Raw genomic sequence first — 55,278 nt, forward strand, 5'->3', positions numbered from 1 at the left:
GTTACATTCCGAACCCGGAAGCTAAGCCTTACAGCGCCGATGGTACTGCAGGGGGGACCCTGTGGGAGAGTAGGACGCCGCCGAACAATTATTGAAAAAGGCCCACACCTTACGGTGTGGGCCTTTTTGCGTTTCACGGGCGTCTTTCATGACGGCTGGACGAGCTTTGTGTCGTACGCCAGGATCACCGCCTGAATGCGGTCGCGGGAGCCCGTCTTCGCGAGGATGCGGCCCACGTGCGTTTTCACCGTCGACTCGGCCAGGTGGAAGCGCGTGGCTATCTCCGTGTTCGTCCAGCCCTGGCCGATGACCGTGAGGATTTCGCGTTCCCGGTCGGTGAGGGAAGCGAGACGGGGGTCCTCCTGGGGCGGAGCTTCGGCTCGCGACGGGTCCGTCGGCAGGTGGTGGACGTAGGCGTCGAGGAGGCGGCGGGTCAGGCTGGGGGCGACGACCGCGTCTCCCGTGGCGACCGCGCGGATGCCGGCCAGGAGCTCCTCGGGCTGGGCGTCCTTGACGAGGAAGCCGGAGGCTCCTGCGCGGAGGCCGGCGTAGGCGTACTCGTCGAGGTCGAACGTGGTGACGATCAGGATGCGGGTGCGGTCGCCGGCGGCGGTGATGCGGCGGGTCGCCTCGATGCCGTCCAGGCCGGGCATGCGGATGTCCATGAGGACGACGTCGGGGTGGAGCTCGGCCGCCAGGCGGACCGCTTCGCTGCCGTTCGTCGCCTCGCCCACGACCGTCATGTCGTCCTGGCTCTCCAGGAGCATGCGGGAGCCGAAGCGCTGGAGGGGCTGGTCGTCGGCGATGAGGACTGTGGTCACTGCGGGTTTTCCTCCGGGAGGTGTAGGCGGACGCGCCAGCCCTGCTCGGGGTGCGGGCGGGGTCCGGCCTCAAGTGTGCCGCCGTAGAGGGCTGTTCGCTCGCGCATTCCGGGCAGGCCGCGGCCGTCTGGGGCCGGGCCGTCGGTCCGGGTGGCGTTGCCTGTGTCCGTGATCGTCACGGTCACGGCCCCCTTGTCCTCGTAGGACAGCTCTATCTGCGCGGTGGCTTTGGGGCCGGCGTGTTTGAGGGTGTTGGTGAGGGCTTCCTGGATCACGCGGTAGACGGTGAGCTGGCGGCCTGGAGGGAGGGCCGGGCTGCCGTGGGTGGTGGCTTGGACGGGGAGGCCTGCGGAGCGGACGCCGTCGAGGAGGTGGTCGAGGTCCGTGAGGCCGGGCTGGGGGTTCAGGTCCGCCTGGTTCTGTTCGTCCTCCCGCATGACGTCCAGGAGGCGGCGGAGTTCGGTGAGGGCCTGGCGGCTGGTGGTGGCGATGGCGTCGAGGGCCTGGGCGGCGCGTTCCGGGGACTTGGCGGCCGCGTATCTGCCGCCGTCGGCGAGGCCGGTGATGACGGAGAGGTTGTGGCCGATGATGTCGTGCATCTCGCGGGCGATGCGGGCGCGTTCTGCGGCGGTGGCGAGGCGGGCCTGCTGGTCGCGTTCGGTCTCCAGGCGGCGGGCGCGGTCCTCCAGGGCCTCGGTGTAGTTGCGTCGGGTGCGGACCGTGATGCCGATGAGGGCGGCCACGGTGAGGGACATCAGCTGGGAACCGATCTGCTGGTCCCAGGTGCCCTCCCCGTGGCGGGCGACCGATACCAGGACCGGTGCGATCACCAGGGCCGTCGCCCACCACAGGTCGCGCAGGGGCCGGCGCAGGGCGATGTGGTAGACGACGGCGAGCTGGAGCAGGGCTGCCTGGAGGGCCGCGCCTGTCCAGGCGTTGACGAGGGCGAAGAGGGCCATGGCGGCGAGGACGGCCCGGGGGTGGGTTCGTCGCCAGAGGAGGGGGAGCGAGAGACCGAGGCTCAGGGTGAGGAGGAGCCAGCCGGGGACGTCGAGGTTGTGGGCGTTGTGGCGCCAGCCGCCGCCGGCGTAGTCGATCAGGGCCGCTGTCACCCAGAAGCCGGTGATGTGCGCGTCCCACAGCAGCGGGTGGCGTCGGTCGAAGGCGCGCACCCGGCGGGTGAGGCGGTGTGCGTACTCGGTGAGGGGCTCCGGCGCCCGGTCTTGCGTCACGGGGTTCATCGTGCGGGTTTCCGATGCCGCTTGTCAGACGTCTCGGCGTCGTAGGACCGCCGCGGCCAGTGTGAGGGCCGCCGTCGTCCACAGGATCATGGCGAGGAGGGCGGCGCCGGGGGAGGCCGTGCCGGGCAGGGGCTGGGCGGTGGTGAGGGTTTCCAGGGCCTTGCCGGGGAAGTAGCGGACGGCGTCGTCGACGATGTCGTACGGGAGCATGGCCAGGACCTCCGGGACGATCATGATGAGGCCGATGTAGGCGCCGATGGCCATCGGGACCGAGCGGAGCAGGGCGCCGATGCCGAGGGCGAGGACGGCGAGGAGGGTGAGGCCGGCCGCGTTGCCGGCGAGGGCGCGCAGGACGCCGGGGTCGCCGAGGGAGGCCGCCTGGTCGGTGCCGGTGAGGAAGGACTGGGCGAGGGGGAAGGTGACGAGGTTCGTCAGCAGGGTGAGGGGGAAGGCGATCGCGGCCAGGACGGCTGCCTTGGACCACAGGACGGGCAGGCGGCGTGGGACGGCGGTCATCGTGGCGCGGATCTGGCCCGTGGAGTACTCGCCGGCCGTGGCGAGGATGCCGAGCACGCCGAGGTTGATCGTGGCGAACTGGGTGCCGAGGAGGATGAAGAGGACGGTGTCCATCCCGCCTTCGCCGGTGCCGTCGTAGGCGGCGGCCAGGCCCATGCCCATGGCGACGGTCAGCAGGCTCGTGGCGATGAGGGTGATCCAGGTGGAGCGCAGGGTCCGGAGCTTGTGCCACTCGGAGCGCAGGACGCGGGCCGGGGTCACGCGGTAGGGGAGGGTCGCCGTGGTCATGCTGCCGCTCCTTCGAGGGTCGCCGTGTACTCGACCGCGTCGCGGGTGAGGTCCATGAAGGCCTCCTCCAGGGAGGCGGTGCCGGGGGTCAGTTCGTAGACGGGGATGCCGTGGGCGGCTGCCGTGCGGCCGATGTGTTCGGCGTCCGTGCCGCGGACCTGGAGGGTGCCGGGGCTGTCGGTGGTGATGTCGACGCCGGGTGCGGTGAGCAGGCGTACGAGGTCGGAGGCCTGCGGGGTGACGACCTTGACGGTGCCCGCGCCGGAGTCGCGGACGAAGTCGGTGACCGTGGTGTCGGCGAGGAGGCGGCCGCGGCCGATGATGACGAGGTGCTCGGCGGTGAGGGCCATCTCGCTCATCAGGTGGGAGGAGACGAACACCGTGCGGCCCTCGGCGGCGAGGGACTTCAGGAGGGTGCGGATCCACAGCACGCCCTCCGGGTCGAGGCCGTTGACTGGCTCGTCGAGGATGAGCATGGCCGGGTCGCCGAGGAGGGCGGCGGCGATGCCGAGGCGTTGGCCCATGCCGAGGGAGAAGCCCTTGACCCGGCGGTGGGCCACGTCGGTCAGGCCGGTGAGGGAGAGGACCTGCTCGACCCGGGTGCGGGGGATGCCGTGCGTGAGGGCGAGGGCGCGGAGGTGGTGGTAGGCCGTGCGGCCGGGGTGGACCGAGCGGGCCTCCAGCAGGGCGCCGACCTCGGTGAGGGGCGCGGGGTGGGTGGCGTAGGAGCGTCCGGCCACGGTGGCGTGGCCACGGGTGGGGGCGTCGAGGCCGAGGATCATGCGCATGGTCGTGGACTTGCCGGCGCCGTTGGGGCCGAGGAAGCCGGTGACCGTTCCGGGGCGGACGGTGAAGGACAGGTCCGTGACGACCGTCCGGTCGCCGTAGCGTTTGGTCAGTTCGTGTGCCGTCAGCATGCTTCGATGCTCGTGCGCGCGGGGGCGGAGGGCGTCGGACCGGCGGTGGTAATCGGGGTGAGGGGTGTCGTACCCGGGTACTACCGTTGCCGGCATGAGCTATGTGATCCGGTCCGTCCGTGCTGATGAGTGGCTTGCGGCGAAGGAGCTGCGGCTCGCGGCGCTGCGGGATCCGGTGGCGCACCTGGCCTTCCTGGAGACGTACGAGGAGGCCGAGGCCCGGCCGGACTCCTTCTGGCAGGAGCGGACGGCGAGGGGCGCCGAAGGGGCCGACCAGGCTCAGCAGATCATCGCGGAGGGACCCGACGGGCGGTGGGTGGGCACGCTGACCGTGCTCGTGGAGGAGCCCGGGACGACCGACTGGGCCGGGTTTCCGGTGGAGCGGAAGCAGGGGCACATCGTCGGCGTGTTCGTACGGCCCGAGGAGCGCGGGAGCGGGCTGACCGAGGTGCTGTTCGATGCGGCCCTGGAGTGGGCGTGGGAGCGGGGGCTGGAGCGGGTGCGGCTCATCGTGCACGAGGAGAACGGGCGGGCGCAGCGGTTCTATCGCCGGGCCGGGTTCCTGCCGAGTGGGCTGACCGTTCCTCTGGGGGACGCCCGGGAGCTGGAGTTCGTGCTCGAGCGGAGCTCCGCTGGGGTGCCGTTCTCAGACCGGTAGTTCGTCGTGCGGCCAGCGGGCGCGGCCCTGTTCGCGGGAGCGGAGCAGGGCCAGGGCCGGCATGCCCCGGTCCGCTCCGGTGGCCAGCAGCTCCGGGAGCTGGGGGATCGGGGCCACGGCGGCGATGTCGTCCAGGACGAGGGTGAATGGTGGGTCGAGGCGACCGGAGGATGACCGTTCGGCCATGCGCCGGCCGCGCTCGACCACGCTGGAGACGAGGGCCGTCAGGAGGGGCATCGCGCCCGGGTTGGTCCTGGGGTCCTCGATGGATTCACCCACCACATAAAGCGTGCCCCCTTCGTCGACGAAGGAATCCAGGGCGAGGGCATCATTTCGGTTGGGAGTGCAGGCCTCGCGGATGTTGACCGTGGAGAGGGCCGCGAGCGCACGGGTCGTCAGCTGCTGGGCCATGTCCCGGCGTTCGGGGTGGGCGGTGAGGGCGCCTTCGAGTTCGCCCGCGGAGCCTGGGGCGGCCTTGGGGTTGGTACGGAGGATGCGTACGGCGTCCTGGATCTGGGTGCCCTGGGACCAGCGGTGGACGTGGCGGATGGTGCGGCCGTCGATGGCGGCGGCGTGCAGGTAGCTCCGCAGGAGTGTCTCGGCGGTGTCGCTGAGGGCCTGGTCGAGTTTGGCGGTGGGGCGGACGGGGGCGAGGAGGGCGGTTGCTCTTCCCGTGGCTGTGGCCTTGTCCTCGCAGCCGGTGGTGGGGGACCAGTGGAGGCGGGCGGGGGTGGCGCAGAGGTGGGTGGGGTCGTAGAGGTGGGTGGGGCCGAGTTTGGCCCGGGCGTCCTTGGTTTCCTGCCAGACGGCTGGGTTCGAGGTGACGATGAGGGCCGGGCCCTCGGCGTCGCGTACGGCCTGGGTGGCGGTGGTTTGGCGGGTTTCCCTCGGGGCTACGAGGATTTTTTCCCACCCGGCCAGCCGTTCCTGGCCGAACAGAGGAGCAGGGTTCGTGGGTGCGGCCGCCGGGGTCGGGGCGAGGGGTGCCGTCGACTCCGGGAGGTGCGTGGGTGTGGGCTCGGGGGCTGCGCGGCGGGGCGTGGGGACGTCGTGCTGTGCCGGCGTGGGGGTGGTGTGCTGCGCCGGTGTCTGGACGATGTCGTGCGGTGTGGGTGTCGGCGCCGCGTGCTGCGCCGGCGCGGGGGCGTCGTGCTGCGCCGGGGTCGGTGCCCTGTGCTGTTGCGCTGTCGGCATCTCGTGGTGTGCCGGGCCACCTGTCCCGTACGTGACCCCCGTCGGTTCCGGCGGGGCCATCCTCTCCGCCCGGCGTCTCGCGCGGACTGCTCGCCATCTGGCGAGCGTGCCCATCACGAACACCGTCAGGACGATCAGGATCATCAGCTGGCCGATGAACAGGCCCCAGAACAGGCCGTAGCCCGAGAGTTCGCCGGGGGGTGTGTCGGGCCAGGCGCCTGGGATGTCGTGGGGCTGGGCGATGAGGCCGCGCATGGCCAGGGGCGTGCGGGTGAAGGTGACGCCGGACGGCCAGGAGCCGTGGGCGAACAGGGCGGCGAGGCCGGTGGCCGTCCACACCAGCAGGGTCATGCCGAGGAGGAACGCGAGTATGCCGACCAGCAGGCCGTCGGGGATGCCTCCCTGGCTGTCGCGCTGCATGTGGCGGTCGTCCGGTCTCACGCGTCCTCCCCCTATGCCACCGTCGATTCGGAGTCGCCCAGGTGGTGCTCCACGAAGGCCGCCGCCCGTTCCTCCGCCTCGAGTTCGGCGGCGCGCAGGGCGTCGTCCTCGAGTTGGGCGGAGGACTCGGTCATCGCGCGGTCGGTGAAGACCAGGGGGCGTTCGGTCTCCGTGACCAGGTGCTTGACGACCTGGACGTTGCCGTTGACGTCCCAGACGGCGATGCCGGGGGTGAGGGTGGGGATGATTTCCACCGCCCAGCGGGGGAGGCCCAGGACGCGGCCCGTGGCTCTCGCCTCGTCGGCTTTCTGGGCGTAGATCGTTCTCGTCGAGGCCATTTTCAGGATCGCCGCGGCCTCCTTCGCCGCCGCGCCGTCGACGACGTCGGAGAGGTGGTGGACGACCGCCACGAAGGACAGGCCGAGCCGTCGGCCGAACTTGAGCAGGCGCTGGAACAGCTGGGCGACGAAGGGGCTGTTGATGATGTGCCAGGCCTCCTCGACCAGGAAGATGCGCTTCTTCCGGTCGGGGCGGATCCAGGTGTGCTCCAGCCAGACGCCGACGATCGCCATGAGGATGGGCATGGCGATGGAGTTGCGGTCGATGTGGGAGAGGTCGAAGACGATGAGCGGGGCGTCGAGGTCGATGCCGACCGTGGTCGGGCCGTCGAACATGCCGCGCAGGTCACCGTCGACGAGTCGGTCCAGGACCAGGGCGACGTCGAGGCCCCAGGCCCGCACGTCGTCTATGGCGACGTTCATCGCCTCGGCCGACTCGGGCTCGGGGTGGCGCAGCTGCTCGACGATGTCGGTGAGGACGGGCTGGCGGTCGACGATGGTCTCGTTGACGTAGGCGTGCGCGACCTTGAGGGCGAAGCCGGAGCGTTCGTCCAGGCCGTGGCCCATCGCGACCTCGATGATCGTGCGGAGCAGCGCGAGCTGGCCCGTGGTCGTGATCGCGGGGTCGAGCGGGTTGAGGCGGATCCCCATGTCCAGGGCGGCCATCGGGTCCAGGCGGATGGGGGTTATCCCCAGCTCCTGGGCGATGAGGTTCCATTCGCCCACCCCGTCCTCGCCCTGGGCGTCCAGGACGACGACCTGGCGGTCGCGGAAGCGGAGCTGGCGCAGGACGTACGTCTTCTCCAGCGCCGACTTGCCGTTGCCGGACTCTCCGAGGACCAGCCAGTGGGGGGCGGGGAGCTGCTGGCCGTAGAGCTGGAAGGGGTCGTAGATGTAGCCCTTTCCGGAGTACACCTCGCGGCCGATGATGACGCCGGAGTCGCCGAGGCCGGGGGCGGCGGTCGGGAGGTAGACCGCCTGGGCCTGGCCCGTGGACGTGCGCACCGGGAGCCGGGTCGTCTCGACCTTCCCGAAGAGGAAGGACGTGAAGGCGTCGGTGAGGACGGACAGCGGGTCCCGCATCAGGTCCTACCTCCGAATGCCGGTGGCGAAGGGAAGGGTGTTCACGAAGGCGCGGTGGTGCTCGCGGTCGCACCACTCCAGCTTCAGGTACGACTTTCCGGCCGAGGCCCTTATCGTCCGCTTGTCGCGGGCGAGAGCCTCGGGGGAGCGCGAGGAGACGGTGATGTAGCCGACGAGGTTCACCCCGGCGGCGCCGCTGGCGAGGTCCTCGCCGCGCTGGTCGAGCCGGGAGTTCGCGGCCACGTCGCGCGGGTCGAGGGTGCGGTTCATCTTGGCGGCGCGGGACGCCTCGGCCTCGTCGTTGGTCTTCTCCGTGAGCATGCGCTCGATGGCGACCTCGGTGGGTTCGAGGTCCATGGTGACGGCGACCGTGCGGATGACGTCCGGGGTGTGGACGAGCAGCGGGGCGAGGAAGTTGACGCCGACGGGGGTCATCGGCCACTCCTTCACCCAGGCCGTGGCGTGGCACCAGGGGGCGCGGGTGGAGGACTCGCGGGTCTTGGCCTGGAGGTAGGTGGGCTCCATGGCGTCCAGCTCGGCCGGCCAGGCATTACGTTTCGTCATGGCCTGGATGTGGTCGATCGGGTGGTCCGGGTCGTACATGGAGTGGATCAGCGAGGACAGTCTGCTCTGGCCGAGCGGCTGCCGTACGCGGATGTCGGCCTCCTGCAGGCGCGAGCAGATGTCGGTGAGCTCGCGGGCCATGACGACGGCGAGTCCGGCGTCCCGGTCGACCTTGCCGCCGTGGGCGCGGGCGGCCCGGGCCATGGCGTTGGCCTCGGCGGCGAGGTCGCGGGTGTAGTGCATGCAGGCGACGAGGTAGGCGCGGTGCTGCTCGCTGCTGGTGGACACCATCGACTGGAGCTGGTCGTACGACTGCTGGAGCCACGGCGGTGCCTTGTCGTCACCGCGGACGGCGACGTCCTTGGCGTGGGCGTCCGGGTCGGCGGGGAGGGTGCGGGCGAGCATCTGGAGGCGGGTGACGAAGCCGTCGCCGTTGGCCACGTGCTTGAGCAGGGTGCCGAAGCGGTCGACGAGGGCTTCCTGGTCCTCGGAGTCGCGCAGGCCGACGCCGGGGCCCTCGATCTCGATGGCCGCGGTGACGGTCTTGCGGTCGGCGTGCAGCAGGACGGCGATCTCGTCGGGGCCGAAGGGGGCGGCCAGCCAGGTGATGCGGCCGATGCCCGGGGGCGGTCCGACCTCGATCTCCCGCCCGTCGATCCGCGTCCCGGCCTCGATGACGGAGGACCGGTAGGTGGCGCCCTGCTTCAGGGTGCGCTTGTAGCTGCGGTTGATCTCGAACCACTTGTAGAACGTGCGGTGCTTGTACGGCACGTACACGGCGGACAGCGCCAGCATCGGGAATCCGGCGAGCAGCACGATGCGCAGGGACAGCACGGGGACGAGGAGCCCGCACATCATGCCGAGGAACGCGCCGACGACGATCAGGGCGATCTCGCCGGTCTCGCGGTTGCGGCCGATGATCGCGTTCGGCCGGGCGCGGCCGATCAGATACGTACGGCGGGGCGTGACCGGATGGGACACGTGGGACTCGGTCGTCAACGCCCTTCACCTCCCGTGCGGTTGGTACTGCTGTTGCGGGTGCTGCTGGCGTGGGGGGTGTTGACGGGGCTGCTCGAACGGGGTGCGGGTGCGGCGGAGGGGACAGATCCGCCGCCGCCGTTCGAGGGGCGCGCGCTGTGCGCGGCGACGCCGCCGGAGGCGGGGTTGCTGGGGCGGGGGGCGGAGGACTGGCTGCCTCCGCCGTTGTTGTCGGCGCGGGTGCTGTGGGTTTTGATGCCCTGCGCGACCAGGGAGGCTGGGGAGCTGATGACGGCCGCGGCCTTGCCCTCGGCGCCCTGCATGATGCGGTTGTTGCGGGAGCCGGCGATCTCGTCGCCGAAGCCGGGGACGAAGCGGTAGATCATCGCGCTGGCGAAGATGGCGAGCAGGATGATGGCGAGGCCGGAGACGACGGCGGAGAAGGCGTCGGGGCCGTCGTCGGCGGAGAGCGCGCCGGCGAGGCCGAGGACGATGACGATGACCGGCTTGATGAGAATGACCGCGATCATGATGCCCGCCCAGCGGCGGACGTGGCCCCAGAGGTTCTTGTCGACGAGGCCGGCGTAGACGACGGTGCCGAGGAGGGCGCCGACGTAGAGGAGCGCCGCCCGGATGACGAGCTCCAGCCACAGCACTCCGGCGGCGAGGATGCTGACCAGGGAGACGACGATCAGCATGATCGGGCCGCCGCCGATGTCCTCGCCCTTCTTGAGGGCCTCGGAGAACGTGCCGAAGAAGGCGTCGGTCTGGTCGCCGGTGGCTTTGGCGAGGACCTCGGTGACGCCGTCGGTGGCCGATACGACCGTGTAGAGGATCAGGGGGGTGAAGGCGGAGGCCAGCACCGTGAGCCACAGGAATCCGATGGCCTCGGAGAGGGCGGTGGTCAGGGGCACGCCGCGGACGGCTCGCTTGGCGACGGCCAGGAGCCAGAGCAGGAGCGTGAGGATGGTCGACGCGGCGAAGACGACGGCGTACTGCTGGAGGAACTTAGGGTTCGTGAAGTCGACGTTCGCCGTCTCCTTCACGGCGTCGCTGAGCTTGTCGACGGTCCAGGAGGCGGCGTCGGCACAGCCCTTGGCGAGGGAGGAGAGGGGGTCGAGGGTGGAGGTGGGGTCTAGGCGGGAGGTGCCGCCGGATCGGTTGGCACCGCCGCTTCGTTCGCAGTAGTCCTTGGCGGGGCCGTGGATCAGGTCACAGGGGTCGTCACTGGGGGTGGGCGACGGCGTGGGTGCCGCGAAGGCACGCGTGGCCAAGAGGACCGCAGCAGTCTGCACGGCTGCGACGACACCGGTCAGCTTGAGTACGCGATGGTTAACGGGCATAAGAGAACCCTCCGTACTCCTCGACTGCCTTTGCCATCTCGTCGGCGCTGGAGGCTCTGTCGTCGCCGGGAACGGGCGCCGGGCCATCCTTCTGAGAGTGAGTCACGATCTTCCAGTCACCGCTGGTCCACTCGAGTTTCATGGTGATGGTGAACCAGCTGTTCGTGACCGGGGTGGTGGAGTTCTCGCCCGCAAGGCCCAGGAGACCGCTGCACCAGACTTCCACCGTTGCGCTCTCGTGGGATGCTTCGGTGACCTTTGTGCCGATCGGACTGGTGCGGGACACGAACGTGTAGCCCCGTGGTGTCGAGCCGTCTTCGTTCAAGCCGACGTTCTTGTTGAATTCCGGCGTGTAAGCCCTGTCCAGGGTGGCCTCGAACTCCGCCACCCGGGAGGGGGCGATGATCGATTGCAGGATCGTGTCCCTCTTCGCCTTGGAGAACATCTCGGCGGAGCCGAGCGCCACCGCATAGTTCGCCGCCGCGCTCTCCGCCCCCTCCTGGTCCTGGGCGAAGCCCGACGGGATGCCGGCTGCCGACTTGGACCGGACGGGGCGTTGGCCGGAGGGGGCCGTGGCCGCCGTCTCCGGCTTGTCGGCGTTGGTGTCTGCTGATGAGGAGCCGTCGTCGCCCCTGTTCGCGAAGGCGATCGCGGCGATGAGGAGGACCACTACGCCGACCACCGTGACCAGGCTGCGGGACGACGAGCGGGGGCGGCGGGGGGTGCCGTAGGGGTCGGCTCCGGTGTCGGGCAGGCGGGTGCGGGTCTGGCCCGTGCCGCCATAGCCGCCGGAGGCCTCGTGCTCGTCACCGAGACTCATGCCGCGTACGCCCCCTCGACGTCGTACCGCTCGTACTCCTCGTACGACGGTAGCCGTGCTGGTTCCCGCGCGGGCGCGGTGTGGTGACTCGACATCAGGGAAACGCAACCTTCGCCGGTGGGCACGACGGGCGGGTGGGATGGAGGGGGAGCCGGGCGTGCCCGGCCGGGGCGGGTGGGGCCCGGCCTACACGGCCATGCCGTACACGATCGTGAAGAGCGTGCCGAGTGAGCCGATGATGAAGACTCCGGTGAGCCCCGCGATGATGAGGCCCTTGCCCTGCTCCGCGCTGAAGGTGTCCCGCAGGGCGGTGGCACCGATGCGCTGCTTGGCGGCGCCCCAGATGGCGATGCCGAGGCAGAGCAGGATGGCCACCGCCATCACGACCTCGATCATCACCTTGGCCTCGTTGCCCAGGCTGCCGAAGGGGCCCCAGTCCGGAGCGATCCCGCCGATGATCGTGTTGATGTCTCCCTTGTCGGCCGCAAAGAGCATGTAAGTCACCGCCCCTGGTGGGTAGTTCCGCATCCTCTGCGGTCGTGCAGAGGTCAGGCCTCATTCTCGCCGACAATGACGCTGCCGGATGTCGACTTGGCGTCATTGATTGGCGGGTTTCGTACGAATACCTTGCCACCGTTCCGCGCCGGCCCCTAGGGGAGGCGACGGACGGTGTACGAAGGATCGTATGGTCACTCTGTGTATCACGGCGTGTCACGCCGGGCAATGAGGCCTGAGCGAAACCTGTCGTGAGGTTCCGTCGTTGTGCCCTTCTACGGCCTGCATCACCTTTCCGGGCCGTTTCTGACGGTCGGTCGGGTGAGCGGTCGTCCCGGTGTTCTCCGGGTGAAGGGTACCTGGCGCGGCGAACGGGCCCCCTGGGCCGTCCTCCTGTCGTGCCCGTGACCCCAACGGCGTCGGATGGCCCTTTTCAGTGACGGCCTGTCACGACGTCGGGGCGTCGGCCAGCGAAGGTGGCGAGGCCCTCCGGGGAAGAGCAGTGCCCCAGGGAGCAAGCGCCCCAAGGCGGCTCTGTCACCCGTAGGAGATGTTCCCCGCTGTGAATCCCCGACAGCGGCTTCACAGCGGTGCCCCGGTGTCGTTGCCTCTGTCGATCAACACCGCCGTCAGAAGTCGATACGGGTACTGCTGCAAGCGGCGGCTCTGTGAGGATTCGCCCGGGTTGGAAGGGGTGTGCATGACGAAAACGCAACTGGTGTGACTCCTGAGCCGTCGATAGCGTTGGCGCATTCGTGCGATCCTCGCCCCACCGGGAGCCATCCGTGAAGCGCCGTCCCACTCTGCCCGCAGCCGTCGTGCTGACTGCTGTCGCGGCCTTGACTCTTTCCGCCTGCGGGAGTGGCGGTGACAGTTCCAAGAGCAACGACAAGATTGCCGGGGCGGATGCAGGCGACTCCTCAACCTCCGCTTCGCCGAGTGCCGTCGCATCGGACGCCGTCGACCGGCCGGGCGTCACGTTGCCCAACGACATGAACACTGTCTTCGAAGGGTGGAAGACGGGGGACGTCACCAAGGACGCGGCTCTGGCTGACGCGGAGCGAGCACTCGGCTCTGTTGACGACGCGATCGCGCGTGGCGATACAAAGTCGAAGGCGCTCGCCTTCTACTACCAAGACGATGCGCTGATCAGCGAAGTCAAGTGGGTGCAGGCTTGGCTTGACGCCAACATCACGTGGACCGGAACCATCCGCTATTTCGATCCGCAGGTGACGCTTCGCGACAAGAAGACGGCTGTTGTCATCTACTGCGCGGACGACAGCAAGGCGTACAACAAGGACCGCGAGACCGGGAAGGTGGACAAGACGCCTGCCAGCGACAGCCCCTACGTGCTCTACAACACTCGCTTGGAAGAGAACGGTGAGGGCGTGTGGGTAACCACCGGCCTGACCACCAAGAGGGGGCACGAGCGGTGCGGCGGCTGATCACATTACCGCGGACCGGTGGCATTGCCCTTCTGGCCCTGGTCGTGGCGGGCTTTCCGAATGCCGCATCGGCAACGCCAGGGCCCGCTCCTTCCGTAACCGAAGTCGACTCCGACACATCGGCCAAGGTTGACGGCGACACCATCTCGGCCGGTGCGGGCGTGGTTGTCTTCGACCGCTCGAAGAACGGCAGCGGCAACTCGGCCGGCGCAGTCACGTCAACGACGTCTTGGACACCTCCCGCCTGCTACTACGCGCCGAAGTACACGGCCAAGGAGCTTGAGGCGCAGATGCGGCAGGTGTGGTCCAGTAGCGCGCCCAGTCCCGAGTGGTCTCTGAAAACCCGGAACTACTTCGTCAACGGTGAGCCCTACAAGGACTTCAACAAGGACAAGGGGGACGAGGGCTACTGGTGGGACGCGTACACCACTGAGGGCCGGGAGGCGGACCCCGCCGCCCAGGACTGCGACAAGATGCCCTTCTGGGTCGACAAGGGTGACGCGCCGCCGGCCGATGCTCCTCAGGCCATCTCCTCCGAGATGCTCGCCCATCTTGCCTACAACGAGATCCGCGTGCCGTCGACCAAGGTCGACCTCGCCCCGGAGGGCACCACGAAGGTGAATCTGCCGACCTGGGTGTGGTTGAACGCGGCGGATTTCAAGCCGGTGTCGGTCACGGCTTCCGTTCCGCTGCTCGGGCTCAGCTCGACGACCACTGCGGAGCCGATTTCGCTGAAGATCGCCCCGGGCGCGGAGGACGCGGTCACCTACCCGGCCTCCGGCGAGTGCGGCATCCGTGACGGACAGATCGGCGAACCCTATGCCAAGGGCAAGGCCGACGAGACTCCTCCGTGCGGTGTGAGGTACCTGCGCTCCTCGGGGGACGGTTCGTACAAGCTTCAGGCGACCATCGCCTGGAAGATCAGCTGGACGAGTACGACGGGCCAGGACGGCGACCTTCCGAACGGTACGTTCGGCGCTGGTCAGGACGTCGTCGTCCAGGAGATCCAAGCGGTCAATCGCTGACCAGGGACACGGGGCAGATGCACAGTGGTGCCGCCTTCGGTGACGCGAGGTGCTGCGGAATCAATCGGCATGCTCATCCCCGCAAGGCGTTGAGTCCGCAGTATCGGCTCTGTTCACTCGCGGTGGTTTGTTGCAGGAGCAGTCCGCCGAGCCATGACAGCGCCAACAAATGTCTCTGGTGGTAGATAGTGGTGATCCGCCACAAAGTGATAGATGAGGTCCGGAGCAATGAGCCATTCGCCGGAGTCGGCGATGACACGGATCTCGGCCCCGCCCAGTGTCACCCTTGTTCCCGAGACGTCAATGGCGAGCGGGTACTCCACCTCGGTGTCGTGCTGAAGCTGGCACCTGTGCCAGCCCCTCGTCTTCATCTGCCTGGCGTCACGAACCAATTCCTGGAGGCAGTCCAAGAATTCATTGGAAGGGATTGCTTGGGCATAGTCCCCGCTTTCGTCCAGCCAGCCCACGTTGAGGGCCTGCACACCGTCGGGAATCGAGTCCGGAAAATGATTGTATGGGCAAAGATCTTTGTAGTGCGTCACCTGAGTCTTGCTCCTAAAAAGTCGTAGCACGCGTCCTCGGCCATCTTCTTGGCGGCAGCCAGGGCGTCCTGGGCACCGGAGACATCCGACTGGGCCTTGGACTGGGCCGACTTGGCGTGCTGCACATTACGGGTGGCGGCGCGGACTTTGGCCTCGTCCGGCTTGTCCGCGTCGGACTTCCCGCCGGTCGGGTCGTCCTTGTACTTGTCCGCCTCCTTGCCTGCCCGCGTCACCCACGAGTCCGCCGAGGCGAGGCGGGACTGGGCGGAGGAGAGGTTGTCCCGGGCCTCACGGCCCTTGACCAGAGCCAGATCGGCGAGTGACTGGGCGCGCTCCAGCTTCGGCCAGAAGTCCGCCAGCGCGTCCCCGCACATCTCGTAGGACTTTGTGAATCCGCTCGCGCAACGAGCCATGTCCGTGTCACCAGGCGCCCGGCCCCGACTGCGTCCCCGTTCGGGGAATCTGCGTGAGATCGCGGAGGAGAACGAGCGGAAAGGCCTTCGCCCGCCTCGAAGAACGTCTCGTCCCACTCACCAGATACAGCGGAGAGGACGGGCCCGGAGGGCTCGCGGCGGACGCGCTCACCCTGCACCGGCTCGTGGACCGGGGCCGCGTCGGTCGTCGACGCGGTGCCGGGCTAGGGCACGCACATCATCGTCGAACTATCGCTCACGGCCCGCGAGACCGCGTCGGCCGACGCCCTGCCCGGGGTGTACGGCGCTCACTGGTGTGACCCGGCGGTATGGGGAAGACGTCTGACGTTTTTCTCACCTTCGTCGGACACAGTGGCGCCGATGAAGCGCGTCCTCTCCCTTGTCGTGGTCCTGGTCGCTCTCGTCTCCGCGTCCGGTGCGGTGGCCGATGACGGGGCCGGGCCCTTCGGGGTGACCGTCGCCGCGGGGGCGCGGGGTGCGGGGAGTGGGCGGGTCGGGGTGTTCGTACCCGCCGGGCGGGCTGCCCGGCCGGGCGGTGCGCACTTCTGCACCGCGTCCGTGGTGCGGGCGCCGTACCGCGATCTCCTCGTCACCGCGGCGCACTGCCTGGACGGGCGCGGGGCGCTCGTGTTCGTGCCCGGGTACCGCGACGGCCGTGCGCCGTACGGGGTGTGGAAGGTGACGCGGCGGTTCATGCCCCGTGGGTGGGTCGAGGGGCGGCGGGAGGACAGTGACGTGGCGTTCGCCGTGGTCGCGCCGCGGGGCGGGGAGGGGGTCGAGGATGTCGTCGGCGGGTACCGGTTCGCCGCCGGTACGGCCACCGGGGCGACCGCCGTGACCCTCACCGGATACCCCGACTCCCGCGAGACGCCCGTCAGCTGTACCAACAAGCCGACCGCGCACAGTTCCACCCAGCAGCGCATCGTCTGCCCGGGGTTCGCCGGCGGCACCAGTGGGAGTCCTTGGGTGAACGGGGACGGGCAGGTCGTGGGGGTCCTCGGCGGCCATGACGACGGCGGGACGACCCCCGACGTCTCCTACAGCGTGGTGCTCCGTGCGGAGGCGGAGCGGCTGTACCGGGAGGCGGCGGGCGGTGACGCGTGACCCGTGACGTGTGACCCGTGACGCGTGACCTGTGACGGGGCCGTGCGCCGGGTGCCCCCGGCGTGCGGACCCGTGCTGTCGGTTGTCCTCCTTCCGCCCCGACTCTCCTCCCCGTGATCATTCCGGCGTACGGCGGCCGCCTCTACACTGACCAGGCGACGGACTCCTGGCCGGCGAGGGGCGGTTGACGGTGCGTAAGGCATGGATCGTGGCGAGTGTTGCGATCAGCTCCGCCCTGGCCTTCGTGATGCTGCTCGTCGTCGGGGTCTACATCGTCGCCGGGAACCTGGTCAACGGGGCCGGCGGTGGGGCGAAGGCGCTGGCCAAGGGGGCGGTGCCCGCCGCGTACGCGGACCTCGTGAAGAAGTGGGGCAACCTCTGCCCCGCCATCAGCCCGGCCCTGCTCGCCGCCCAGCTCTACCAGGAGAGCGGGTTCAACCCGAGGGCGCAGAGCCACGCGGCCGCCCAGGGCATAGCGCAGTTCATCCCCGGCACCTGGGCCTCCCACGGCATCGACGGCGACGGGGACGGCGACCGGGACGTGTGGGACCCGAAGGACGCGATTCCCTCCGCCGCCTCGTACGACTGCGAACTCGCGTCGTACGTGAAGAAGGTGGGCGGGAACCTGACTGAAAACATGCTGGCCGCGTACAACGCGGGGGCATACGCGGTGATCAAGTACGGGGGCGTGCCGCCGTACACCGAGACCCGGAACTACGTGAAGAGGATCACGACGCTCTCGGAGAGCTTCGCGGCGCCCGTCGGGCGGGTCGACCCCTCCGAGCAGGCCGCCGGCGCGATCGAGTACGCGCAGAAGAAGCTGGGCACGCCCTACCTGTGGGGCGGCACCGGCACCGCTGAGCAGGGCGGACGCTTCGACTGTTCGGGACTGACCCAGGCCGCCTACGAGACCGTCGGCATCAAGCTGCCGCGCGTCGCCAACGACCAGTACAACGCCGGGCCGCACCCCGCACGGGACGAACTGCTCCCCGGCGACCTCGTGTTCTTCTCGGACGACCTCACCAATTCGCGTGCCATCCGGCATGTCGGCATTTATGTCGGAGGTGGGTACATGATCGACGCGCCGCGAACGGGTGCGGTGATCCGGTTCGACCCGATCGACACTCCCGACTACTTCGGGGCGACCCGGGTCACCGAAGATGGCGCGAAAGCACTGCCCACGACGGTGTGAGCCGAGCGTGAACCCACCCCCTGAGCTGCGAAGACGTGTCTCTCTTCGATAACGTCTGCGTGATCATTCGGTGGAGTGTGGAACGTATCGACGGGGACCATGCGTTCCTGGTGACGTAGCCGAGCGGACGTGAGTCGGCACGTGTCAGGGACGCGTGCAGCGGAAGCGGATCTACAACCACGGGGGTGGCAGGAACGGCGCACACTCAGGTGCGCCGGGAGAGACGACGAAGGGGCCGCAGCATCATGGCTGGACTCGCCGCATCCGGGTCGAACCCCGACGTCGACCTGCTCTATGACATCAATGGCCTGGCCAAGGACGCGCCGCCGTGGTTCGACCGGGTCATGGAGTTCGTCGGCGAGTACGGGTTGCTGCTCGCCATCGTCCTGCTCGTGGTCTGGTGCTGGTGGTCCGTGCGGCGCCGGGGCGAAGAGGACGCGGCGTCCTCCGTCGCGGCGCTGGTCTGGGCGCCGCTCGCGGCGGGTGTCGCCGTGCTGGTCAACGTGCCGATACGGGGGTTCGTGGAGCGGCCCCGGCCGTTCCTCGACCATCAAGGGCTCGAGGTGCTCGTCAGCGGCAAGAACGACTACTCGTTCGTGAGTGACCACGCGACGATCGTGATGGCGATGGCGGTCGGACTGTTCGTGGCGAACCGGAAGTTCGGGCTGGTCGCGTTGGTGCTGGCGGTGTTCGGCGGGTTCATTCGCGTCTACATGGGTGTGCACTACCCGACGGATGTCGTGGGTGGGTTCGCGCTGGGGACGGCTGTGGCGTTGCTGTTGTCGCCGGTGGCGATGGCGCTGTTGACGCCGGTTGTGCGGGCGGTTGAGCGGTCGCCTCGGGTGGGGTGGCTGGTGCGGGCTCGTGGGCGCGGGGGTGTTGGGGACGGGGCTGATGCGGTGGTTCCCGGGGCGCGGAGTGAGCGGGCCGGGGCCGGGGCGTCCGAGCGGGACCTTGCTGCGTAGTTCTCGGCGTTGGGGCTGGGGGCGGGGCGTTGCGCAGCCCGGCGTAGCGGGGTGCCGCTGCGCCCACCCGTGCCGCCCCTAGCGGCACGACTGCCCGCAGTTCAGCGGCGCGGGCGTCCGCAGTTCGGCTTACAGCGCCTGGGGATACGTGAAGAAGCGGTTCGGGTCGTATTCGTTCTTCAGTTTGGTCAGGCGGGGGGCCGCGTCGCCGTAGTACGCCTTGCGCCAGTTGGTCAGGGTCGGGTCCGTGTAGTTCTGGTAGGCCGCTCCTGAGGCGTACGGGCGCATGGACTTGTGGGCGGAGGCCAGCCAGTCGCGGGCCGTGGTGCCCGTCGTGCCCGGGCGCCAGGCGGCGATGTACTGGGCCAGCATGCGGGAGCGGCGGTGGACGAAGGCCGTGGAGGTCGGGGAGACCCGGTTCACCGCTCCGCCGAGGGCCGTGAGGGCGATGCTGCCCGTGCCGCCGCGTACCGACCTGATCTGGGACAGCAGGGTGCGGATGCCGGCCGCGGACAGGGAGCGGTCGAAGAAGTCCGACGCCGCGGCGTACGTCTCGCGGCCCAGCGCGCCCTTCGGGGAACGGCCCGGGGTCGAGCCGGGCAGATGGCACTGGGCGTCCGTCGGGAACGAGGAGCAGCCGGCGTACACCTCCATCGACTCCTCGTACGAGCGGCGCCGCAGGGAGACGCTGCTCGCCGGGGCGCCGACGCGGTCGGCGAGGCGGTCGACCGCGTTCTTCAGCTCGCCGTACGTGCCGAGGGAGAAGGCCGCGACGGAGACGGTCGGGTTGCCGCCGGCGGCGTTCGCCAGGTGGAGGGAGGACCAGATCTCGTCGGGCTGTGAGGGGCCCCACTCCTGCCAGGCCTTCACCACCGCGGCCGCCTTCGACCCCGGCCAGGACAGGTACGCCGACACGCCCTGCGGGGCCGGGTGGGTCTTGAAGTGCAGTTCCGTCACCACGCCGAAGTTGCCGTTGCCGGCGCCGCGCAGGGCCCAGAAGAGGTCCTTGTGCTCGCGTGCGTCGGCGGTGAGCTGCTTGCCGTCCGCGGTGATCAGGGTGGCCCGGGTGAGGCTGTCGCAGGTCAGGCCGTAGGCGCGGGAGACCACGCCGTGTCCGCCGCCGAGGGTGAGGCCGGAGACGCCGACGGTGGGGCAGGAGCCGGCGGGGATCGTGACGCCCTTCGCGGCCAGCGCGCGGTAGACGTCGATGAGTTTGGCGCCGGCGCCGACCACCGCCGTGTTGCCGGAGGCCCGGACGCGGTTGAGCTTCGAGACGTCGATGATCAGACGGCCGTCGCCGGAGGACCAGCCGACGTAGGAGTGGCCGCCGTTGCGGATCGCCACGCGCAGGGCGTGGCCGCGGGCGTAGGCCAGCGCGGTGCGGATGTCGTCCGGGTGGGACACGTACGCGACCGCGGCGGGCTTGAGCGTGTCGAAACGGGTGTTGTAGAGCTGCCGGGCCGTCTTCCAGTCGGTGTCGCCGGGGCGGATGAGGGGCCCGTCGAGGTCGCGCGCGAGGGCGGACCAGTCGGCGGCGGTGCTCTTCGTGGCGGCGGTTCTGGCGGTGGCCGTGGTCCTGGCGCGCGTGTCCGATGGTGTGCAGGCGGCGGTGAGGGGGGTGGCGGCCGCGGCGATGCCCGCCGTGCCGACTGCGAGGAATGTACGCCGTTCCATGGGGCCTCCCGGTGGTTCCGTCGTGGGAGACGGGGTGGTGAGGGCGAGGGTTCCATACGGAGCCCGTCGCCCGGTGACGACCGCGTCAGCCGGCCCGGTGGTTCTCCGCGTCCGTGCGCGCCTGGCTTCTCGCTCGTCTGGCCGGGCCGTACCAGCCGCAGGTGCAGCGGGCCATGCAGAAGCGGCCCTTGTCCTGTGTCGTCGTGCGGTGTTCCGGGAGGTTGGGGGGAGCTTCCAGCCCGTCCTGCTGCGCCACGGCGACCACGTTACCCAGCGCGGGTAAAGGCTTCGTATGCCGGCTGCCGCGGGCTCGCGTGACGGGGGCACATACCGGTCGTTAACCGGAACAACAAGGGGGCCCGTGACGGACGTACCGGCTGGGGGTAGGCAGGCGATGACTGGGCGGCAGCGGGAACGGCGGCGCGGGCGGACGGGTGCGGCGGTCGTCGCGGCCGGGGTCATGGCCGGGGTGGGGCTGGGAGCCGGAGGGTGCGCGGGCGGTGACGCGGTGGCCGGTGACGCCCCTGGCGGGGACGCGGTCGTGGTGCTGCACCGGGCCGCGGACCGGCTGGTGGAGGCGGGGAGTTCGAAGGCCCGTACGTCGATGGAGATGGCCGCCGGCGGGACCCGGGTGACCATCCGGGGCGCGGGCGTCTACGACTACCGGCAGCGGATGGGGCGGCTGAAGGTGCTTCTGCCGCAGGATCCCGCGGGGGCCGCCGAACGCCGGCCCATCACCGAACTGCTCGCGCCGGGGGCGCTCTTCATGAAGAACCGGGGCGCCGGTGTGCCCCCGGACAAGTGGGTGCGGGTGGAGACGCGGACCCTGTCCGACGGGAACCTCGTCACGGGCGGGGCCACCGATCCGTTCACGGCGGCCGAGGTGCTGCGCGGGACGCGGGCGGCGACGTTCGTGGGCCGGACCGAGGTCGCGGGCACCGGGGTGCGGCACTACCGGGGCACGGCGGATCTCGGCGCCGCCGCGAAGAAGGCCTCCGACGGCAACAAGGCGTCCCTGAGCGCGGCGGCGAAAGGGTTCGCCACGGCCGAAGTGCCGTTCGACGTCTACCTCGACGACGAGGGACGGATCCGCAAGGTGCGGCACCGGTTCAGTTTCGTGGGCGGGCAGAAGAGCCCCGTGGCCGTCGCCTCGACCACGTTGCTCTACGATTTCGGGGCCTCGGTGCGCGTACGGCTGCCGGACACCGACGACATCTACGCGGGCAAGATCGCCGAGGAGTGACCGGCGCGAACTAGCCCGTCCGTGCCATGCGCGGTGTGTAGGCCGCTCCCTACTCTAGGAAGTCGGTAACGGCAGAGACGAGGTGATGCACGTGGCTCCGGTCGGCGGTACGGCAGTTCAGGACCACGTGGCCCTCGCCGAGATCGAGCTGTGCGGAGAGCTGATCATCGCGGCCTCGGCCGCCGACGAGGAGCGGCTCAGCCTGGAGAGCATCGACGAGGTGCTGAAAGTGGCCGAGGAGCGCGACGCCTCCAGGCGCTGAACAGGGAGGAGCCCGGCTCAGGTCCGCAGCATGCGGGCGATCGCCTGGGTCGCCTCCTTCACCTTCGCGTCGATCTCGTCGCCGCCCTTGCTCGCGGCGTCGGCGACGCAGTGGCGCAGGTGCTCCTCCAGCAGTTGCAGGGCGAAGGACTGCAGGGCCTTGGTGGAGGCGGAGACCTGGGTGAGTATGTCGATGCAGTAGACGTCCTCGTCGACCATCCGCTGCAGGCCGCGGATCTGCCCCTCGATGCGCCGCAGACGCTTGAGGTGCTCGTCCTTCTGCTTGTGGTAGCCGTGCACGCCCCGGTCGTGGTCGGTCACGGCATCCGCTCCGGCGGTGACATCCGCGACATCCCCGGCATTCGTAACGTCGGTCACGTCCGTCATCGCGTCCTCCTGGTGGCCTGTGCGCCGACATATGTGGGCTGTGCGCCGAGATATACCCCTAGTGGGTATATGGTACCGAACTTTGCGGGGTATACGGCCCTTGGACCGCCCCCGTGCTCATCACTGTGCCTGATGGGCGACACTGGTGGGCGGCCCGATAGCCGTGGCCGAATGATGCGCCTAGCATCAGCCTGACCGAAACCGAAGCAAGCCGAGGACCCCACGTGCGCTTTCGTCTGACCCCCAGGGAGACGAGCTTCTACGACATGTTCGCCGCATCCGCGGACAACATCGTCACGGGCTCGAAACTCCTGATGGAACTGCTCGGGGCGGACGCTTCCGCCCGGGCCGAGATCGCAGAGCGTATGCGGGCAGCGGAACACGCAGGTGACGACGCCACGCACGCGATCTTTCACCAGCTGAACTCCTCGTTCATCACGCCGTTCGACCGCGAGGACATCTACTCCCTCGCCTCGTCCCTCGACGACATCATGGACTTCATGGAGGAGGCCGTCGACCTGGTCGTCCTCTACAACGTCGAGGAACTGCCCAAGGGCGTCGACCAGCAGATCGAGGTACTGGCGCGCGCGGCCGAACTGACGGCCGAGGCGATGCCGCACCTGCGGACGATGGAGAACCTCACCGAGTACTGGATCGAGGTCAACCGGCTGGAGAACCAGGCCGACCAGATCCACCGCAAGCTGCTCGCGCACCTCTTCAACGGCAAGTACGACGCCATGGAGGTCCTCAAGCTGAAGCAGATCGTGGACGTGCTGGAGGAAGCGGCGGACGCGTTCGAGCACGTGGCGAACACGGTGGAGACCATCGCCGTCAAGGAGTCCTGACCTCTTCATGGACACCTTTGCTCTGGTCGTGACCATCGCGGTCGCGCTCTTCTTCACGTACACCAACGGTTTCCACGACTCGGCGAACGCGATCGCCACGTCCGTGTCGACGCGGGCGCTGACGCCGAAGGCCGCGCTGGCCATGGCCGCGGTGATGAACCTCGCCGGTGCGTTCATGGGCTCCGGGGTCGCCAAGACCGTCAGCGAGGGGCTGATCCAGACACCGACCGGGTCGAAGGGGATGGGCATCCTCTTCGCCGCGCTGGTGGGGGCGATCGTCTGGAACCTCATCACCTGGTACTTCGGACTCCCCTCTTCCTCCTCGCACGCGCTGTTCGGCGGCATGGTGGGGGCGGCGCTCGCCGGTGGGACGACGGTCTATTGGCACGGGGTGCTGGAGAAGGTCGTCATCCCCATGTTCATCTCCCCGGTGGTCGGTCTGCTGGCCGGCTATCTCGTGATGACCGCGATCATGTGGATATTCCGGAAGGCGAACCCGCACAAGGCAAAGCGCGGGTTCCGCATCGCGCAGACCGTCTCGGCGGCCGGGATGGCGCTGGGGCACGGTCTTCAGGACGCGCAGAAGACGATGGGCATCGTGGTGATGGCGCTCGTCATCGCCGATGTCGAGGACTACGGCGATCCGATTCCGGTGTGGGTGAAGATCGCCTGTGCGGTGATGCTGTCACTGGGTACGTATGCCGGTGGGTGGCGGATCATGCGGACGCTGGGGCGGAAGATCATCGAGCTGGATCCGCCGCAGGGGTTCGCGGCGGAGACGACGGGGGCGTCGATCATGTTCACCACGGCGTTCCTGTTCAAGGCGCCGATTTCGACGACGCATGTCATCACGTCGGCGATCATGGGGGTCGGGGCGACCAAGCGCGTGAATGCCGTGCGCTGGGGGGTTGCCAAGAACATCATCCTGGGGTGGTTCATCACGATGCCGGCTGCGGCGTTGGTGGCTGCGGTTTCGTTCTGGGTCGTGAATCTGGCGTTTCTGTAGGTGGTGCTGGGCGTTGTTGCTCAGGCCGGGGCGTTGCGCAGCTCGGCGCGGCGAGGTGCCGCTGCGCCCACCCGTGCCGCCCCAAGCGGCACGACTGCCCGCAGCTAAGCGGGACCGGCGCCCGCAGCTAAGCGGGACCGGCGCCCGCAGCTAAGCGGGACCGGCGCCCGCAGCTAAGCGGGGCCGGCGCCCGCAGCTGGGTGAGTACGCGAACGGGCCCGCCCCTGGGAGAGGGGCGGGCCCTTTTCGGCCTCGCGGTGGCACCGCCATGCAGCACCGCGAGGGGTCTCGGCGAGGGTCGGCTCAGCCGAAGCGGCCGGAGATGTAGTCCTCCGTGGCCTGGATCGACGGGTTGGAGAAGATGCGCTCCGTGTCGTCGATCTCGATGAGCTTGCCGGGCTGGCCGACCGCCGACAGGTTGAAGAACGCCGTGCGGTCGGAGACGCGCGCCGCCTGCTGCATGTTGTGCGTCACGATGACGATCGTGAAGCGTTCCTTCAGTTCGCCGATCAGGTCCTCGATGGCGAGGGTGGAGATCGGGTCCAGGGCCGAGCAGGGCTCGTCCATGAGCAGGACGTTCGGCTCCACCGCGATCGCCCGCGCGATGCACAGACGCTGCTGCTGGCCGCCGGAGAGGCCCGAGCCGGGCTTGTTCAGGCGGTCCTTGACCTCGTTCCAGAGGTTGGCGCCCTTGAGCGACTTCTCGACGACGTCGCTCAGCTCGTTCTTCTTGTAGTTGCCGTTCAGCCGCAGCCCCGCCGCCACATTGTCGAAGATCGACATCGTGGGGAACGGGTTCGGGCGCTGGAACACCATGCCGACCTCGCGGCGCACCGACACCGGGTCGATGCCCGACCCGTAGAGGTCCTCGTCGTCGAGGAGCACCTTGCCCTCGACCCGGCCGCCGGACGTCACCTCGTGCATACGGTTCAGCGTGCGCAGGAACGTCGACTTGCCGCATCCGGACGGGCCGATGAACGCCGTCACCGAGCGCGGCTCGACGGTCATCGAGATGTCCTCGATCGCCTTGTGGGCGCCGTAGTAGGCGGTCAGTCCGCTTACGTCGATTCGCTTGGCCATGTCTCTACTTCACTTCCGAAAGTCTGGGGGTCGCTGTGGCCCCGCGCGGCGGTAGCCGCAAATTGACGCTTTAGCGACCGGTCTTCGGGGCCTTCCAGCGGGCGATGCCGCGGGCCATCAGGTTCAGGATCATCACGAACGCGATCAGGGTGAGCGACGCCGCCCAGGCGCGGTCGTACGCCGTGACCTCGCCCGATCCGTACTGCTGGTAGATGTACAGCGGGAGCGACGCCTGCGCGCCCTCGAAGGGGTTGGCGTTGATGAACTTGCTGCCGAACACCAGCAGCAGCACGGGCGCGGTCTCACCGGCGATGCGGGCGATGGACAGCATGATGCCGGTGGTGATGCCGCCGAGCGAGGTCGGCAGGACCACCTTCAGGATGGTGCGCCACTTGGGCACGCCGAGCGCGAGGGAGGCTTCGCGCAGCTCGTTCGGGACGAGCTTGAGCATCTCCTCCGTGGAGCGGACGACGACCGGCATCATCAGGATCGCCAGGGCGAGTGAGCCGGCGAAGCCGAAGGGCTGCATCTCGAAGATCAGCATGAGGCTGAGGATGAACAGGCCGGCGACGATCGACGGGATGCCGGTCATGACGTCGACGAAGAAGGTGACGGCCCGGGCGAGGTTGCCGCGCCCGTACTCCACGAGGTAGATCGCGGTGAGCACGCCGATCGGCGCGGCGATCAGCGTGGCGAGGCCGACCTGCTCCAGCGTGCCGAGAATGGCGTGGTAGATGCCGCCGCCCGTCTCCGCGTCGGTGACCACGCCCATCGAGTGGGTCAGGAAGTAGAGGTCGAAGACCTTCAGGCCACGCTTGACGGTCGACCACACCAGTGAGGCCAGCGGCACCACGGCGAGCAGGAACGCGACCCACACCAGCGAGGTGACCACGCGGTCCTTGGCCTGGCGGCGGTTCTCGACCCGGGCCGCGATGACGTACGTACCGAGGACGTACACGATCGCGGCGATCAGCGCCCACTGGACGCTGCTGTGCAGGCCGGCGGCGGCGCTGACGCCGAGTCCGAGGGCGACGGATCCGGCGGCGATGGCCCACGGGGCCCACTTGGGCAGGTGGCCGCCGCGCAGGGTGCTGGGGCGCTTGTCGGCGAGGGAGGGTGTGGTGCTCATGCGTTGGCCCCCGAGTACTCCTTGCGGCGGGCGATGATCGCGCGGGCCGCGCCGTTGACCAGCAGGGTGATGACGAACAGGACCAGACCGGAGGCGATCAGCGCGTCACGGCCGAACTCGGTGGCCTCGCTGAACTTGCTGGCGATGTTCTGGGCGAAGGTGCCGCCGCCCGGGTCGAGCAGGCTGGTGTGGATCAGGAAGTCGGGCGAGAGCACGGTGGCGACGGCCATCGTCTCGCCGAGGGCGCGGCCGAGGCCGAGCATCGAGGCCGAGATGACACCGGAGCGGCCGAAGGGGATGACCGCCATGCGGATCACTTCCCAGCGGGTGGCGCCGAGCGCCAGGGCGGCCTCCTCGTGCATCTGCGGGACCTGGCGGAAGACCTCGCGGCTCACGTTGGTGATGATCGGCAGGATCATGATCGCGAGCAGGATGCCCACGGTGAGCATGGAGCGTGCGGCGCCGCCCTGCCAGGAGAAGATGCCGGTCCAGCCGAGGTAGTCGTTCAGCCAGCCGAAGAGGCCGTTCATGTGCGGCACGAGGACCAGGGCGCCCCACAGGCCGTAGACGATGGACGGCACGGCGGCCAGCAGGTCGATCACATAGGCGATGGGGCCGCGCAGCCGGCGCGGGGCGTAGTGCGTGAGGAACAGCGCGATGGCGACCGAGACCGGGACCGCGATGACCATGGCGATGATCGAGGAGACGATCGTGCCGTAGGCCAGGACCGCGATGCCGAAGACCGGCGGGTTGACGCCGGTGTTCCACTCGAAGGTGGTCAGGAAGTTGCCGTCGTCCTTGCTGATGGCGAGGACGGCGCGGTAGGTGAGGAAGCCCGCGATCGCGGCCATGATCACCAGCAGCAGGATGCCCGAGCCACGGGACAGACCGAGGAAGATCCGGTCTCCGGGCCGGGTGGCGCCACGGGCCGCGCGCTTCTGCTCGGCCGTGGGTGGCTGCGTGGGAGGAGGGGCGTCAGCTATCTGTGTTGTGTCCATCGGGTTCTCCGGTCTGCGGAACCGCACGTGCTGTGCGGCCCTTGGCGGCGGTGCACCGGACGGTGCGGTCCGGTCCCGCTGGGGGGACCGGACCGCACTCAGGTCAGCTCAGGCTCTCGACGGTCGTGCGAACCTTGGTGATGATCTCTTCGGGCATGGGCGCGTAGTCGTTCTCGGCGAGGATCTTCTGGCCGTCCTCCGAGGCCGCGTAGCGCAGGAACGCCTTGACCGCGGGCAGGGTCTCGGCCTTGTTGCCCTTGTCGCAGACGATCTCGTACGTCACCAGGACCATCGGGTAGGCGCCGTCGGCCTTGGTCCCGTAGTTCAGCTGCAGCGCGAGGTCCTTGCCGGTGCCGACGACCTTGGCCTCCGCGATCGCCTTCGTGGCGTTGTCGACGGTCGCCTCGACCGGCTTGTCGGCGCCGGTGTCGATGGCGACGGTCTTGATGCCGTCCTTGGCGTACGACAGCTCGAAGTAGCCGATCGCGCCGGCGGTCTGCTTGACCTGCGCGGCGACACCGGAGGACTGCGGAGCGGACTGGCCGCCCTTGGCCTGCCAGGCCTTGCCGCCCTCGTAGGGGAAGTCCTTCTTGGCGGTGGCGATCAGGTACTTGGTGAAGTTGTCCGTGGTGCCGGACTCGTCCGAGCGGTGGAACGCCTGGATCTTCAGGTTGGGCAGCTTCGCGTCGGGGTTCAGCTTCGCGATCGCCGGGTCGTTCCAGTTGGTGATCTTGCTGTCGAAGATCTTGGCGATCGTCGCCGAGTCCAGGACGAGCTTGTCGACGCCCGGGACGTTGTAGCCGACGGCGATGGGGCCGCCGACCATCGGCAGGTCGATGCCCTGGCCGCCGGAGCAGATCTTCTTGGAGGCGGCGACCTCGTCGGGCTTGAGCGCCGAGTCCGAACCGGCCCACGGGACCTGGCCCTGCGTGAACGCGGTGACACCGGCGCCGGAGCCGCCGGCCTTGTAGTTGATCTCCACCTGGCAGGCGGCCGAGAACTGCTTGACCCACGCGTCGACCGCGTTCTTCTGCGCGGAGGAGCCGTCGGCCAGTACCTGGCCCGAGGCGTCGTCACACTTGATGTCGCTCGGCGCGGCGGCGTTGGAGGAGCCTCCGCCCGGGTTGCCGGTCTCGTCCGAGCCGCACGCCGTGAGGGCCAGGGCGCCGGAGACGGCGAGAGCACCGAGAGCGAGGGCCCGCCGGTTCATGCGCTGAAGCTTCACTTGAGTTCCTTCCAGGAGCCGCCGTCCTGATCGGCGGCGTGCGAAGTCTGGGTGTCGCTGGACGAGCCCGCGCACAACAGGCGCGGCTCGCATCTGGTACGGCCGAAATTAGGCAGATCAGATGAAGGCGCCGATGGCCAGACATGAACGAGGGGTGAACCCCTGCCGACGGTGTGGTTAGGTCACGGAATGCTCACGGGGAGAGCACGTGCGGGTTCCGCTTTCCGTACCGGAGGGGCTCAGTCCGGTCTTCCGGCCTGTTGCGGCGGGTTCAGCACGGCGAGCAGCGCGTCGACCAAGGTGCGGTCGTGGGGTTGGGTGAGGCGGGCGCGGGCGGCGAAAGGTGTCAGCCACAGCACCCGGTCCACCTCGTCCGTCGGGGAGAACGCGCAGGACACCGCCTCGGCCGCCCAGTAGCGGACCTGCTTGGGGCGGCCGTCCGCCCGATAGCGCTGGGTGGGCAGCTCGGCGCCCGGCTCGGCCCGGCAGCCCGTCTCCTCCGCAACCTCGCGCAGGGCGCCGGCGAGCGGTTCCTCGCCGCGCTTCAGCTTGCCTTTCGGCCACGACCAGTCGTCGTACTTCGGCCGGTGCACGAGGCAGAGTTCCAGCCCGCCGGTGACGGGGGAGCGGCGCCACAGGACGCAGCCGGCCGCCTGCACGGTGGTGTCCTCGGGGGAGCCGGAACTCGGACTCACCGGGTGCTCACCGTCTCCGCCGCCGCCGCCTCCTCCTCCTGCCAGGCCTGCTGGAACGCGAAGCGTGCCGCCTCCACCTCATGCCGCTGGTCGGCGTGGAGCACGCCGAGGGCGTAGGCCGTGGCCGGGGCGATCCGGGGGGTACGGGCCGCCTGGGCCGCCGCTGCCGCCGCCTCCGAGGCGTCGCGGTGGCGGTTCAGGGCCTGGCCTGCGGAGAGCAGGCGCAGGTCGACGACGGCGTTGCCCTTCGGGCCGCTGACGGCTTCGCGGGCGTAGCGGTGCAGGCGCAGCAGCAGGCGGACCTGGTGCCATGGGGCGTCCTGCGGGTGCGGGACCGTGTCCGGGGACAGGCCGTGGATGAGCGCGGCGGCGTTGTACGGATGGCCCGCGGTGACGAGGGGGAGGGCGGTTACGGCGTCGGCGAGGCGGTCCTTCGCGGCGGTGGCGAGGGGGCGGAGGTCTGTGGTGGCCGCGGATGTGTTCAGTGGGACCTCGCTGGCCAGGACGGCGACCTTGTCCGCGATGGCGTGGAAGCGGCTGGAGCCGAGGGCTTGGAGGGCGGTGGAGTGGGCTCGGGTGCGGGCGAGGTTCAGCTGGCGGTCTAGTAGGGCGCCTGCCTTTGCTGCTCCGACTGTCAGGTTGCCGCGCTCTTGTGCTGGGGGCGGGGGGTTGCGCAGCCCGGCGTCGCGGGGTGCCGCTCTCGTTGGGACGGGTGCCGCCCCAGCGGCACGACTGCCCGCAGCTGGGGCGGCTTCAGCACCCACCTGGGCAGGCAGCGCCGTGGAACCCGACAAGCGGTGCAAGGCGTTCAGCAGGCGTTCCAGGCGGGCCGTGTACGCGTGTTCCATGGCCAGGGTGCCCGAGACCCAGGCCAGTTCGGGGCGCATGCCCTCGCACCAGTCCGTGTCGAGGAGGGGCTGGAACGTGTGCAGGCTGGCGCTGATGCGGCGGGCCGAGCGGCGCAGCGCGCGGGCGGCCTCGACGGACCCCTCCGAGCCGTTCGCCCCGGAACCCGTCTCCCGGTGCAGGCGCAGCGCGCGGAGGAACTCCGTGGCCTGGGCCCGCAGGTAACCCGCGAGGGTGTCCCCGGTGGGGGCGGGCCCGGCCAGGGGGTCCGTCGGGTCAAGGTGTTGCTGTGCCACGCCGGCGCCTCCGGGCGTCTATGAGCATCTCCTGGACGTTGCGCAGGGGCTGGCCGTCCGCGTCGGTCGCATGCCGGGTCCAGTCGCCGTCCGGGCCGAGGTGCCAGGAGGCGGTGGCGTCGGACACGCCGGTCTCCAGCAGCCGGTTCAGGGCCGCCCGGTGGGCCGGGTCGGTGACCCGGACCAGGGCTTCTATCCGGCGGTCGAGGTTGCGGTGCATCATGTCGGCGCTGCCGAACCAGATCTCGGGCTCGCCGCCGTTGCCGAAGGCGAAGACACGGGAGTGCTCCAGGAAGCGGCCGAGGATGGAGCGGACCCGGATGTTCTCCGACAGGCCCGCCACGCCCGGGCGCAGCGCGCAGATGCCGCGCACCCACACGTCCACCGGCACGCCCGCCTGGGCCGCCCGGTAGCAGGCGTCGATGACGGCCTCGTCGACCATCGAGTTGACCTTGATGCGGACGTACGCGGGCCGTCCGGCGCGGTGGTGCTGGATCTCCTTGGTGATCCGCGACACCAGGCCGTCGCGCAGCGACTTGGGGGCGACGAGGAGGCGGCGGTAGGTCTCGCGGCGGGAGTAGCCGGAGAGGCGGTTGAAGAGGTCCGAGAGGTCCGCGCCGACCTGCGGGTCGGCTGTGAGCAGGCCGAGGTCCTCGTAGAGGCGGGCCGTCTTCGGGTGGTAGTTGCCGGTGCCGACGTGGCTGTAGCGGCGGAGCGTCTCGCCCTCCTGGCGGACCACCAGGGAGAGCTTGCAGTGGGTCTTCAGGCCGACCAGGCCGTAGACCACGTGGCAGCCGGCCTCCTCCAGCTTGCGCGCCCACTTGATGTTGGCGTGCTCGTCGAAGCGGGCCTTGATCTCGACCAGGACCAGGACCTGCTTGCCGGTCTCGGCGGCCTCGATGAGGGCGTCGACTATGGGGGAGTCGCCCGAGGTCCGGTACAGGGTCTGCTTGATCGCCAGGACGTCCGGGTCGCCGGCGGCCTGCTCCAGGAAGGCCTGGACGGAGGTGGAGAACGAGTCGTACGGGTGGTGCAGCAGGACGTCCCGCTCGCGCAGGGCGGCGAAGATGTCCGGCGCGGACGCCGACTCGACCTCGGCGAGGTCGCGGTGGGTGCCGGCGACGAACTTGCGGTACTTCAGCTCGGGCCGGTCGAGGGAGGCGATCCGGAACAGGCCCGTGAGGTCCAGCGGACCCGGCAGCGGGTACACCTCGGCCTCGCTGATCTTCAGCTCGCGCACCAGCAGGTCCAGGACCTCGCGGTCGATGGACTCCTCGACCTCCAGGCGCACCGGCGGCCCGAAGCGGCGCCGCATGAGCTCCTTCTCCAGGGCCTGGAGGAGGTTCTCGGCGTCGTCCTCCTCGACCTCCAGGTCCTCGTTCCTGGTGAGGCGGAAGGCGTGGTGCTCCAGCACCTCCATGCCCGGGAACAGCTCCTCCAGGTGGGCGGCGATGACGTCCTCGATGGGGACGTAGCGGCCCGGGGAGCTCTCCAGGAAGCGGGACAGCAGCGGCGGCACCTTGACGCGGGCGAAGTGCTTGTGGCCCGTGACCGGGTTCCGTACGACGACGGCCAGGTTCAGGGACAGGCCGGAGATGTACGGGAAGGGGTGGGCCGGGTCGACCGCGAGCGGGGTCAGGACGGGGAAGATCTGGTGCCGGAACAGGGTGAACAGGCGGGCCTGCTCCTTCTCCTGGAGCTCGCTCCAGCGGACCAGGTGGATGCCCTCCTCCGCGAGTGCGGGAGCGACGTCCTCGTGGTAGCAGGCGGCGTGCCGGGCCATGATCTCGCGGGAGCGGGCCCAGATCATCTCCAGTACCTCGCGGGGCTGGAGACCGGAGGCGGAGCGGGTGGCCACGCCGGTGGCGATGCGGCGCTTCAGGCCGGCCACCCGGACCATGAAGAACTCGTCCAGGTTGCTGGCGAAGATCGCGAGGAAGTTGGCCCGCTCCAGCAGCGGCGTGTTCGGGTCCTCGGCGAGTTCGAGAACGCGTTCGTTGAACGCGAGCCAGCTTCGCTCCCGGTCGAGGAAACGGCCCTGCGGCAGCTGGGGGCCGTCGTACGGCGACTCCTCGTACGCGTCGAGGTCGGCGTCGATGTCGGGTTCGAGTTCGGAGACGGCCGCCGCGATGGTGTGCGGGCGGTGGGCTGCGATGGAGCCCACGGAGGGCTGCGCGTGCTGGACCTTGGCCTGGGTGTTCGGCTGGCTCATGGCCCCATTCTTCCGCGCCGCGAGCATCACGGGCGCGTCGGAAAGCGCGGGCGGGATCGGGGGCGTCACATGAGTGGTCCCGTTCCCCGCAGGCCCCTCTGGGGGCGGTGAAGGCTCTGGCACGGCGGGAGTCATTGGCCGAGCCTCGCAAGCTCGTCTGAATCGATGGTTACGGAGACATGACGTGTGGGATAGCGGGGGGCGGCTCGCGGGGGTCTCGGAGAGGGCGGTCGGGTCATGCGGGGGCTGTCCACAGGCTGTGGACGGCCCCCGCGATCGCCCCCAGGCCCGGTTCAGGGGGACGGCGGGCCAGGAGGGCGAAGGCGGGCGCAGGGCTTGTTCGGCCTGCTGGACGATCCGGACGTAGCGGGCCCGAAAGTCGAGCGTGCTTTCGTGAACCGTTCGAGCCGGGCGGTCCGATGAGGAGACGTGAGCGAAACGAGAAGCGACGGGGAGCTGCTGCGGGCCGTCGCCGCGGACGCCGACCGGCGTGCCTTCGAGGAGCTGTACCGGCGGTACGCGCCGTGGCTCCGAGCCCGGCTGCGGGGCCGGTGCGCCGACCTGGGTGTCGTCGACGACGTCGTGCAGGAGACGTTCCTCGCGGTGTGGCGGGGCAAGGCCCGCTACCGGGAGGAGGGCGATGTGGCCGGGTGGCTGTGGCGCATCGGGTCGCGGCGGCTGGTGGACGCGCTGCGCGGTGACGGGGCACGCGGGCGGCTGCGGCAGGCGCTGGCGCGGCTGCGGCACCGGGACGAGGTGTCGGCGGAGGAGCGCGTGCTCGCGGGGGTGGAGCACGGGGACCTCGCCGGCGCACTGGTCCGGCTGTCGCCGGAGCTGCGGGCGGTGTTGCAGGCGACCGTCATCGACGGCCTGACGACCCGGGAGGCCGCCGTGCTGCTGGGGATTCCGCCGGGGACGGTCAAGACGCGGGCGATGCGGGCCCGCAAGCAGCTGCGGGAGGCGTTGGCATGAGCTGGCACGTGCCTGAAGAGGATCTGCGCGCCTACGCGCGCGGCGAGCTGGCGGCACCGGCCCTGTGGTCCGCCGACGCGCACCTGGGCGCCTGCGCCGCGTGCCGGGGCGTGCTCGCCGAGGTGAGCGACCCGGTCGCGCTCGACGCGGGGTGGGAGCGGCTCGACGCCGAGCTCGACGCACCCCGGGTGGGGCTGCTGGAGTCGCTGCTGGTGCGGGCGGGGGTGGCCGGGCACACCGCGCGGCTGCTGGCGGCGGCGCCGGTGCTGCGGCGGTCGTGGCTGGGGGCCGTCGTCCTCGTGCTGCTGCTGAGCGTCGGGGCGGGGCATGTCGCGCACAGCGGGGAGTTCCCGATGCTGTTCCTCGCTCTCGCGCCGCTGCTGCCGCTGGCGGGCGTGGCCCTGTCGTACGGGCCCGCGCTGGATCCGACGTACGAGATGGCCGTCGTCGCGCCGATGCACGGGTTCCGGCTGCTGATGATCCGGACGGTGGCGGTCCTGGGCGTGGTGCTGGGGCTGAACGGCCTCGCGACGCTCGCGCTGCCCGGGTACGGACTGCGCGCGCTGGCCTGGCTGCTGCCCTCGCTCGCGCTCACCGCGACCGGGCTCGCGCTGACACCCCGGCTGGGGCCGGTGCTCGCGCCGTCGCTGGCCGGCGGGGCGTGGGTCGGGATGCTCGTGCTGGCCGAGGCGCTACGGGCCGGGCCCGAGGTGCCGCTCGCGCCGTTCACCGCCGCCGGGCAGGGCGTGGCGGCGCTGGTCGCCGCGCTCGCCGCCGGGCTGCTCTTCCTCTTCCGTGACCGCTTCGACCTCTTCCAGGGACGTGCCGTATGACTCCGACCGTGTCCGCCTCCGGGCTCAGCCTCCGCTACGGCGGCACCCGCGCCCTCGACGACGTGTCGCTGCGGCTGACCGGCGGCGTCACCGGGCTGCTCGGCCCCAACGGTGCCGGCAAGACCACGCTGCTGCGGGTCCTCGCCACGGCCCTGCCCGCCGACCGGGGCGCCTTCACCGTGCTCGGGCAGGACCCGGGCACCGCGCGGGGCAGGCAGGAGGTACGGCGCAGGCTGGGCTATCTACCGCAGACGCCGGGGTTCCACCCGGACTTCACCGCCTTCGAGTTCGTCGACTACGTCGCGATCCTCAAGGAGATGACCGGCCGGGCCGCCCGGCACCGCGAGGTGCGGCGCGTGCTCGACGAGGTGGGCCTGGCCGACGTGCGGGGCAAGCGCATCCGCAAGCTGTCCGGCGGCATGCGGCAGCGGGTCGCCCTGGGCGCCGCCCTGGTCGGGGACCCCGGCTTCCTGGTGCTGGACGAGCCCACCGTCGGGCTGGACCCCGAACAGCGCATGCGGTTCCGGGAGCTGATCGCGGGGGCCGGGGAGGGACGCACGGTACTGCTGTCCACCCACCAGACCGAGGACGTGGCGATGCTCTGCCACCGGGTGCTGGTCATGGCCGGCGGCCGGGTGCGGTTCGAGGGCACTCCGGCCGAGCTGACGGCGCGGGCCGCCGGGCGGGTGTGGAGCAGCACGGAACGCGATCCGGGCGCCAAGGCCGGGTGGCGTACGGGGACCGGGTCCTTCCGGAACGTCGGGGATCCGCCGGACGGCGCCGAACTGCTCGAACCCACCCTGGAGGACGGCTACCTGCTCACCCTCGACGGCGACGCCGTGGAGGTGGCGGCATGACCACTGTGGTGGAGAAGCCGGTCGTGTCCGATGTGCGGCCCGGGTCCTCGGGAGCGGCCGTGGCGGCCCTGGCCCTGTTCGAGACGCGCCGGCTGCTGACGAGGCTGCCGGTGGTCATCGCCTTCGCCGTGTACATCGGCTGGACCGTGTGGCGCGGCGGGAAGGACTGGGACGGCTACCCGGCCCTCCAGGACGTCGACCGCGCCACCCAGAGCGCGCCGATGCTGGTCGGCCTCGCGGTCCTGTTGTCCGTCAACTTCGCCGCGCTGCGCTCCCGACGGCACGGGACGGAGCACCACCTCTCGGTGCTGGTCCTCCCGCCGTGGCGGCGTACGGTCGCCCATGCGCTGTCGGTCGTGGCCGCCGCCCTGCTCACCGCCGTGTGCGTGGCCGCGGAGTTCGGCCGGGAAGCGCTCAGGCCCGGGGCGATCGGGCACGGTTCGGTGGCCGAACTGCTCGTGGGGCCGCTGATCGTGCTGCTGGCCGGGCTGGTCGGACTGCTCATGGCCGTGCTGGTGAGGTCGCCGATCGCCGCCCCGCTGACGGTCGTGTTCTTCCTGTTCTCGCTCATGTTCTTCACGGGCGGCATGAGCGACGGCGGGACCCGGTGGCTCATGCCGGTGGTGGTCGAGCCGACCACCGGCACGCTGCCGTCCGACCTCATCGGCCGTCCCGCCTCCTGGCACGCGCTGTATCTGGCCGGGCTGGCGCTGTGCGCGGGTCTGGTGGCGGTGCTGGTCGCCGGTGGCCGTAAGCCGTGGGTGATGGCCGGGGTCGCCGGGGCGGTGGCCATGACGCTGGTGGGCGGGGTCGCCCAGGCCGGCGGCGACTCGCCCGAGCTGGACAAGGCCCGGGAGAGGGCCACCGTGCACCCGGAGCAGGTGCAGACCTGTGTCCGTCGGGACGGGGCGACGTACTGCGCGTTCCCCGAGTGGGGTACGCGGGTCGCGGACTGGGCCGGGGTCGTGGACCGGGTGCGGTCCCTGGCCGGTGGCAGCGCCCATGAGCAGAAGATCGTCGTACGGCAGCGGATCGAGGCCCGCTACGGGCTCTCCGGCGATGCCGCGCTGACACCCCTGGAGCGTCCGCACGAGGTGACCGTGCGCACCCGGTGGGGTGGAAACCGCGTCCCCGAGTTCTCGGCGGCCGTGGCCGGTGTGCTGGTCGCGGGGAACGAGAAGGCGTCCACCTCGATGTGCGACGGCCGCATGGTCACCGTCATGTGGCTGGCCCTGGGCTGGGAGTCCGACCCGGTGGCGGCCCTGCGCCGCGTCCGCCTCGAAGACAGCGTGAGCGGCTCGTCCTTGGTGCTCCAGCCGACGGACGGGATGTACATGACGGACGCCCAGACGGAGGTCCTGCGCGAACTGCTGGACCGCCCCCGCGGCGAGGTCACCGCCCGCGTGAAGTCCCACTGGGCCGAACTGACCGAGCCGAAGGTGACGGCGGCCCGGGCGGCGGCCCTGCTGGGTGTGAAGGCGCCCGAGGGGGACGACAAGTGCCTCGACTGAGCGGGGAGTTGGTCGTCATGGCCTGCCGGACCCTGCCGTGGGGCGTGGTCGGCGCGGCCGGCGCGGCGGGACTGCTGCTCGCCGCGCTCTCCCGGATCACCGGCGAGACGGGCGAGCGCCTCTCCCTGCACCTGCTGCGTGCCGCGGTCCTGGCCTTCGCGCTGGGCCTGGTCTTCCTCCTGGACGACCCGGCCCGGCACACCACGGCCACCGTGCCGGTCCCGCGCCCGGTCCGCGTCGCGCTGCGAGTGGTCCTGGTCGTCCCGGCCGCAGCGGCCTGGTGGACGGCAGCACTGCTGCTCGTACCGCCGGAGCTACGGCCGCCGGTCGCCGACATCACGCTGGAGGCCGGGGCGGCGTTCGCCCTGGCGGTGGCCGGTGCGGCGGTCGCGGTGCGGTGCAGCGAGGCCGCACGGCCGGGCCTGCCGGTCGCGACCGGCCTGCTGACCTCGGCGGTACTGGCCGCGCTGTTCTGGCCCGGGCGGTGGGCGCTGTTCGTGCCGGTGGAGGACGAGCGGTGGGCGGCGGCGCACGACCGGTGGGCGGTGCTGCTGGCCGGGGCGGTGCTCGTCGGTGCGTTGGGTGTGGTGGAGCCGCTGCGGCGGAGGGCTTGGCCGGTGGTGTGGGGGCGGTGACACGCTCCGGGGGTGACCGGGCCCCTGCCTACAGGGGGAGCCGCACTCGGAGGCGCTGAGGTGGTTACCGGTCGCTACCGCGCGGCCCGCCCGCCCCGTTGGACCTGGTCGTCATCGAGATCGCCGTCGACCGCTTTCTGAGCCTCAATCCCTAATGCATCGAGTATTCCGCCTGGTTGGTTTTGTGATCGTCGGGCAACGGCTGCAGCAGTGGCCAAGGTCACCGCCTCCGCCCCGTGCTCGTCCATTCGGCGACTCCGGCACTGGCAAGTCCCACCTGCTGATCGCGCTCGGCACCGAGGCCGCCATGGCCGGCTTCCGCGTCCGCTACACACTCGCCACCAGACTGGTCAACGAGCTGGTCGAAGCCGCGGACGAGAAAGTCCTGACCAAGACCATCGCCCGCTACGGACGCGTCGATCTCCTCTACATAGACGAACTTGGCTACATGGAGCTGGACCGCAGGGGCGCTGAGCTGCTGTTCCAGGTGCTGACGGAGCGGGAGGAGAAGAACAGCGTCGCCATCGCCTCCAACGAGTCGTTTGGAGGGTGGACAAAGACATTCGCCGATCCGCGGCTTTGCGCGGCCATCGTCGACCGCCTCACCTTCGGCGGGAACATCATCGAGACCGGCACCGACTCCTACCGGCTCGCCAGCACCCGGGCCGCCCGGGCGCAGAGCGCAGCCTCAGGCTGACCCGTCCGAGCCTCAAAAACCGGCCAGAGATCGCGTTCACGCTATCCGTGCCACGACCGAGTGCGCGTGCGCTGAACACGCTAAGCCGGGCGGGGGAGCGAGTTGAGGCCGTCGATCGCGATGTCGGTGGCCCTTTGAACGGCTTTGTAGGTCTGCTCCGGCCGGTTGCCCTGCTTTTGGCATGCGGCGACGACGACCTTGATCGCCCCGACCAGCGAGCCCACCGCCGCGGCGGCCTCGACGAGGTCCAGCTCGGGGCAAGCGAGGTGGAGCGCTTCGGTCAGCTGTAGCTGGATGTCGAACAGCAGGTGCAGTTCGCGCGCCTGAAGTGCCGGGACCGACGCGATCAGCCGGGTCCGAGCCGGGCCGACCTTCCGCGCCAACTCCGAGTCCGTGTCCGCGAAAACACTCTGGTCGATGACGCGCCGCAGCAGGTCGGCCACCGGTTCGCCGGGCTGCCGTTCTCCGATGATCTCGACCGCGCGCTCCAGCCGCGACCTGTCGTCGAAGAAGACGATGTCGTCCTTGCTGTCGAAGTAGCTGAAGAAGGTCCGTGTCGCGATGTCTGCGGTGGCCGCGATCTCCGCCACGGTTGTCTGGTCGTAACCCTTCTCGGCGAACAGTCGCAGAGCGCCTTCGATGAGCGCTTGCCTCGTGCGCATCTTCTTCCGCTGGCGCAGCCCTGGTTCGCTGGTCACGACAGCACCTTACCGCTTACCGCATGCGATGTAATTTTGCATTCATTGACGTTTTGCATTGAGTGATGTTTTATCGGGAGGTCCGTACCGACCGAGGAGCGGCCGATGGAGAGCACGTCCCCGGCACTGGTCATGCCCACGGCCCGCCAGAACCCGTTCGATCCGCCCGAGGAACTGCGCCGCCGGCAAGGGCTCGGCCCGATCCATCGGATGACCTACGTCGACGGTGGTCAGGGGTGGTTGGTGACCGGCTACGCCGCAGCACGGGCGATCCTGGCAGATCCCCGATTCAGCGTCCGCCCGGACCACATGCGCTCACCGATTGCCCAGCCGGCAAGCGTGCCCGTGCCGCCGGGATTCTTCCTCCGCATGGACCCACCCGAGCACGACCACTATCGGCGGTTGCTCACCGGTGACTTCACGGTGCGCCGGATAAAGCTCCTCGAACCGGAGATCGAAGCGATCGTCAATGACCAGTTGAACGCGATGGAGCTCGCCGGGGGCCCGGCCGACTTGTTCAAGGCATTCGCGCTGCCGGTCCCGTCACAAGTAATCGGCGAACTGCTCGGGGTGCCCTACTCCGACAGGCAGGACTTCCAGCGGAACGCCGCCACGCTCTTGAACGTCGACCTCACACCGGAATGCCGGCAGGAGGCGGTCAGGGAGCTCATGGCATATCTACGGGACCTGCTGCGCCACAAGCGTTCCTGGCCAGAGGAAGATGTGCTCAGCGGGCTCGCTGCGCACGAGGGACTTACTGCGGACGAGAGAGCCGGACTGGCGCTCCTGCTCCTGATCGCCGGGCATGAGACGACGACGAACATGCTCGCGCTGGGCACTTTCGCTCTGCTGGCCAACCCCGCACAGTTAGCCGAGGTCCGCGACAAGGAGGAAGACGCCCCTGCAGTGGTCGAGGAACTGCTGCGTTATCTCACGATCATCCATCACGTGGTCCGCGTCGCGCTCGAGGACATCGAGCTCCACGGCTGCCTGATCAAGGCCGGCGAGTCCGTCACTGTCGCACTTTCCGCGGCGAACCGGGATGCTGACCATTTCGCCGACCCGGACGCACTTGACCTCACCCGCTCCACGGCCGGACACCTCGCGTTCGGTCACGGCCTCCACCGGTGCCTCGGGCAGCGACTGGCCCGCGCCGAAATGCGCATCGCCCTGCCCGCACTGCTTCGCCGCTTCCCGGCACTACGTCTCACTGTCGCGCCCGAGGAAGTGCCACTGCGGTCGGCCATGACGGTCTACGGCGTGCGTGAACTTCCGGTCACCTGGTAGGCCGATCAAGGTCGAGAAGAACGACGTGTGCTCGGCGACTTGCGGCGCGACGTCTGCGAGTTTGAGCAATGCCCCTTCGCTGCCGGCTCCCCACCGCCATCCGGCCCTTCAAGCACCGCCCGCAGACACCTCCCCGACTAACGCGTCCAGCGGATGCCCGCATCGGACCACGATCGTCTGGATCAAACTCACCCAGGCGCAAGGCATGGATCAGTTGCGGCCTCCGGTGTTGTCACTTCTCGGTTCTGGCACAGATCTTGGGGACCGGTGGCGGAGGGTGATCCCGGGCCTTCTCAGAGGCGAGGCGGTCAGGTGGTTCGGAGTCGGTAGTGCAGCAGGTCGGTGCCATCGGCGGGGGGTGGTTTGCCGTCCGAATCGGTGACCGCGGTCACGGCCAGGCCGGCGGTCGTGGCCAGCTTCTCGAACTGGTCCCGGGTGTACCAATGCATGATCCATGGGCGCTCTTCGATGGTGCTGTCTGAGCCGTGGTGCCGTTCGTAGCGTAGAAGCGTCGTCTGTGTCCGGGCTGTCTCGTCGCGTTGCTCGGCGACGACGGATACCCGGAGATCGGCGCCGTCGGGTGCGGCGGACGTGCGCACTCGGCCGATCTGTTCGGCGGGGGTCGGTGCGGGGGTGAACAGGGGCACCAGGGCGGTGCCGCCCTCAGCCAGGTGAGCGCGGATGCCGCGCAGGGCGGCGAGCGCTGTGGCGTCGTCGGGGAGCAGGGTGAAGGTCGGCCCGGCGAGGAAGATCGCCCGGTAGCGGCGGGGCAGGTTCAAAGCCTCCATGCGCTGGTGGAACACGGTGGCACGGATGTCTTGTTCGCCTGCGCGGTGCCGGAGTCGCTCCAGCATGTCGGCGGACGAGTCGACGCCGTCGACGTCCAGGCCGCGTCGGCGCAGTTCGAGCAGGGGCTCACCGTCTCCGCACCCCAGCTCCAAGGCCGGCATGCCGACTTGCTGAATGAAGGCCGCATAGGGCTCGGGGTCCTGGGAGAAGGCCTTCAGCGGTCCGTAGAGCTCCGCGACGATGCCGGTGTAGAAGTCAGCTGGGTCCACACTGGTCACCCTACGCAGTCCCTTCCGTACGTTCACTCGAATATCGACGGCGGGTCACTGCAGCAGGATCATCTTGCGGAGCAGTTCGAATCCCGCCCGGCCGTAGAGCTGCCTCTTGATCTTTTTGATGCGGTTCACGGCGCCTTCGGTGCCGCCGGAGCTCCAGTGCAGGGTGAGTCCGGCCGTCACGGCGTCGAGGTCCCGGAGCAGGTGGAGGGCGAAGTTGGTGAGGCCCGGCAGCTGACTGCCGTCGACGGCGTCGATCCAGGCAGGGAGCGTGGGACCGAGGCGGTGGGCCATCATCTCGCCGAAGTCGCGGACGTGCCCGGCGGCGGCGTCCAGCTCGAGGCAGCGGGCCAGGACGCCTTTCAGCGCGGCGCGGTCTTCCTCGCTCAGGGCTGTGGGGTGGCGGGTGAGCCAGCTGGTCACCTTGCGCACCGTCGGCGGTGGAGGCGGCGCCTGCGGCGGGGTGGCACGCAGGGTGGCGATGTAGGCGCGGACCATCTGATAAGTGACGGGGCGTTCTCGGCGAGGAGCTCGCGGTGCAGGAGGGTGACGTTCCAGCAGCCCGCGGCGAACCGCTCTTCCAGGTAGGGCTTGTAGGGGTCCAGCCGGCTGGGCCGGGGGCGGTTCCAATAACCGACCCGTTCTTACGGCAACTTCAGGTTGTGCATCTACCAGGTCGCCGTGGACCTCAAAGCCGTACGGGCCTCGACACCATCGCGGGCTCCCCGACCCTGGCGACCTTCCTCGGCGAACGCACCCCGCTGGCCCCGCCGGCCGACCAAGACCTGCGCCTCGTCCCCCTGCGCGACCCGACCCCGGTCTACCCGCGCTCCCTCCTCTGGCGCACGGACAATCCGCATCCCGGCCTGGCGGCCCTGCGCGCCCACCTGCTGGCCGAGTTGGGCGAGGTGAGCCGGGAGTCGAGAGGAACTGTCGGGGCCGCCCGCTTCTCGGCCAGTGTCGTGCTTCCACGACCCGAGTAAAGGGCGCTCCGCGTCGCCTTCGGCGATCGGCCTCCGGCCGCCCCTTGACTCGGCTCGCTCCAGCACGGGCGAGAAGCGAGCGGGCGGCCGGGGGAGGAACGGGTGGCCAGGTTCGCCGGCCTCTCCTGTCGGCAGCGAGGCCGCTCGGCGACGGGGGCGCGCTCGCGCCTCGCCAGCACGCCGGGACGGCTCAGCGGCTATCGGCGGGTGGGTGGTTGGGCGGCGGGGCAGCCCGGGAGTGCGAATCGGAGCAGGTGGGCCATGGGCTTCTCCCGGAGCCCTGGTTTATGCGCCAGATCCTGGCCCGAACGCTCCACTTGCTCCTCCATGACCCCGAAGCGGCCTCGGCCCATGGCGAGAAGACGCCTTCGCCGGTCACCCTCAGCCGCTGAACTGGAGCGGCGTGCCCCACGCCGCTCCCGCGCGAACCGAACCCCGCACTCACGGATCGCCGCTGAGCCCACCCGGCGTGCTGGCGAGGCGCGACCGCGCCCCTCCCCGCCGGTCGGCTTCTCGACGGACGTGAGGGCCGACTGGCCTTGGCCCCCCGCTTTCCCCGGGCCGCTCGCTCGCTTCTCTCCCGTGCTGGAACGGCCTGGGTCAAGGGTGGCCCGCAGGGCCATCGCCGAAGGCGACGCGAAGCGCCCTTGAGGCAGGCCGTGGAAGCACGACACTGGCCAAGAAGCGGGCGGCCCCGACAGTTACTTGGTGACGTACGTGAGGAACGACGCCCAGGGGCTTGCGCCGAACACGAGTATCGGGCCGTCCGGCTGCTTGCTGTCGCGGACGGGGACGATATCGGGGTGGTTGTCGGCGACCTCGAGGCAGTTGTTGGCTCCCCCGTCGCTGTAGCTCGACTTGCGCCAGACCGCGGTAGTGAGATCGAGGGTGGGCTTCATGATCCGTGCTCCTCCAGTACGTCCCTGATGAACGTCAGTGAGTCCGACGGGGACAGCGCCAGATCCCTCAACTGATCGTAGGACAAACGGTGGTGCAGGACTTCCTCTGGATCGTCCATCAACAGGCCAAAGCTGTGGCCTTCTGTATAGGCCACGGCACTCCCGTCCTCTTGCCATAGAAGGGTCAAGGATCCCTTGCCCATGAGGTGGTGCACCCCTGCTGAGAAGGGCAGTACCTGGATGACGACGTTCGGCCACTGGGCGGCGGCCTCGATGTGCAGCAACTGGCTCTTCCAGGTGTCCGCGTTGGCGGAGGGGCGGCGCAAAGCTGACTCGTCGACGATGAAACGGGCACCGGGTGCCGGGTCCTTGAGGAGTAGGAGCTGGCGTCCCATGCGCGCGGCCACCTGTTCCTCGACTTCATCGCCGTTGCCAGCTGTTGCCTGAGGGCCAGACAACACCTCCCTGGCGAACTCCTCCGTCTGAAGCAGTCCTGGAACATCCGGTGTGTACACGTGCAGAAGACGCGCTGTCGCCTCCAGCCCCATGTACCTCTTGTACTTGTCCTTGAAGGCGTCGTACCGAGCGATCCTCCAATGACGAACCAGCAGGTCACCGCACCCGTAGTAGGTGTCCAGGTCTTCCATGACAGCCAGCTTGGACAGCCGCTCGCCTGACTCCAGGCGGCTCAAGTAGCTCTTGTCGTACCCGGTCTCGTCGGCCAACTGCCCCAGTGTCTTACCCGCGTGCTCCCTCAAGTACTTCAGCGTCCGCCCCAGGACAGCGCGGCCCGACTCCCCGTCTCCGTCAACCACTTCGCCCACGTCACCCCTCACCGTTGCCTGGAGCGCCAGGCAACACCTGGCCCCTTCCGCAGCGTACGGGCGACCAGTGACGATGAAGGCACGAACGGTAATCACCGCTCGTCACCCCCCCCGCCTGCCCTGAGAAGGGACGCTTCCGTGCGCCTGCGTATCGCTGAACTCTGCGAGTCGGTCCTGCTCCTCGTCGTGCGGAGTCTGCTGCCCGCCCGAGGGCGTCACCGAGCCACGGCGGCCCCACCTCAGCCGACACCCGCCGCCCGTCCCCTCGCCACGGAGGAACCCTTGGTGATCGACACCCCGCTCGTACGGCCGTACATGAACACCGTGGAGGTCTTCGCATGAGGCTCCTCCCCTGGACCGGCGCCGACGGTAAGCCCTGTTACCTCTCCACCGACAACCCCGACAGCCTCCTCTCGCGGCTCGCCGACGACGTCGAGGCCGCTCAGCTCGCCTCCGCCGAGCAGGTGCTCGTGGGTGCCAAGGCCGTGCTCGGGGACACCGAGGCCGGTGAACGCGCCGTGCGCTTCGCACTGGCAAGGGCGGTGGAGTCCCTGGGGGACGTGTTACGCGTCGCGGTCAGTCGTAGCCGTGCGGGCGATGGCCGATAAAGCAGGAGGCCGATAAAGCCGGATATGAAACCCGGCCAGCTGTCGATGTCCTGTCATACTCACCAGTACTGCAAACTCCTGCACCTGTTCTGGCATCTTCACCGCCGTAACAGAACCCCCACAGGAGTGAGCGACCCCCATGCGTCTCATTCGTAAGTCAACTCTCAGGAAATGCGGCGTCGTTGCCGCTTCCACCGCCCTCGCCGTGTCCGGTCTGCTGGTCGGCGCGGGGACCGCGACGGCCGGGCCCGCTGGGGCGACCAACATCCGGGGTGTCGACCCCGGTGACACCGACCGGATGATCGAGCGGCTCTGCAACCAGGAGACCAGCCTGACGGGCGTTTACGGCGCCCTCAACGTCGAGACCGGTGAGTTCAAGACCCAGGACGAATACCTGCGGGACGTCTTCGGGCTGTGGAAGCCCGCCGGGCCGTGGGAGCTGTTCCGCGGCTGGTGCGGGTACGCCGAGGCCTCGACCTGGTCCATCAAGGGCGACACCGTCCGCACGTCCCGGTGGATCGGCAACCAGGGCTCCGCCGACGACAAGGAGACCTTCGTCAGCAGCTACAGCACCAAGACGTTCGCCAAGAAGAGCGTCGGCGGGACCATCAGCCTCTCCCTCGCCAAGAGCATCTTCTCCGGCACCGTGGGCGGCAGTGCCGGCTACGAGTGGGGCTGGGAGAAGGAGTCCAAGTTCGAGACCCGGAGTGAAAAGACCATTCCGCCCTGCCGGCAGGTCGCCGTCACCTGGACGCCGTACCAGCGCGTGGTGCGCGTGAACCCCGTCTTCCACGTCGAGGACTACCAGTGGAACAAGGGCGACGGCGAGCACACCGTGCACAGCTGGCGTGACCGGGGATACCGGACCATCTACTCCCACGGGTACTACATCGACGGCGTCTCCGACAAGCTCCTCCCCAACGGCCAGCCCGACGGCCGCGAGGACAAGATCGAGGAGAAGCTCGACCCCAACTCCTGCGTGAAGTAAAAGACATACGCAGTAAGGAACATACGCACAGCACGGCAACCTTTCCGTGCGGGGCGGCGACCCACCCCCGGATCATCCCCCCGCACGGAACGGATTCGCCGCATGAGTGAGCTGCGCAGCAAGCCCCGGCACCGCAGAAGCCGCACGGCCCTGGCGGTCGGTGTGCCGCTGGCCCTGACCGCCGCCGGCACCCTCGCCTACGGCACCGACCTCGGCGTCCTCGGGTTCACCGCCCAGGAGGCCTCCGCCGCCGCCCCGTCCTGGGCCACCGACACCGCCGACGGGTTCGCCTCCGTCAACTCCCTCGGGCAGAACGGGACGTACGGCGGGCGCGGCGGCCAGATCGTCACCGTGAAGACGCTGGCCGAGCTGGAGAAGTACGCCACGGCCGCCGAGCCGTACGTCATCGTCGTCGCCGGCACGATCAACATGAACCCGGTCGGCAAAGAGATCAAGGTGCAGTCCGACAAGACCATCGTCGGGTCCGGGACCTCCGGGCACATCGTCGGCGGTGGGTTCTTCCTCGGCCAGGGCGTGCACAACGTGATCATCCGGAACCTGACCATCCGGGACTCGTACCAGGGTGTGTGGAACGACAAGGACCATGACTTCGACGCGATCCAGATGGACGGCGCGCATCACGTCTGGATCGATCACAACGATCTGCGGCACATGGCCGACGGGCTCATCGACGTCCGCAAGGACAGCACGAACGTCACCGTCTCCTGGAACAAGCTGAGCGACAACAACAAGACCTTCGGCATCGGCTGGACCGAGAACGTCAAGACGGACATCACGATCCACCACAACTGGATCCGCGAGACCGAGCAGCGCAACCCGTCCACCGACAACGCCGCCCACGCGCACCTCTACAACAACTTCCTGGAGGACGCCCCCGGCACGGACATCAAGTCGTCGTACGGCAACTACTCGCGCGGCGCGACGAAGATGGTCTTGGAGAACTCCCTCTTCCAGGGCGTCAAGAACCCCGTCATCAAGGACAGCGGCGCCGCCATCGTCCAGCGCGGGAACTCCTTCTCCGGCACCAGCGGGCGCAACGAGAGCGGCGGTACCGCCTTCGACCCGAAGACCTACTACCCGTACTCCCTCGACAAGGCCGCCGACCTTCCGTCGATCCTCAAGTCCGGTGCCGGGCCCCGCGCTTCCGTCGGGAAGACCGCCGCCGCCTCCACCAAGGCCGCCAAAGCGACCACTCTCACCGTGGCCAAGGACGGCAGCGGGCAGTACAAGACCGTGCAGGCCGCCGTGAACGCCGTACCGGCGAACAACCCGTCGCGGGTCGTCATCGCGGTCAAGCCGGGGACGTACCGGGAGCTCGTCAAGGTTCCGTCCAACAAGCCGCACGTCACCATCCAGGGCACCGGCGGCAGCCGCAAGGACACGACGATCGTCTACAACAACGCGTCCGGAACGCCCAAGCCCGGCGGCGGCACGTACGGCACGGGCGGCAGCGCCACCGTCGCCGTCGAGGCCGACGACTTCCAGGCGCGCAACCTGACCATCTCCAACGACTTCGACGAGAAGGCCAACCAGCAGCTCAGCGGGCATCAGGCCGTCGCGCTGCGGACCGCCGCCGACAAGGTGTTCCTGGACGGGATCATCGTCAGCGGCGACCAGGACACGCTGCTCCTCGACACCGCCGCCAAGGACCGGCTGGGCCGGGTCTACGTCAGCAACTCCTACGTCATCGGCAACGTCGACTTCATCTTCGGGCGGGCCACGGCCGTCGTCGACAGGTCCGTCATCACGCTGAAGAAGCGCTGGGACGGCACCTCGGCCGGCTACGTCACCGCCCCGAGCACCGCCGCCAACCGCAAGGGCATCCTGATCGCCAACTCGACCGTGAACGGTGACGTGTCGGGCGGCAGCTTCTACCTCGGGCGGCCCTGGCACGCCGGTGGTGACGCCTCGCTCGACCCGCAGACCACGGTCCGCAACACCAGCCTGAGTGCCGCGATCAAGTCCACGCCGTGGACCGACATGAGCGGCTTCTCGTGGAAGGACGACCGGTTCGCCGAGTACAAGAACACCGGCGCGGGCGCGGGTTCGGCCGGCTCCAACCGGCCGCACCTGACCGACGCGCAGGCCGCGAACCAGGAGGTCGCGGACTGGCTCGCGGGCTGGACGCCCTCGGCGTCCTGAAAGCTCCCTTCCGGGTCCGGCTGACGAGCGGCGCCGGACCCGGAAGGGCCACCATGCCTACTGGTTCCAGGCGTAGTGCAGCCGGTCCAGGCCGCTCTGGTTGTTCACCGTCAGGCTGAGGTTCGTGCCCGTGCCCTGGAGCGTGGTGAGGGAGTAGGTGTCACCGTTGCGCAGGCCGGGCCAGTAGACCGAGCCCAGGCCCAGCTCCCGGATGGTGTCGGTCGCGGCCTGGATGTACGCGACCTCGTTGGAGCCGTTGACCGGGCCGTTGTAGTCCAGGCCCGTCGTCATCGACGCGCCGAACTCGTCGAGGATCGTGCGCGAGGCGCAGTCGCCGATACGTGCCTTGAAGTCCTGCTTCCACTGGTCGACGCTGGTCCAGTCGGTGTGCCAGAACCCGTAGTTGTGCAGGGCGATGCGGGTGCCCTTGAGGCGCGGGTCGGCGCAGACCGGCTTGACGTCCTCGCTGTACTTGTACCCGCCGATCACCATCCGGTCGCGGGGCACGTTGCGGTGGGTGGTCACCCACTTCGCGGCGATGTCGGTCCACTCCTGGGCGGTGTAGCCGAACGGCTCGTTCATCGGCTCGAAGTACACCTTGGAGTTGCGGGCGTAGGCGGAGGTGATCCGCGTCCACATCTGGTTCCAGGACGCCTGGTTGTCGATCTTGCCGTCCTTGGCGTTGTCGGCCTCCCAGTACCCCAGGATGACCTTGAAGCCCTTGGCGGTGGCGGCGTCGATCGCGCCCCGGTACGACTTCCAGAACGGGCCGTTCACGGAGGAGGGGTTGACCGGGAGGCGGACGGTGTTGGCGCCCAGCTTGGAGAATCCGCCGATGATCGCCTTGGACTTGGCGTAGGTGGTGGCGTAGCTGTCGGAGGTGGACAGGCCCGAGGGCACGACCGCGTCGTCGGCGTAGTTGTCGCGCGGGTCCGCCCAGTTGACGCCCTTGAAGTCGCTGACGGGCGGCGGGGCGGTGGGGGAGGCGGCTGCCGGGGAGGCGAGTGCTCCGCCGAAGGCCGTGACGCAGGCGAGCAGCGCCCCCAGGCCGGCTGTCCCCCTATGAGTCTTTCGTGACACGACGTCCCCTTCTGAGCAGTACTTTCGAGCGAACCTCGCGTACAGATCGGCGGCTCGTTGGCTCCCGCAAACTAGAAGAGGACTCGAACAGAGGTCAACACATCTGCACACCAAATTTCATCAGGAACGCAGACCGCCCAACCCGCCGGGCTACGAACCCACGTTCAACTCCGAGCCCGACACCCGCACTCGGATGCCGTCCTCCTCCACCCGTACGTCGTCCAGCCGTACGTCCCCCTGCTCCGGCTTCGGCAGTTCGAACGCGAGCGCCAGCCGGTCGGCCAGGACCGGGCGGGTCAGGCCGGACAACTCGTCGAGGAGGTTGGGGTCGAGGCCGATGCGACGGAGCACCTGGGGGTTGTCCAGGGCCAGGTCGATGAGGTTGAGACGCTCGGCCTGGCGGGCGAACTTCGGGGAGCCGGTCAGCTCGGTGAGCTTGCCGTCGTCGGCCAGGGCCTCGCGCACGGTCGCCTCGGGGACGCCCATCCGCTGCACGATGGCCGGGACCGAGAGCAGCGCCTTGGCCTTGCGGGTCTCCCGGGAGAGGTCGGCGGCCCCCTTGGGCGTCAGATGCAGCCCCTCGGAGGCGCGGGTGCCGGGGCGGTAGGTGGCCAGGTTCCCGATGTCGAGCCGCATGCCGCCGATCTCCGTGGCGATGCCCCGCTCACCCTGCCGCTGGATCCGCGCCTCGGCGCGCAGCCGCAGGTCGTGCCCGGCGACGGGCAGGGTGCCATCGGCCCGCACGCGATCGCGGCCCTCGCCGGTGAACGTCACCTGGGAGGCGCCGAGTTCGCGGTTGAGGTCCTCGAAGGACAGCAGGACGTCCCCGTCGAACCGGGGTACCTGGGCGCCGCGTACGGACGTGAGGCCGTCGGCGTCCAGCCGGATGTCGTGTGCCGTGGCTGACACCTTCGCCAGGGAGACCCGGTCGGCGGCGACGTCCGGGACGGTCACCTTCACCGATTCCAGCCGCTTGTCGGCGAGTTGGGTGAGGAAGGGGAACCCGCCGATCTCCACCTCGGGCGCGGCCGCGAGGTCGAGCCGGTCCTTGAGGGTGTCGGCGGCCCGGTGCTCGGCGTACAGCACGGCCCAGCGGTCGCCGAGGGCGAGGAAGGCGGCGAGCACGACCAGGCCGACCACCGCCTTCACCGCGAGCGGCAGCCCGGCGAAACGATTCCGCCGACGCCTGCCGCCACGCCGGTGGTCGGGCGGCGACCACTCCCGTTCCGCCTCGTCCCGCTGCTCGGCCTCCGCGCCGAGGAAGTCCTCCAGAGGGGTCTCCTCCAGCGGGCCGTCGTCGAGTGCGCCGAGTTCCTCGTAGGGGTTGCGGGGCTGCTCGTGGAGGCTGCGGGGCTGTTCGGAGGGGTCGTGGGGGTGCTGGGTGCGGTCGTGGGGCGGGTCTTGCATGTCCATGCGGTGGGGGGTGCGCATCGTCTCATCCGACCATGCGCACCGCCCCTGGCCGCAACTTGAATCCCCTGTATGCGATTTACTTCACGATCGCGATACGGTCCGCCTTCGGCGGGGCCAGCGGGTTCGCGGCCGAGGAGTTGGCCGTGAGGTACTGCTCCAGCGCGGTCAGGTCGTCGGCGCCGACGACGTCGTTCGTGCCCTGGCCGAGCGTGGGGAAGCCGTCGCCGCCGCCCGCGAGGAAGCTGTTCGTCGCGACGCGGTAGGTGGCCGCCGGGTCGATGGCCTTGCCGTCCAGCTTGATCGAGTCGGTGACGACCCGGTCGGCGCCGGACTTGGTGAGGTCCAGCGTGTAGGTGAGGCCGGACGACACCTGGAGGACCTTGGGCGCCGCCGCGTTCGGGCCGGTCACCTGCTCCTTGAGCACCTGGATCAGCTGGGCGCCCGTGAAGTCCTGGAGGTTCACGGTGTTCGCGAACGGCTGGACCGTGAAGCCCTCGGCGTACGTCACGACACCGTCGCCCTCGGTCCCCTTGGCCGCGTAGGTGAGGCCCGGGCCCCGGATTCCGCCCGGGTTCATCAGCGCGAGGTCCGTCTCCGGGTCGAGCACTTTGCCGTACGCGAGTTGCGCGTCGGCGATGAGGTCGCCCATCGGGGACTCGGTGCCGGTGCTGGATATGTCGGCGGAGATGTGTCCGATCGGGCGGTTGCCGATGGGCGCCGCGAGGTCGTTCCACTTGACGATCAGATCGGTCATGTCGCTCGCCGGGCGGACGGTCCGGGTGACCACGTGGTTCGCGGACGCCACGGCCGTACGGGCGATGTCACCCGTCCAACGGTCGTACGTCAGCGTGGTGTCCGTGTACAGCCGGCCGAAGGACGCGGCCGAGGTGACCATACGCGGGTTGCCCGCCGGGTCGTTGATGGTGCACGCGTACGCGGCGTGGGTGTGGCCGGTGACCAGCGCGTCCACCTGCGGGGTGATGTTCTTGGCGATGTCGACGATCGGGCCGGATATGCCGTCACCGGCGCCCGGGGCGTCACAGTCGTAGTTGTACGACGTCGACGCCGGGAAGCCGCCCTCGTGGATGAGCGCGACGATCGACTTCACGCCCTGCCGCTGGAGCACCTTGGCGTACTTGTTGATCGTCTCGACCTCGTCCTTGAAGGAGAGGCCCTTGACGCCCTCGGCGGAGACGACGCCCGGGGTGTCCTCCAGGGTCACGCCGATGAAGCCGACCTTGACGTCCTTCTTCTTCCACACCCAGTAGGGCTTGAGGATCGGCTTCTTCGTCTTCTCGTCGAGGACGTTGGCGGCCAGGTAGGGGAAGTCGGCCCCCTGGAATTCCTGGGCCGTGTAGCAGCCGTCCTTGGGGTGGCAGCCGCCGTTCTGGAGGCGGGTCAGCTCCTCGGCGCCCTCGTCGAACTCGTGGTTGCCGACGGAGGTGACGTCGAGGTCCAGCTTGTTCAGCGCCTCGATGGTCGGCTCGTCGTGGAAGAGGCCGGAGATGAGCGGGGAGGCGCCGACCATGTCGCCGCCGGCCGCCGTGATGGAGTATTTCTCGCCCTCGCGGGCCTGACGCAGATGGGTGGCGAGGTACTCGACACCGCCCGCGTGGATGGGCTCCGTCGTGCCGTCGGTGACCCGGCCGGAGGAGCCGGTGGGCGGCTCCAGGTTGCCGTGCAGGTCGTTGAAGGACAGCAGCTGGACGTCCTGGTAGCGGCCCGGCCAGTGGCCGCCCCCGCCGTGGTTCTCTCCGGCCGACGCCGCCCCGGGCACCGTCGCCGCGGCCAGCGCGCCGACGGTGGCGACACCGGCGGCGAGAGCGACGAGACGGTTCGTACGACGTCTGCGGCGCTCCTGGTGCGCCGGTGCCGGTGAAGTGGCTGGCATACGCCCCCCTGTGGGTCTGCTGGGACAGTGATGTCGTCCGGCGCAGCCTAGAGTCAACGCGCGTAGCGCGACAGAGTTTTCGTGGTCACATCCTGGTTGCTCTTGCCGCCGATTTCCCGGCAGTCCCCCGTACCCTCGTACGCATGACCAGCGACGACACCGCACGGCCCGGACGCACCCGCTCGATCGACACATATGCCGCGCTCTCCCCGGAGCAGACCGAGGCCGTCCTCACCCTGCTCGCCGACGCCGCCGGCACCGACGGGCAGCAGGCCGTCTCCGAACAGGGCCGGTTGCAGTTGCGCGGCGGGGAACGCGCGGGCATCGTCCATCTGCTGCTCACCGTCGACGGCGAACTCGTCGGGTACGCCCAACTGGAGGACACCGACCCGGTGGAGCCGCCGGCCGCCGAGCTGGTCGTGCACCCCGGGCACCGGGGCCAGGGGCACGGGCGGGCGCTGGGCTCCGCGCTGCTGGCCGCGTCCGGCAAGCGGCTGCGGGTCTGGGCGCACGGCGGCCACTCCGCCGCCCGGCACCTCGCGCAGGTCCTCGGCCTGACCCTGTTCCGCGAACTGCGGCAGATGCGGCGTCCGTTGACCGGCTTCGACGCGCCCGAGCCGGTCCTCCCCGAGGGCGTCACCGTCCGCACCTTCGTCCCCGGCCGGGACGACGAGGCCTGGCTCGCCGTCAACGCCGCCGCCTTCGCCCACCACCCCGAGCAGGGCTCCCTCACCCAGCGGGACCTCGACGACCGCAAGGCCGAGCCGTGGTTCGATCCGGCGGGGTTCTTCCTCGCCTTCCGCGGCGACGAACTCATCGGCTTCCACTGGACCAAGGTCCACGCCGAGGAGGGCCTGGGCGAGGTGTACGTCCTCGGCGTCGCCCCCGGCGCCCAGGGCGGCGGCCTCGGCAAGTCCCTGACGACGATCGGCCTGCGGTACCTGGCGGACCGGGGACTGCCGACCGCGATGCTGTACGTCGACGCCGACAACAAGGCGGCGGTGTCGGTGTACGAGCGGCTGGGGTTCGTGACGCACGAGGTGGATCTGATGTACCGCACGGAGACGTGACCGCGCTGGTTGCGGCTGTGCCCCGTCGAGCGTGCTGACCTGTTCGTGCTATTCGGCGGCGAAGGCCGGACTGTCCGGCGGCGGTACGGCCGCCCCCGGCAGTCGTACCGTCGCCACCGCGCCGCCCCCCTCCGCCGGGGACAGCGCCACCTCGCCGCCCGCCTGCTGCACCGTGCGGGCCACGATCGACAGGCCGAGGCCCGAGCCGGGCAGGGCTCGCGCGCTCGGGGAGCGCCAGAAGCGGTCGAAGACGTGGGGGAGTTCGTCGGCGGGGATGCCCGGGCCGTGGTCGCGGACCGTCAGGGCGCCCTCGGACAGGCGTACCTCGATCGTGCCGCCCTCAGGGCTGAACTTCACCGCGTTGTCCAGGACGTTGACCACCGCCCGTTCCAGGGCGGAGGGTTCCGCCCGGACGTACCACGGCTGGACGTCCGCCGTGATCGTCAGTTCCGGGCCGCGCAGCCGCGCTCGCCGCAGCGCCGAGTCGACGATGTCGTGCCAGGCGATGATCTGCGTCCGGCCCGCGTGCTGGCCGGTGTCCGGCCGGGACAGCTCCTGCAGGTCGCCGATGAGCGCGGCCAGCTCCGTCATCTGCGCCTTCACCGACGCGAGGAGCGCCTTGCGGTCAGCCTCGGGGAGGGGACGGCCCGTGTCCTCGCTGCGGGTGAGGAGCTCGATGTTGGTGCGCAGGGAGGTGAGCGGCGTACGGAGTTCGTGACCGGCGTCGGCGATGAGCTGTTGCTGGAGGTCGCGGGAGCTGGCCAGCGCGGAGGTCATCGAGTTGAACGAGTGGGACAGCCGGGCCACCTCGTCCTCGCTGTCCTGGTCCACCGGGATGCGGATGCCCAGGTCCTCCGTGCGGGCCACGTGCTCGACGGCTTCCGTGAGTTTGTCGACCGGGCGCAGACCCGCCCGGGCCACCGCGAGGCCGGCCGCTCCGGCACCCACCACACCCACGCCCGACACCAGCAGCAGGATCAGCGCCAGTTCGTTGAGCGTGGACTCCGTGCCCTTGAGAGGGACCGCGATGACCAGCGCGTAGTCGGCGACCACGCCCTGCTGGAACGGGCCGTCCTTCACGACGACCGCCGTGGTCAGCACCCGCACCGAGTTGCCGTCGCTGTCCGTGCCGTTGCGCAGCCGGGCCGTCCTGGGATCGGGGTCCTTCGCGACGGCCTTGTCGCCGCCCGTGACCTTCACCTGGGGCATCAGACTGCTGAACAGGCAGACCTTGCCGTCGGCCCTGACGACTTGCGCGTAGGTCTGCGGCCGGGGAGCCCCGCCGAGCGTGTTCGAAGGCTTCTGCGGGCACGTCTTCGTCAGCGCGTCGAAATCGTCGGCCTCGATGGTCCGGAAGGACGACCTCAGGTCGCCGTCCACCTGGTCGTACAGCTTCCCCTGCACGATGAACCAGCACGTCACCGACACCGCCGCCACCGCGAACGCCACCGCCGCCGCCACCAGCAGCGCCAGCCGGGACCGGATCGGCAGCGAGCGGAACCGGCGTACGACCTTGTTCACTCCGCGCCGCCCTGCCGCAACACGTAGCCCACACCCCGCACCGTGTGCACGAGGCGCGGCTCGCCGCCCGCCTCGGTCTTGCGGCGCAGGTACATCACGTACACGTCGAGGGAGTTCGACGACGGCTCGAAGTCGAAGCCCCAGACCGCCTTGAGGATCTGCTCCCGGGTGAGGACCTGGCGCGGGTGCGCCATGAACATCTCCAGCAGCGTGAACTCCGTACGGGTCAGCTCCACCTGGCGGCCGCCCCGCGTGACCTCGCGCGTCGCGAGGTCCATGCGCAGGTCGGCGAAGGCGAGGACGTCCTCGTCGTCCGGCGAGCCCGCGCCGACGGCCGCCGCGTAGGAGCTGCGGCGCAGCAGCGCGCGGATGCGGGCGAAGAGTTCGTCCAGTTCGAAGGGCTTGACCAGGTAGTCGTCGGCGCCCGCGTCGAGGCCCGTGACCCGGTCGCCGACCGTGTCGCGGGCCGTGAGCATGAGGATCGGGGTCGTGTCGCCGGTGGCGCGGATGCGGCGCGCCGCCGTCAGACCGTCCATGCGGGGCATCTGGATGTCCAGGACGACCAGGTCGGGCCGGTACGCCGCCGCCTTCTCCAGCGCGTCCGCGCCGTCGACCGCGACCTCGGTCCCGTACCCCTCGAAGGCGAGGCTGCGCTGGAGTGCTTCGCGTACCGCCGGCTCGTCGTCGACGATCAGGATGCGCTGGGGGTCACGGTCGCCGTCTGCGGGGCTCATGGGTCGGGGTCCTCGGGTGTGGTGTGGTGGGGCGGGACGGGGTGTCGCTGACGCTCTCAGCCTCGCACGTCGGCGGGCCGGGCCGGGAGCAGGATCAGCCCCCGGATCAGCCCCGGATCAGCCCCGCACCTTGCGGCGCCGGGCGGCGGCGGCTCGGCGGGCGGCGGCCTTGCGGGCGGGCCGGGCCTTGGCCGTCGCCACCTCGGGGGCTCGCGACCCCGACCCCGACGCCGACGCCGTCGCCGGTGC

54 protein-coding genes, 1 rRNA gene and 2 pseudogenes (1 of these 57 only partly in view) are annotated in these 55,278 nt (G+C 69.8%); 24 read left to right on the plus strand and 33 right to left on the minus strand.

What is annotated here, in order from left to right; all coding sequences use genetic code 11:
- Positions 1-86: ribosomal RNA gene (gene rrf / locus ACZ3I3_RS28995) — 5S ribosomal RNA — on the plus strand; the annotation flags it as partial.
- 60 nt (positions 87-146) lie between these two features.
- Here the strand turns inward: rrf and ACZ3I3_RS29000 are convergent.
- From ACZ3I3_RS29000 to ACZ3I3_RS29015, 4 genes are read right to left on the minus strand one after another with little or no spacing between them, the layout of a single operon-like run.
- The gene (locus ACZ3I3_RS29000; RefSeq protein ID WP_467369915.1) at positions 147-821 is read right to left on the minus strand and encodes a response regulator; all 675 of its coding nucleotides are present in this window, start codon (positions 819-821) and stop codon (positions 147-149) included.
- Entirely contained in the window at positions 818-2,062 is a 1,245-nt protein-coding gene (locus tag ACZ3I3_RS29005; RefSeq protein WP_467369917.1) for a sensor histidine kinase, read from the minus strand. The genes ACZ3I3_RS29000 and ACZ3I3_RS29005 overlap by 4 nt, the downstream gene beginning before the upstream one ends.
- A gap of 24 nt (positions 2,063-2,086) precedes the next feature.
- Positions 2,087-2,866 carry an ABC transporter permease gene (locus ACZ3I3_RS29010; protein ID WP_467369919.1) on the minus strand — a complete coding sequence of 260 codons (780 nt, stop codon included), beginning with the start codon at positions 2,864-2,866 and terminating at the stop codon, positions 2,087-2,089.
- Positions 2,863-3,783, minus strand: a complete 921-nt coding sequence (locus ACZ3I3_RS29015; RefSeq protein WP_467369921.1) for an ABC transporter ATP-binding protein — start codon at positions 3,781-3,783, stop codon at positions 2,863-2,865. The genes ACZ3I3_RS29010 and ACZ3I3_RS29015 overlap by 4 nt, the downstream gene beginning before the upstream one ends.
- A 94-nt stretch (positions 3,784-3,877) precedes the next feature.
- Here ACZ3I3_RS29015 and ACZ3I3_RS29020 point away from each other — a divergent pair, with 94 nt between their 5' ends.
- Positions 3,878-4,441, plus strand: coding sequence for a GNAT family N-acetyltransferase (locus ACZ3I3_RS29020; protein ID WP_467369923.1), 564 nt, complete (start codon positions 3,878-3,880; stop codon positions 4,439-4,441).
- Here ACZ3I3_RS29020 and ACZ3I3_RS29025 read toward each other — a convergent pair.
- The 6 genes from ACZ3I3_RS29025 to ACZ3I3_RS29050 all read right to left on the minus strand — a co-directional run bounded on the left by ACZ3I3_RS29025 (position 4,430) and on the right by ACZ3I3_RS29050 (position 11,697).
- Entirely contained in the window at positions 4,430-6,076 is a 1,647-nt protein-coding gene (locus tag ACZ3I3_RS29025; protein WP_467369925.1) for a type IV secretory system conjugative DNA transfer family protein, read from the minus strand. The genes ACZ3I3_RS29020 and ACZ3I3_RS29025 overlap by 12 nt on opposite strands.
- An 11-nt stretch (positions 6,077-6,087) precedes the next feature.
- On the minus strand, positions 6,088-7,497 hold the full coding sequence (locus ACZ3I3_RS29030; RefSeq protein ID WP_356927849.1) for an ATP-binding protein: 1,410 nt from the start codon (positions 7,495-7,497) through the stop codon (positions 6,088-6,090).
- Positions 7,498-7,503: 6 nt separating this feature from the next.
- The gene (locus tag ACZ3I3_RS29035; protein WP_467369927.1) at positions 7,504-9,060 is read right to left on the minus strand and encodes an SCO6880 family protein; all 1,557 of its coding nucleotides are present in this window, start codon (positions 9,058-9,060) and stop codon (positions 7,504-7,506) included.
- Positions 9,057-10,382, minus strand: coding sequence for a hypothetical protein (locus ACZ3I3_RS29040; protein WP_467369929.1), 1,326 nt, complete (start codon positions 10,380-10,382; stop codon positions 9,057-9,059). Before ACZ3I3_RS29040 ends, ACZ3I3_RS29035 begins: the two co-directional genes overlap by 4 nt.
- Positions 10,372-11,202, minus strand: a complete 831-nt coding sequence (locus ACZ3I3_RS29045; protein ID WP_467369931.1) for a DUF8175 domain-containg protein — start codon at positions 11,200-11,202, stop codon at positions 10,372-10,374. Before ACZ3I3_RS29045 ends, ACZ3I3_RS29040 begins: the two co-directional genes overlap by 11 nt.
- A 186-nt stretch (positions 11,203-11,388) precedes the next feature.
- Positions 11,389-11,697 (minus strand): hypothetical protein, encoded by a 309-nt coding sequence (locus ACZ3I3_RS29050; RefSeq protein ID WP_003991275.1) that lies wholly within the window; start codon positions 11,695-11,697, stop codon positions 11,389-11,391.
- Positions 11,698-12,482: 785 nt separating this feature from the next.
- On the opposite strand from ACZ3I3_RS29050, the gene ACZ3I3_RS29055 reads away from it, so the two are divergent.
- Positions 12,483-13,142 carry a hypothetical protein gene (locus ACZ3I3_RS29055; RefSeq protein ID WP_467369933.1) on the plus strand — a complete coding sequence of 220 codons (660 nt, stop codon included), beginning with the start codon at positions 12,483-12,485 and terminating at the stop codon, positions 13,140-13,142.
- Complete coding sequence (locus ACZ3I3_RS29060; protein WP_467369935.1) at positions 13,130-14,167, plus strand: hypothetical protein; 1,038 nt, start codon at positions 13,130-13,132, stop codon at positions 14,165-14,167. The genes ACZ3I3_RS29055 and ACZ3I3_RS29060 overlap by 13 nt, the downstream gene beginning before the upstream one ends.
- 113 nt (positions 14,168-14,280) lie before the next feature.
- On the opposite strand, the gene ACZ3I3_RS29065 is transcribed toward ACZ3I3_RS29060, so the two are convergent.
- Complete coding sequence (locus tag ACZ3I3_RS29065; protein WP_467369937.1) at positions 14,281-14,709, minus strand: DUF7919 family protein; 429 nt, start codon at positions 14,707-14,709, stop codon at positions 14,281-14,283.
- Positions 14,706-15,122, minus strand: a complete 417-nt coding sequence (locus ACZ3I3_RS29070) for a hypothetical protein (RefSeq protein WP_467369939.1) — start codon at positions 15,120-15,122, stop codon at positions 14,706-14,708. Before ACZ3I3_RS29070 ends, ACZ3I3_RS29065 begins: the two co-directional genes overlap by 4 nt.
- Positions 15,123-15,503: 381 nt before the next feature.
- Here ACZ3I3_RS29070 and ACZ3I3_RS29075 point away from each other — a divergent pair, with 381 nt between their 5' ends.
- The 3 genes from ACZ3I3_RS29075 (at position 15,504) to ACZ3I3_RS29085 (ending at position 18,404) form a co-directional block, all read left to right on the plus strand.
- A complete protein-coding gene (locus ACZ3I3_RS29075; protein WP_467369941.1) occupies positions 15,504-16,247 on the plus strand; it encodes a trypsin-like serine peptidase in 744 nt (247 codons plus the stop codon).
- A 184-nt stretch (positions 16,248-16,431) separates the two neighbouring features.
- Complete coding sequence (locus tag ACZ3I3_RS29080; protein ID WP_467369942.1) at positions 16,432-17,439, plus strand: bifunctional lytic transglycosylase/C40 family peptidase; 1,008 nt, start codon at positions 16,432-16,434, stop codon at positions 17,437-17,439.
- A 245-nt stretch (positions 17,440-17,684) separates the two neighbouring features.
- Positions 17,685-18,404: a phosphatase PAP2 family protein gene (locus ACZ3I3_RS29085; RefSeq protein ID WP_467369944.1), complete on the plus strand. Its 720-nt coding sequence runs from the start codon at positions 17,685-17,687 to the stop codon at positions 18,402-18,404.
- 129 nt (positions 18,405-18,533) lie between these two features.
- Here the strand turns inward: ACZ3I3_RS29085 and ACZ3I3_RS29090 are convergent, their stop codons facing one another.
- Together ACZ3I3_RS29090 and ACZ3I3_RS29095 are read right to left on the minus strand one after the other, a co-directional pair.
- Entirely contained in the window at positions 18,534-20,078 is a 1,545-nt protein-coding gene (locus ACZ3I3_RS29090; RefSeq protein ID WP_467369946.1) for an FAD-binding oxidoreductase, read from the minus strand.
- Positions 20,079-20,163: 85 nt separating this feature from the next.
- Positions 20,164-20,334, minus strand: a complete 171-nt coding sequence (locus ACZ3I3_RS29095; protein WP_356927841.1) for a hypothetical protein — start codon at positions 20,332-20,334, stop codon at positions 20,164-20,166.
- Between the two features lie 138 nt (positions 20,335-20,472).
- Between ACZ3I3_RS29095 and ACZ3I3_RS29100 the strand changes: the two genes are divergently transcribed.
- Together ACZ3I3_RS29100 and ACZ3I3_RS29105 are read left to right on the plus strand one after the other, a co-directional pair.
- Complete coding sequence (locus ACZ3I3_RS29100; RefSeq protein ID WP_467369948.1) at positions 20,473-21,321, plus strand: SCO4651 family lipoprotein; 849 nt, start codon at positions 20,473-20,475, stop codon at positions 21,319-21,321.
- A 91-nt stretch (positions 21,322-21,412) separates the two neighbouring features.
- Positions 21,413-21,583, plus strand: coding sequence for a hypothetical protein (locus ACZ3I3_RS29105; protein ID WP_356927861.1), 171 nt, complete (start codon positions 21,413-21,415; stop codon positions 21,581-21,583).
- Between the two features lie 17 nt (positions 21,584-21,600).
- Here ACZ3I3_RS29105 and ACZ3I3_RS29110 read toward each other — a convergent pair whose 3' ends face one another.
- Complete coding sequence (locus ACZ3I3_RS29110; protein ID WP_467369950.1) at positions 21,601-21,969, minus strand: metal-sensitive transcriptional regulator; 369 nt, start codon at positions 21,967-21,969, stop codon at positions 21,601-21,603.
- A 224-nt stretch (positions 21,970-22,193) separates the two neighbouring features.
- Between ACZ3I3_RS29110 and ACZ3I3_RS29115 the strand changes: the two genes are divergently transcribed.
- Positions 22,194-22,814 (plus strand): DUF47 domain-containing protein, encoded by a 621-nt coding sequence (locus ACZ3I3_RS29115; RefSeq protein WP_059418711.1) that lies wholly within the window; start codon positions 22,194-22,196, stop codon positions 22,812-22,814.
- A gap of 7 nt (positions 22,815-22,821) precedes the next feature.
- Entirely contained in the window at positions 22,822-23,820 is a 999-nt protein-coding gene (locus ACZ3I3_RS29120; protein ID WP_467369952.1) for an inorganic phosphate transporter, read from the plus strand.
- 303 nt (positions 23,821-24,123) lie between these two features.
- Here the strand turns inward: ACZ3I3_RS29120 and pstB are convergent, their stop codons facing one another.
- The 7 genes from pstB to ACZ3I3_RS29155 all read right to left on the minus strand — a co-directional run bounded on the left by pstB (position 24,124) and on the right by ACZ3I3_RS29155 (position 32,301).
- Complete coding sequence (gene pstB / locus ACZ3I3_RS29125) at positions 24,124-24,900, minus strand: phosphate ABC transporter ATP-binding protein PstB (RefSeq protein WP_467369954.1); 777 nt, start codon at positions 24,898-24,900, stop codon at positions 24,124-24,126.
- A gap of 70 nt (positions 24,901-24,970) precedes the next feature.
- Positions 24,971-26,029, minus strand: a complete 1,059-nt coding sequence (gene pstA / locus ACZ3I3_RS29130; RefSeq protein WP_467369956.1) for a phosphate ABC transporter permease PstA — start codon at positions 26,027-26,029, stop codon at positions 24,971-24,973.
- Positions 26,026-27,027, minus strand: coding sequence for a phosphate ABC transporter permease subunit PstC (pstC, locus tag ACZ3I3_RS29135; RefSeq protein WP_392363860.1), 1,002 nt, complete (start codon positions 27,025-27,027; stop codon positions 26,026-26,028). Before pstC ends, pstA begins: the two co-directional genes overlap by 4 nt.
- 103 nt (positions 27,028-27,130) lie before the next feature.
- Positions 27,131-28,252, minus strand: a complete 1,122-nt coding sequence (gene pstS / locus ACZ3I3_RS29140) for a phosphate ABC transporter substrate-binding protein PstS (RefSeq protein WP_467369958.1) — start codon at positions 28,250-28,252, stop codon at positions 27,131-27,133.
- 239 nt (positions 28,253-28,491) lie between these two features.
- Positions 28,492-28,947: an NUDIX hydrolase gene (locus tag ACZ3I3_RS29145; protein ID WP_467369960.1), complete on the minus strand. Its 456-nt coding sequence runs from the start codon at positions 28,945-28,947 to the stop codon at positions 28,492-28,494.
- On the minus strand, positions 28,944-30,089 hold the full coding sequence (locus tag ACZ3I3_RS29150) for a CHAD domain-containing protein (RefSeq protein ID WP_467369962.1): 1,146 nt from the start codon (positions 30,087-30,089) through the stop codon (positions 28,944-28,946). Before ACZ3I3_RS29150 ends, ACZ3I3_RS29145 begins: the two co-directional genes overlap by 4 nt.
- Positions 30,070-32,301 (minus strand): RNA degradosome polyphosphate kinase, encoded by a 2,232-nt coding sequence (locus tag ACZ3I3_RS29155; RefSeq protein ID WP_467369964.1) that lies wholly within the window; start codon positions 32,299-32,301, stop codon positions 30,070-30,072. The genes ACZ3I3_RS29150 and ACZ3I3_RS29155 overlap by 20 nt, the downstream gene beginning before the upstream one ends.
- Before the next feature lie 429 nt (positions 32,302-32,730).
- Between ACZ3I3_RS29155 and ACZ3I3_RS29160 the strand changes: the two genes are divergently transcribed.
- The 6 genes and pseudogenes from ACZ3I3_RS29160 to ACZ3I3_RS29185 form a co-directional block, all read left to right on the plus strand.
- Positions 32,731-33,273 carry an RNA polymerase sigma factor gene (locus ACZ3I3_RS29160; protein WP_086602341.1) on the plus strand — a complete coding sequence of 181 codons (543 nt, stop codon included), beginning with the start codon at positions 32,731-32,733 and terminating at the stop codon, positions 33,271-33,273.
- A complete protein-coding gene (locus ACZ3I3_RS29165) occupies positions 33,270-34,106 on the plus strand; it encodes a zf-HC2 domain-containing protein (protein ID WP_467369966.1) in 837 nt (278 codons plus the stop codon). Before ACZ3I3_RS29160 ends, ACZ3I3_RS29165 begins: the two co-directional genes overlap by 4 nt.
- Entirely contained in the window at positions 34,103-34,963 is an 861-nt protein-coding gene (locus ACZ3I3_RS29170) for an ABC transporter ATP-binding protein (protein ID WP_467369968.1), read from the plus strand. The genes ACZ3I3_RS29165 and ACZ3I3_RS29170 overlap by 4 nt, the downstream gene beginning before the upstream one ends.
- Positions 34,960-36,474: an ABC transporter permease gene (locus ACZ3I3_RS29175; RefSeq protein WP_467369970.1), complete on the plus strand. Its 1,515-nt coding sequence runs from the start codon at positions 34,960-34,962 to the stop codon at positions 36,472-36,474. Before ACZ3I3_RS29170 ends, ACZ3I3_RS29175 begins: the two co-directional genes overlap by 4 nt.
- The gene (locus ACZ3I3_RS29180) at positions 36,462-37,109 is read left to right on the plus strand and encodes an ABC transporter (RefSeq protein WP_467369972.1); all 648 of its coding nucleotides are present in this window, start codon (positions 36,462-36,464) and stop codon (positions 37,107-37,109) included. The genes ACZ3I3_RS29175 and ACZ3I3_RS29180 overlap by 13 nt, the downstream gene beginning before the upstream one ends.
- Positions 37,110-37,359: 250 nt before the next feature.
- Positions 37,360-37,806: pseudogene (locus ACZ3I3_RS29185) on the plus strand (ATP-binding protein); the annotation flags it as partial.
- A gap of 80 nt (positions 37,807-37,886) precedes the next feature.
- Here the strand turns inward: ACZ3I3_RS29185 and ACZ3I3_RS29190 are convergent.
- On the minus strand, positions 37,887-38,504 hold the full coding sequence (locus ACZ3I3_RS29190) for a TetR/AcrR family transcriptional regulator (protein WP_467369974.1): 618 nt from the start codon (positions 38,502-38,504) through the stop codon (positions 37,887-37,889).
- 105 nt (positions 38,505-38,609) lie between these two features.
- Between ACZ3I3_RS29190 and ACZ3I3_RS29195 the strand changes: the two genes are divergently transcribed.
- Positions 38,610-39,791: a cytochrome P450 gene (locus ACZ3I3_RS29195; RefSeq protein WP_467369976.1), complete on the plus strand. Its 1,182-nt coding sequence runs from the start codon at positions 38,610-38,612 to the stop codon at positions 39,789-39,791.
- Between the two features lie 308 nt (positions 39,792-40,099).
- Here ACZ3I3_RS29195 and ACZ3I3_RS29200 read toward each other — a convergent pair whose 3' ends face one another.
- Both ACZ3I3_RS29200 and ACZ3I3_RS29205 read right to left on the minus strand, forming a co-directional pair.
- Positions 40,100-40,849: a class I SAM-dependent methyltransferase gene (locus ACZ3I3_RS29200; protein ID WP_467370162.1), complete on the minus strand. Its 750-nt coding sequence runs from the start codon at positions 40,847-40,849 to the stop codon at positions 40,100-40,102.
- A 54-nt stretch (positions 40,850-40,903) separates the two neighbouring features.
- The gene (locus ACZ3I3_RS29205) at positions 40,904-41,353 is read right to left on the minus strand and encodes a transposase (RefSeq protein ID WP_467369978.1); all 450 of its coding nucleotides are present in this window, start codon (positions 41,351-41,353) and stop codon (positions 40,904-40,906) included.
- Between the two features lie 206 nt (positions 41,354-41,559).
- Between ACZ3I3_RS29205 and ACZ3I3_RS29210 the strand changes: the two are divergent.
- Positions 41,560-41,838 (plus strand): annotated as a pseudogene (locus tag ACZ3I3_RS29210) (hypothetical protein); the annotation flags it as partial.
- 701 nt (positions 41,839-42,539) lie between these two features.
- Here the strand turns inward: ACZ3I3_RS29210 and ACZ3I3_RS29215 are convergent.
- Together ACZ3I3_RS29215 and ACZ3I3_RS29220 are read right to left on the minus strand one after the other, a co-directional pair.
- Entirely contained in the window at positions 42,540-42,737 is a 198-nt protein-coding gene (locus ACZ3I3_RS29215; RefSeq protein WP_467369980.1) for a DUF397 domain-containing protein, read from the minus strand.
- On the minus strand, positions 42,734-43,561 hold the full coding sequence (locus tag ACZ3I3_RS29220) for a helix-turn-helix domain-containing protein (RefSeq protein ID WP_467370163.1): 828 nt from the start codon (positions 43,559-43,561) through the stop codon (positions 42,734-42,736). Before ACZ3I3_RS29220 ends, ACZ3I3_RS29215 begins: the two co-directional genes overlap by 4 nt.
- Positions 43,562-43,699: 138 nt before the next feature.
- On the opposite strand from ACZ3I3_RS29220, the gene ACZ3I3_RS29225 reads away from it, so the two are divergent.
- The 4 genes from ACZ3I3_RS29225 (at position 43,700) to ACZ3I3_RS29240 (ending at position 47,320) form a co-directional block, all read left to right on the plus strand.
- The gene (locus ACZ3I3_RS29225; protein WP_467369982.1) at positions 43,700-43,903 is read left to right on the plus strand and encodes a hypothetical protein; all 204 of its coding nucleotides are present in this window, start codon (positions 43,700-43,702) and stop codon (positions 43,901-43,903) included.
- Positions 43,900-44,169: a hypothetical protein gene (locus ACZ3I3_RS29230; protein WP_467369983.1), complete on the plus strand. Its 270-nt coding sequence runs from the start codon at positions 43,900-43,902 to the stop codon at positions 44,167-44,169. Before ACZ3I3_RS29225 ends, ACZ3I3_RS29230 begins: the two co-directional genes overlap by 4 nt.
- A 139-nt stretch (positions 44,170-44,308) precedes the next feature.
- The gene (locus tag ACZ3I3_RS29235; protein WP_467369985.1) at positions 44,309-45,157 is read left to right on the plus strand and encodes a hypothetical protein; all 849 of its coding nucleotides are present in this window, start codon (positions 44,309-44,311) and stop codon (positions 45,155-45,157) included.
- A 102-nt stretch (positions 45,158-45,259) separates the two neighbouring features.
- Complete coding sequence (locus ACZ3I3_RS29240) at positions 45,260-47,320, plus strand: pectinesterase family protein (RefSeq protein WP_467369987.1); 2,061 nt, start codon at positions 45,260-45,262, stop codon at positions 47,318-47,320.
- A gap of 57 nt (positions 47,321-47,377) precedes the next feature.
- On the opposite strand, the gene ACZ3I3_RS29245 is transcribed toward ACZ3I3_RS29240, so the two are convergent.
- The 3 genes from ACZ3I3_RS29245 to ACZ3I3_RS29255 form a co-directional block, all read right to left on the minus strand.
- On the minus strand, positions 47,378-48,400 hold the full coding sequence (locus ACZ3I3_RS29245; protein WP_467369989.1) for a glycoside hydrolase family 5 protein: 1,023 nt from the start codon (positions 48,398-48,400) through the stop codon (positions 47,378-47,380).
- 150 nt (positions 48,401-48,550) lie between these two features.
- Positions 48,551-49,831 carry an LmeA family phospholipid-binding protein gene (locus ACZ3I3_RS29250; protein WP_467369991.1) on the minus strand — a complete coding sequence of 427 codons (1,281 nt, stop codon included), beginning with the start codon at positions 49,829-49,831 and terminating at the stop codon, positions 48,551-48,553.
- Between the two features lie 58 nt (positions 49,832-49,889).
- Positions 49,890-51,704 carry a bifunctional metallophosphatase/5'-nucleotidase gene (locus ACZ3I3_RS29255; RefSeq protein ID WP_467369993.1) on the minus strand — a complete coding sequence of 605 codons (1,815 nt, stop codon included), beginning with the start codon at positions 51,702-51,704 and terminating at the stop codon, positions 49,890-49,892.
- A gap of 143 nt (positions 51,705-51,847) precedes the next feature.
- On the opposite strand from ACZ3I3_RS29255, the gene mshD reads away from it, so the two are divergent.
- On the plus strand, positions 51,848-52,774 hold the full coding sequence (gene mshD / locus ACZ3I3_RS29260; protein ID WP_467369995.1) for a mycothiol synthase: 927 nt from the start codon (positions 51,848-51,850) through the stop codon (positions 52,772-52,774).
- A 48-nt stretch (positions 52,775-52,822) separates the two neighbouring features.
- On the opposite strand, the gene ACZ3I3_RS29265 is transcribed toward mshD, so the two are convergent.
- From ACZ3I3_RS29265 to ACZ3I3_RS29275, 3 genes are all read right to left on the minus strand, one after another.
- The gene (locus ACZ3I3_RS29265) at positions 52,823-54,295 is read right to left on the minus strand and encodes a HAMP domain-containing sensor histidine kinase (protein WP_467369997.1); all 1,473 of its coding nucleotides are present in this window, start codon (positions 54,293-54,295) and stop codon (positions 52,823-52,825) included.
- On the minus strand, positions 54,292-55,029 hold the full coding sequence (locus ACZ3I3_RS29270) for a response regulator transcription factor (protein WP_467369999.1): 738 nt from the start codon (positions 55,027-55,029) through the stop codon (positions 54,292-54,294). The genes ACZ3I3_RS29265 and ACZ3I3_RS29270 overlap by 4 nt, the downstream gene beginning before the upstream one ends.
- Positions 55,030-55,146: 117 nt before the next feature.
- On the minus strand, positions 55,147-55,278 hold the 3' portion of the coding sequence (locus ACZ3I3_RS29275; protein WP_467370001.1) for a hypothetical protein. It continues 84 nt past the right edge of the window; 132 of the gene's 216 nt are visible here — the last part of the coding sequence; its start codon lies beyond the right edge, outside the window; its stop codon occupies positions 55,147-55,149.

The organism is Streptomyces sp. NPDC016851, assembly GCF_055562795.1.

Bases quoted from the DNA above. Each gene is read 5' to 3' on its own strand.
- ACZ3I3_RS29230 (WP_467369983.1), top strand. From the start codon at position 43,900: ATGAGGCTCCTCCCCTGGACCGGCGCCGACGGTAAGCCCTGTTACCTC.
- pstA (WP_467369956.1), bottom strand. From the start codon at position 26,029: ATGAGCACCACACCCTCCCTCGCCGACAAGCGCCCCAGCACCCTGCGC.
- ACZ3I3_RS29120 (WP_467369952.1), top strand. From the start codon at position 22,822: ATGGACACCTTTGCTCTGGTCGTGACCATCGCGGTCGCGCTCTTCTTC.
- ACZ3I3_RS29075 (WP_467369941.1), top strand. From the start codon at position 15,504: ATGAAGCGCGTCCTCTCCCTTGTCGTGGTCCTGGTCGCTCTCGTCTCC.
- ACZ3I3_RS29235 (WP_467369985.1), top strand. From the start codon at position 44,309: ATGCGTCTCATTCGTAAGTCAACTCTCAGGAAATGCGGCGTCGTTGCC.
- ACZ3I3_RS29170 (WP_467369968.1), top strand. From the start codon at position 34,103: ATGACTCCGACCGTGTCCGCCTCCGGGCTCAGCCTCCGCTACGGCGGC.
- ACZ3I3_RS29005 (WP_467369917.1), bottom strand. From the start codon at position 2,062: ATGAACCCCGTGACGCAAGACCGGGCGCCGGAGCCCCTCACCGAGTAC.
- ACZ3I3_RS29165 (WP_467369966.1), top strand. From the start codon at position 33,270: ATGAGCTGGCACGTGCCTGAAGAGGATCTGCGCGCCTACGCGCGCGGC.
- pstC (WP_392363860.1), bottom strand. From the start codon at position 27,027: ATGGACACAACACAGATAGCTGACGCCCCTCCTCCCACGCAGCCACCC.
- ACZ3I3_RS29110 (WP_467369950.1), bottom strand. From the start codon at position 21,969: ATGACGGACGTGACCGACGTTACGAATGCCGGGGATGTCGCGGATGTC.
- ACZ3I3_RS29155 (WP_467369964.1), bottom strand. From the start codon at position 32,301: ATGAGCCAGCCGAACACCCAGGCCAAGGTCCAGCACGCGCAGCCCTCC.
- ACZ3I3_RS29240 (WP_467369987.1), top strand. From the start codon at position 45,260: ATGAGTGAGCTGCGCAGCAAGCCCCGGCACCGCAGAAGCCGCACGGCC.
- ACZ3I3_RS29045 (WP_467369931.1), bottom strand. From the start codon at position 11,202: ATGAGTCTCGGTGACGAGCACGAGGCCTCCGGCGGCTATGGCGGCACG.
- ACZ3I3_RS29250 (WP_467369991.1), bottom strand. From the start codon at position 49,831: ATGCGCACCCCCCACCGCATGGACATGCAAGACCCGCCCCACGACCGC.
- ACZ3I3_RS29205 (WP_467369978.1), bottom strand. From the start codon at position 41,353: ATGGTCCGCGCCTACATCGCCACCCTGCGTGCCACCCCGCCGCAGGCG.
- ACZ3I3_RS29090 (WP_467369946.1), bottom strand. From the start codon at position 20,078: ATGGAACGGCGTACATTCCTCGCAGTCGGCACGGCGGGCATCGCCGCG.
- ACZ3I3_RS29030 (WP_356927849.1), bottom strand. From the start codon at position 7,497: ATGCGGGACCCGCTGTCCGTCCTCACCGACGCCTTCACGTCCTTCCTC.
- ACZ3I3_RS29270 (WP_467369999.1), bottom strand. From the start codon at position 55,029: ATGAGCCCCGCAGACGGCGACCGTGACCCCCAGCGCATCCTGATCGTC.
- ACZ3I3_RS29255 (WP_467369993.1), bottom strand. From the start codon at position 51,704: ATGCCAGCCACTTCACCGGCACCGGCGCACCAGGAGCGCCGCAGACGT.
- ACZ3I3_RS29195 (WP_467369976.1), top strand. From the start codon at position 38,610: ATGGAGAGCACGTCCCCGGCACTGGTCATGCCCACGGCCCGCCAGAAC.
- mshD (WP_467369995.1), top strand. From the start codon at position 51,848: ATGACCAGCGACGACACCGCACGGCCCGGACGCACCCGCTCGATCGAC.
- pstB (WP_467369954.1), bottom strand. From the start codon at position 24,900: ATGGCCAAGCGAATCGACGTAAGCGGACTGACCGCCTACTACGGCGCC.
- ACZ3I3_RS29070 (WP_467369939.1), bottom strand. From the start codon at position 15,122: ATGGCTCGTTGCGCGAGCGGATTCACAAAGTCCTACGAGATGTGCGGG.
- ACZ3I3_RS29040 (WP_467369929.1), bottom strand. From the start codon at position 10,382: ATGCCCGTTAACCATCGCGTACTCAAGCTGACCGGTGTCGTCGCAGCC.
- ACZ3I3_RS29015 (WP_467369921.1), bottom strand. From the start codon at position 3,783: ATGCTGACGGCACACGAACTGACCAAACGCTACGGCGACCGGACGGTC.
- ACZ3I3_RS29215 (WP_467369980.1), bottom strand. From the start codon at position 42,737: ATGAAGCCCACCCTCGATCTCACTACCGCGGTCTGGCGCAAGTCGAGC.
- ACZ3I3_RS29010 (WP_467369919.1), bottom strand. From the start codon at position 2,866: ATGACCACGGCGACCCTCCCCTACCGCGTGACCCCGGCCCGCGTCCTG.
- ACZ3I3_RS29020 (WP_467369923.1), top strand. From the start codon at position 3,878: ATGAGCTATGTGATCCGGTCCGTCCGTGCTGATGAGTGGCTTGCGGCG.
- ACZ3I3_RS29085 (WP_467369944.1), top strand. From the start codon at position 17,685: ATGGCTGGACTCGCCGCATCCGGGTCGAACCCCGACGTCGACCTGCTC.
- ACZ3I3_RS29100 (WP_467369948.1), top strand. From the start codon at position 20,473: ATGACTGGGCGGCAGCGGGAACGGCGGCGCGGGCGGACGGGTGCGGCG.
- ACZ3I3_RS29175 (WP_467369970.1), top strand. From the start codon at position 34,960: ATGACCACTGTGGTGGAGAAGCCGGTCGTGTCCGATGTGCGGCCCGGG.
- ACZ3I3_RS29050 (WP_003991275.1), bottom strand. From the start codon at position 11,697: ATGCTCTTTGCGGCCGACAAGGGAGACATCAACACGATCATCGGCGGG.